This is a genomic window from Aquisalimonas asiatica, from assembly GCF_900110585.1.
Taxonomy (GTDB): Bacteria; Pseudomonadota; Gammaproteobacteria; order Nitrococcales; family Aquisalimonadaceae; genus Aquisalimonas; species Aquisalimonas asiatica.
Genome location: NZ_FOEG01000002.1, coordinates 115344 through 170529, shown reverse-complemented (window position 1 = coordinate 170529; position 55186 = coordinate 115344). Strand labels below are relative to the sequence as shown.

The window sequence follows — 55186 nt, the reverse complement described above, 5'->3', positions numbered from 1 at the left end:
CGGAACCCGGCCGACGCGGCGACTGACCGTTGGCGGCGCCGGATCTGCCTTACTGGCGGCTGTCCGCCTTCTACCTGTTCTTCTTTGCGGTGCTGGGTGGTCTGGCTCCCTACTGGGGGCCCTACCTGGCCGCGGAGGGGTTCTCGGCGGCGCAGATCGGCCAGCTCATCGCGATCCTGCACGCCACGAAGATCGTCGCCCCCAATCTCTGGGGCGTGATCGCCGATCGCACCGGGCGTCGCATGGCGGTGGTCCGTATCGGGGCGCTGGCGGCGATGCTGACCTTCACCGGCGTGCTGCTGGGCAGCACGTTCTGGTGGATTGCACTGGTCATGGTGCTGTTCAGCTTTTTCTGGAACGCGGCCCTGCCGCAGTTCGAAGCCAATACCCTGAACCACCTGGGGCGGGCGGATCACCGCTACAGCCGGATCCGCCTCTGGGGCTCCGTGGGTTTCATCATTGCCGTGGTGGGGTTCGGTGAGCTCATCGACCGCTTCGGCGTGCACATTCTCCCGTGGCTGCTGCTGGTGATGTTCGCCGGACTCTGGGTTGCCAGCCAGGTGGCACCGGGAGCCAGGCAGCCTGTCCGCCGCCACCACAGCGACCCGATCCTCAGCGTGCTGCTGCGGCCCGACGTGATCGGCTTCTTTCTCGCCTGTTTTCTGCTCAAGGCGAGCCATGGCCCGTATTACGCGTTCTTCAGTATCTATCTGGAAGATGCCGGCTACAGCAGCAGCATGATCGGCATTCTCTGGGCAGTCGGTGTGGTGGCGGAGATCGGGCTGTTCCTGGTGATGCACCGCCTGTTGCCCCGCTTCGGCGCACGCCTGCTGATGACCGTGGCCATGCTGCTGTCGGCGTTGCGCTGGGGGTTGATCGCCCTGGCGCCGCAGCTGTTGCCGGTCCTGTTGTTCGCCCAGGGGCTGCACGCCGCGTCCTTCGGTGTCTACCACGCCGTGGGCATCGCCCTGGTCAATCGCTACTTCGTGGGCAGCAACCAGGGGCGGGGGCAGGCGCTATACAGCAGCATCACCTTTGGTGCCGGCGTGGCCGTGGGCAGCCTGTTCAGCGGGCTGCTCTGGGATGTGGTGGGCGGCAGCGCGACATTCTACCTGGGCGCGCTGGTTGCCGTTCTCGCCGCGATCATCGCCGTCGCCAGCCTGCCGGGGCAGGAGGGTGCGCAGGAGGGCGCCGGGGCCAGCTCTGCGTGACAGTGGATTCATCGGGCATCGCGAATCCGTTATAATCGCGGGTTTGAGACCGAATCGAATCGTGGTTCGACCACTGCCAGGTGATCCAATGACAGGCAAGACCCTCTACGAGAAGCTCTGGGACGATCACGTCGTTCGTGACAACGAGGACGGGACGTCGCTCATCTATATCGATCGCCAGCTGGTGCACGAGGTGACCTCGCCGCAGGCGTTCGAGGGGCTGCGCCTGGCCGGCCGGCAGCCGTGGCGGGTGGATGCCAACCTGGCGGTGACCGATCACAACGTCCCCACCACGGATCGCAGCCAGGGCATCGCCGACCCTGTTTCGCGCACCCAGGTGGAGACGCTGAACCGCAACTGCGAAATCTACGGAATCACCGAGTTCGGCATGAACGACCCGCGCCAGGGGATCGTGCACGTCATCGGCCCGGAGCAGGGCGCGACCCTGCCGGGCATGACCATTGTCTGCGGTGATTCCCATACCTCCACCCAGGGGGCCATGGGCGCCATGGCGTTCGGCATCGGCACCTCCGAGGTGGAGCATGCGCTCGCCACCCAGACTCTCGTTCAGCAGAAGAGCAAGACCATGCTCATCAGCGTGGACGGCGAGCTGGGGGCGGGCGTCACCGCCAAGGACATCATCCTGCACATCATCGGCACCATCGGTACCGCCGGCGGCACCGGTTACGCCATCGAATACGGCGGCTCGGCCATCCGCAACCTCGGCATGGAAGGGCGGATGACCATCTGCAACATGTCCATCGAGGCGGGTGCGCGCTGCGGCATGATCGCCGTGGACGACACCACCATCGACTACATCGCCAATCGGCCGTTTGCGCCCACGGGCGAACTGTGGGATCAGGCGGTGGCTTACTGGCGCACGCTGCACAGCGATGCCGACGCCGCGTTCGACAAGGTCGTTCGCATCAACGCGGCCGACATCGAACCGCAGGTCTCCTGGGGGACGTCGCCGGAGATGGTCGTGCCGGTGAGCGGCAAGGTGCCGAATCCGTTCAAGGAGGCGGACGAGGGCAAGCGTGCGGGGTATGCCCGGGCGCTGGAATACATGGATCTCGAGCCGGAGACGCCCATGACCGACATCCACCTGGACAAGGTCTTCATCGGCTCGTGCACCAATGCCCGCATCACCGATCTGCGCGCCGCGGCCGAGGTGCTCAAGGGGCGCCGTATTGCCGACAACATCAAGCTGGCCATGGTGGTTCCGGGCTCCGGTCTGGTGAAGAAGCAGGCCGAGGACGAGGGCCTGGACCGCATTTTCAAGGAAGCCGGGTTCGAATGGCGCGAGGCGGGTTGTTCCATGTGTCTCGGGATGAATCCCGATCAGCTCTCGCCGGGTGAGCGCTGCGCATCCACCTCCAACCGCAACTTCGAGGGCCGGCAAGGGCAGGGTGGCCGTACCCACCTTGTGAGCCCGGCCATGGCTGCGGCGGCTGCCGTCGCCGGCCACTTCGTCGACGTGAGGAATTTCTGAAGATGGAGCCGTTTTCCCAGCATACCGGGGTGGTCGCGCCGCTGGAGCAGACCAACATCGACACCGACGCCATCATCCCCAAGCAGTTCCTGAAGTCCATCCACCGGACCGGCTTCGGCGACAACCTGTTCGATTCCTGGCGCTATCTGGACGAGGGTCAGCCCGGGCAGGATTGCAGCCAGCGACCGGAGAACCCGGACTTCGTACTCAATCAGGCGCCCTACCGCAGTGCCAGCATCCTGCTCACCGGGCGCAACTTCGGCTGCGGCTCGTCCAGGGAGCATGCCCCGTGGGCATTGAAGGACTTCGGCATCCGCACCCTGATTGCGCCGAGCTACGCCGATATCTTCTACAACAACTGCTTCAAGAACGGCATTCTGCCGGTGATCCTGCCGGAAGAGACCGTCGAGCGGCTGTTCCGCGAAGTGAAGGCCGAGCCCGGCTGCACCATGTCGGTGGACCTGCCGGCCCAGACGGTGACCACACCCGCCGGTGAGACCATCACCTTCGACGTGGACGGCTTTCGCAAGCACATGCTGGTGGAGGGGCTGGACGAGATCGGCCTCACGCTGCAGCACGAGGAGGCCATCCGCGCCTACGAGGAGCGCCGGCGCAAAGAGGCGCCCTGGCTGTTCCGCGCCTGATACAACCCGTTTGCACGAGAGGCGTCATGAGCCGAAAGATTCTAGTTCTACCCGGTGACGGCATCGGCCAGGAAATCGTTGCGGAAGCCGTCAAGGTTCTGAACCGCCTGCGCGAAGGCTTCGGTCTGGATGCCGAGCTGGAGCAGGGGCTGATCGGCGGCGCGGCCTATGATGCGCACGGCGAGCCCCTGCCCGGGGTGACCCTGGAGCAGGCGCGCGGGTCCGATGCCATTCTCCTCGGCGCCGTTGGCGGGCCGCGCTACGACACCCTGGAGCGCCACCTGCGGCCCGAGCGTGGTCTCCTTGGCATCCGCGCGGCGCTGGAGCTGTTCGGCAATCTGCGCCCCGCCATCCTGTATCCGCAGCTGGCGGCGTCGTCGGCCCTGAAGCCGGACGTGGTCGCCGGGCTGGACATCATGATCGTGCGCGAACTCACCGGCGGCATCTACTTCGGTGAGCCCCGTGGTGAGCGGGTCCTCGAGAACGGTGAGCGGCAGGGGTTCAATACCCTGGTGTACCGGGAGTCGGAAATCGAGCGTATCGGCCGGTTGGCGTTCGATACCGCCCGCAAGCGTGGTGGCCGGCTGTGCTCCGTGGACAAGGCCAACGTGCTGGAGGTCTCGGAGCTCTGGCGCGAGGTCATGGACCGCCTGGCGGCGGATTATCCGGACGTGGAACTCTCCCACATGTACGTGGACAACGCGGCCATGCAGCTGGTGCGCGCGCCCAAGCAGTTCGACGTCATGGTCACGGGCAACCTGTTCGGCGACATCCTCTCGGACTGTGCCGCCATGCTCACCGGTTCCATCGGCATGTTGCCGTCGGCGTCGCTGGACAGCCAGGGCTGCGGCATGTACGAGCCCGTGCACGGCTCCGCGCCGGATATCGCCGGCCAGGACAAGGCCAATCCCCTGGCCACGATCCTCTCCGTGGCCATGCTGCTGCGTTATTCTCTCGGGGAGGGGGCGCTGGCGGACCGGGTCGAGGCGGCGGTGGGCCGCGTCCTGGATGACGGCCTGCGCACGCCGGACATCCACAGCGAGGACACCCGGCTCGTGGGAACGGCCGCCATGGGTGATGCCGTGGTGGCGAGGCTGAACGACTGAGGGGGTCGCGATGGAGCGGCCCGAGACCCGAATCAGACTGAGGTGACGCAATGAAGCGCGTAGGATTTGTTGGCTGGCGTGGCATGGTTGGCTCCGTGCTCATGCAGCGCATGCGTGACGAGAACGATTTCCAGGATATCGAACCGGTCTTCTTCACCACGTCGCAGGCCGGCCAGCCGGGGCCCGACGTCGGCAAGGACGTGCCCGCGCTGAAAGACGCCCGTGACATCGGCGAGCTGCAGGCCATGGACGTGATCGTCACCTGCCAGGGTGGCGACTATACCGAAGCGGTCTACCAGGACCTGCGCAAGGCCGGCTGGGACGGCTACTGGATCGACGCCGCGTCGACCCTGCGCATGGCCGATGACAGCATCATCGTGCTGGACCCGGTGAACGCCGACGTCATCAGGCAGGGGCTCGGCAACGGGGTGAAGACCTTTGTCGGCGGCAACTGCACCGTCAGCCTGATGCTCATGGGCATCGGTGGTCTGCTGCGCGAGGGGCTGGTGGAGTGGATCAGCCCCATGACCTATCAGGCTGCCTCCGGCGCCGGTGCGCAGAACATGCGGGAACTGGTGGCGCAGATGGGCTACATCCACAAGTCTGCCAGCGACCAGCTCGCCGACCCGTCCAGCGCCATTCTCGAGCTTGATCGGGCGGTCTCCGACGCGATCACCGGTGACGGCTATCCCCGTGAACACTTCGGCTACCCGCTTGCCGGCAGCCTGCTGCCCTGGATCGACAAGAAGCTCGATAGTGGCCAGAGCAAGGAAGAGTGGAAAGCCGAGGTGGAGACCAACAAGATCCTCGGCCGATCCGACAATCCGGTGCCCATCGACGGGATCTGCGTGCGCATCGGCGCCATGCGCTCCCATGCCCAGGCGCTGACCATCAAGCTCAGCAAGGATGCGCCCATCGACGAGATCAGCAGCATCATCGCCGAGTCCAACCCCTGGGCCAGCGTGGTGCCCAATGACAAGGAAGAGTCCCTGCGGGACCTTACGCCCGCGGCGGTGACCGGCACCCTGAACGTGCCCGTCGGCCGCCTGCGCAAGCTGTCCATGGGCAACGACTACCTGGGTGCGTTCACGGTCGGCGATCAGCTGCTCTGGGGTGCCGCGGAACCGCTGCGGCGGATGCTGCGTATCCTCAACGAGGGGTGAACGGCGTCGCATTCCTGCCAGCCGCGCGTCTGGCGCGGGCTGGCGGGGTTTGAAATTCGTCGGGCTGGCCGCTAGTGTGCGGTGGGAAGCGGGTGACCGCACCACGGGCGCGTCTCCGGCTCGATACTGCTGCCGTCGCAGTGGCGTCGGGCAGCACCGCATTCAGGGACAAGAATCAAAATGCAAGGGCTGACATCCGACCTGACCACCCGATCAGTCCACCGATAAGGGAATGCCATGGCACGCAGACTGGCTCGCATCGCAGCGCTGAGCACCGTACTAGCCCCCTCCATTGCTGCGGCTCTGGGCGTCGGTTCGATTCAGACGGAATCGGCACTGAACGAGCCGCTGGAAGCGCGCATTCCGCTGGAGTCCGCCGATTCGGAAGAGCTCGAGACGCTCAGCGCGACGCTGGCATCCCCCGACGCCTTTGAGCGCGCCGGACTGGAGCGCCCGTTCATGCTCTCCCAGCTGGATTTCGAGGTGGTCACCGACGCCGCGGAGCCCTACGTTGTGGTCAGCACCAGCGACCCGGTCCGCGAACCGTTTCTGGCATTCCTGGTCGAGCTCAACTGGGCGGGTGGCCGGTTGGTCCGGGAGTACACCCTGTTGCTGGACCCGCCCGTGCATTCCCCGGAAGAGGATGCCGCCCCGGCGCCCGCCGATGCGCCGGCGCCTGACGCGCCGGCGGATGAAGACGTTGCCACTGCCACCCCGGGCGATCCGGGAGAGCCGGATCCGGTGGCGGATGCCCCCGAGGAGATTGAAGTACAGAGCAATGACACGCTCTGGGAGATTGCCGACGAGGCGCGCCAGGGGACGGACGCCTCGGTGCACCAGATGATGATGGCGCTGCTGGCGGCGAACCCGGACGCCTTCATCGACGACAACGTCAACAACGTCCGGGCTGGTGCCATCCTCCGGGTGCCGGACCGGGATGAGGCCGTGGCGCTGTCCGCGGCTGACGCCCGGCAGGAGTACTCCCGCCAGGTTGAGGCGTGGCAGGCCGGACGCGCTCCGGACCCGGCGCCGCCGGACGAGTCGGAAGTGGCGGATGAAGCCGATCAGCCCGACGTAGTGGACGGGCGGCTCGAGGTGGTGGCGGCCGGGGACACGGCCGGTGACGATGCCACCGCGTCGCTCCTGGACGAGGACGTGGATGCCAGCCCCGAGACCGTTGCCCGTCTCCAGGCCGAGCTGGCTGCCGCGCGGGAGGACGAGGCGTCCCTGCGCTCGGAGAACGAGCGGCTGCGCGCCCAGACCGATGAACTGCTGGAGCGGGTCGAGGCCCTGGAGCGGACTCTCGATGTGCAGGTCCAGGGTGCGCTGCCCGGGATGCCCCAGGAGCCGGCGGAGGAGGACGTGCCGCTGGCGGATGACGAGCCCGGGGTGACCGACGAGGACGAAGAGGCCGTCGCGGCCGAGGAAGCTGCGGATACCGACGAAGCGGTCGCGGCCGGTGACGAGCAGGACCCCGCCGGAACCGCAGTGGATGAGCCCGCTGCCACGCAGCCGCAGGCCCCCTGGGAGGACCCGCGCAACCTCAGTCTTGCCGGTGCCGCACTGGCAGCGCTGATGCTGCTCGCGTTGCTGATCGTCCGCCGCCGCCGCAATGCCGCCACCGACGCCTCGGAGGAGGTGGAGGCGAGTCTGGCCGCGGCAATGGCTGCCGGGTCTGCAGCGCAGGACGAAGATGCCGGCGATGAACCCGGGCAGGCGGCCGACGATGCGTCCCGGCCCCTGGTGGACGACGAGTTCGAGCCCGCGATCACCCGTGCCGGTGGAGCCGATCCGGTGGAAGAGGCGGAGATCAACCTGGCCTACGGCCGCTACGATCAGGCCAGGAACCTGCTGACCACGGCGGTGGCGGAAGACCCGGAGCGCAAGGATCTGCGGCTGAAGCTGCTGGAGGCTCACTCGCTCAGCGGTGATCGGCCGGCATTCGAAGCGGATGCCCAGGCCCTGTATGGCCTGGTGGATGGCGAGACGGACCCGGTCTGGCAGCGTGCCAGTGAGATGGGGCGGGAGATCGCCCCCGAGAACCCCCTGTTCGGTGGCGCCGACGACGCACCGCTCATGCCGCCGGAGCCGGCGGACGAGAATGATCCCTTTGCCGGCATGCTCGCGGAGCAGCCCGCCGGGGACGAGCAGCCCGAGCCCGCCGCACCGGTACCGGCGGAGGCGACCGACGAGGCCGACGAGGATGACTTCAGTGACCTGGAGTTCAGCCTCGACGAGCCGCCCGCCGAACCCGCGGAGAAACGGGACGCGACCGCGGCAGCCCCGGCGGACGACCCGGGCGAGGGGACGGAGGACGATGCCTTCAGCCTCGATTTCGAACTGGACGACATGGCAGCCCCGGACGGTCCGCGGGAGACTGCGGCGGAGCCGGCGGAGGCCGGCGGCACAGGTGGGCTTGACGATGACGCATTCAGCCTCGATTTCGAAGTGCCGGATCGCCCGGAACCCGAGACCGGCGAGACCGCGGCGTCGCCGGATGGTGAAGACGACGATGCCCTGACATTCAGTCTCGATGACCTGGATACCGGTACCGGGGCCGGCGATGAAGAAGAGGGTCTTGGTTACGCGCCGGAGACGGTGAGTGACGAGCTCGGGCCGGCGGAGGATGCCCGCGATTCTGGTGCCGCCACGGAGCCGGCCGCCCCGGACACCGCTGACGCGGAAGCCACCGCGGGCACCGAATCGGCCGAGGACCCCGACGATGCGCTGTTTGACGTCGGTGATGAGAACAGCACCAAGCTGGACCTTGCCCGCGCCTATCTCGACATGGGCGACAGCGAAGGCGCCCGCTCCCTGCTGGACGAAGTGCTGGAAGAAGGGTCGGACTCCCAGAAGGCCGAGGCGCGGACACTGTACGCCGAAGCCGAGTAGCCACGGCGGGGCCTCGTGGTGGTGAACGCCGTGCGGCTCCATCCGGCGGCACGCATTCTGTGGCTGGTCAGTCTGGCGGTGATGGTGGCACGGCCCGGCTGGCTGGGGCTCGTCCTGCCCGCGCTGGGCCTGGCGTTCGGATGCTGGCGTGTCCGGCTGTCTCCGACGGTGGTCGCGCGGAGCCTGTGGCGTCTGCGCTGGTTGTTCCTCACCATACTGGTCTTCTACGCCTGGCTGACGCCCGGGACACCGCTGGTCGCGTCCGAGTCCATGCTGATGCCGACCCGCCAGGGGATGCTCGGCGGCCTTGAGCGCCTGCTCGCCCTTGGCTACCTGGTTGTGGCCGTTCAGTTGCTGCTGGCGTCCACTGCGCGACAGTGGCTGATCGCGGCGTTGCACTGGTGGCTGCGCCCATTTGCAGCCGTGGGAGTGGACGCCGATCGCTTTGCACTCAGGCTGGTGCTCGTGCTGGAGGCGGCGCCGGCGCTGCGGGAGCAGATCGCCCGGGCCCGCGCGGCAACCGCAGGTGTGCCCTGGCAGGAACGCGTTGCCGCACTCGGCGCGACACTGGTCGAGGATGCCCTGCGTCGCGCGGACGAGGCGCCTCCCGCAACGATCCGGATTCCCCGGCTACCGCCCATGCCGCCGTGGCAGTGGCTCCTGCCGGTGTTGGTGGGTATCGGCGTCCTGGCCAGCGCCGGGCCTGTACAGTAAGCGCGGGAGCGTCATGACCGAGAGTGTTCACGCAAGCAACGGCACCAGCTCCATGCGCATTGCCATGGGGGTCGAGTACCTGGGCGGCCGCTATGCAGGCTGGCAGCAGCAGCACCACTGCGACTCCGTGCAGGCGCGGGTGGAGGCGGCGTTGTCGCGGGTGGCCGATCACCCCGTCCAGGTCGTCTGTGCAGGGCGGACCGACGCCGGTGTGCACGGCCTCGGCCAGGTGATCCACTTCGATACACCGGCGCGGCGCAACATGCATGGCTGGCGTCTCGGTGGCACCACCTATCTGCCCGATGACATCGCGCTGACCTGGGCGCAGCCAGTGGCGCCCATGTTCGATGCGCGGCGGAGTGCGCTGCAGCGCCACTACCGGTACGTGATCCTGAACCGGCCCGTGCGCCCCGCCTGGCTGCACGGCCAGGTTGCCTGGACCTGGAAACCCCTGGATGCGCAACGCATGCACGCCGGCGCGCAGCACCTGCTCGGCGAACGGGACTTCACGTCATTTCGTGCGGTGGCCTGTCAGGCGGCTCATGCGTGGAGGGAGGTGACCCGGGTGGATGTGGCCCGCGACGGGGATTTCATCTACCTGGACGTGAGTGCGAACGCCTTTCTGCATCACATGGTGCGCAATATCGCCGGCACCCTGATGACCGTGGGGGCGGGAGAACGCCCCCCCGACTGGGTGGCGGAGGTCCTGAGTGCCCGCGACCGCACCGTTGGGGGCATGACCGCGCCGGCTGCGGGCCTGTACATGGTGGCCGTGGACTACCCCGAGGCGTTCCGCCTGCCGGCGCCGCCAGCGCCGCCGCGCTTTGCCTGACTTCCGCCGCCGGGTTACCATTCAACGTTTTACCGACATGGGGTGGAGCGCGTGCGCACGCGTGTGAAAATCTGCGGTCTGACCCGGGCGGAGGATGCCCGCAGCGCAGCGCACCTTGGTGCCGACGCCATTGGTCTGGTTTTCCACGATGCCAGCCCGCGGGGCATCGATGTCGGGGCTGCCCGCGCGATCCGGTCCGCTCTGCCACCCTTCGTGACCGTCACCGCGTTGTTCATGAATGCGTCCGGGCAGCGTGTCCGTCACGTGCTCGACGGCGTCGCCGTTGACCTGCTGCAGTTTCACGGTGATGAGGACGCGGCGTTTTGTGAATCGTTCTCCCGGCCCTACATCAAGGTCGTGCCCATGGCGGGCGGCGCCGATCCCGGCACCCTCATGGCAAGCCACCCCAATGCCGCCGGTTTCGTGCTGGACGGGCATGGCGCCGGGGAACAGGGTGGCAGTGGCAGGGTCTTTGACTGGAGCAGCGTACCCTCGTCGCCGGATCGCCCGATCGTGCTTGCCGGTGGGCTGCATCCGGAGAACGTGGCTGCGGCCGTGCGCCAGGCGCGGCCGTGGGCGGTGGATGTGAGCAGTGGCGTTGAATCCGCGCCGGGCATCAAGGATGCGCGGCGGATGGCAAGCTTTATCAGCGAGGTCCAAGGTGTCCAAGACGTCCGAGTCAATGCAGCAATCGATTGATTTCTCCCGGTTTCCTGACGAAACCGGCCATTTTGGCCGTTACGGCGGGCAGTTCGTCCCGGAGACGCTCATGGCGGCCCTGCGCGAGCTGCAGGACGCCTATGCGCGCTACCGGGATGACCCGGACTTCCGCGCCGAGTTCGAGGGCGACTGCAAGGACTTCGTCGGGCGGCCGTCGCCCCTGTATCTCGCCGAGCGGTGGAGCGAGAAGGTCGGTGGCGCGCGCATCTATCTCAAGCGCGAGGATCTCAACCATACCGGCGCGCACAAGATCAACAACACCATCGGCCAGGCCTTGCTGGCCAAGCGCATGGGCAAGACCCGGGTCATCGCCGAGACGGGCGCGGGGCAGCACGGTGTCGCCAGCGCCACCGTGGCGGCGCGGCTCGGGCTCGAGTGTGTGGTCTACATGGGGGCGGACGATATCCAGCGGCAGTCGCCCAACGTCTATCGCATGCGTCTGCTCGGTGCCGAGGTGGTGCCCGTCACCTCCGGCTCACGCACGCTCAAGGACGCCCTCAACGAGGCCATGCGTGACTGGGTTGCCAACGTGGACGACACGTTCTACATCATTGGCACTGTTGCCGGACCACACCCCTATCCCATGATGGTGCGCGACTTCCAGGCCATCATCGGCCAGGAGACCCGCGAGCAGATGCTTGAGCGTGAAGGGCGGCTGCCCGATGCCCTGGTGGCCTGTGTGGGGGGCGGCTCCAACGCCATCGGGCTGTTCCGCCCGTTCCTGGAGGACCAGGAGGTCGCCCTGCACGGGGTGGAGGCCGGTGGCTATGGTGTCGCGACCGGTCAGCATGCCGCACCGTTGTGCGCCGGCCGCCCCGGCGTGCTGCACGGCAACCGCACCTATCTCATGGAGAACGACAACGGCCAGATCATCGGCACCCACTCCGTGTCTGCCGGGCTGGACTACCCCGGGGTGGGGCCGGAGCACGCCTGGCTCAAGGACATCAACCGCGCCGTGTACACATCGGTGACCGACGATGAAGCCCTGGCGGCATTCCATGAGGTCACCCGGACCGAGGGCATCATCCCGGCCCTGGAGACTGCGCATGCGCTGGCCTATGCGGAGAAACTCGCGCGGGAACTGGGCCCCGGGAAGAGCATCGTGGTCAATCTCTCCGGCCGGGGAGACAAGGACATTCAGACCGTCGCCGATCGGGAGGGGATTGAACTGTGAGCCGTCTAGCCACTCGTTTCCAGGCGCTGCGCGAGCAGCAGCGAACCGCCCTGATCCCGTACATTACCGCCGGCGATCCCCACCCCGATCTCACCGTCCGGCTCATGCACGGCCTGGTGGCCGCCGGAGCGGACGTGGTGGAGGTGGGCGTGCCCTTCTCCGACCCGATCGGTGACGGCCCGGTGATCCAGCAGGCGTGCGAGCGCGCCCTGCGTCACAACGTCGGCCTGCGGGACGTGCTCGCCATGGTGCGGCGTTTCCGTGAGGACGATACGGAGACCCCGGTGGTGTTGATGGGGTACATGAATCCCATCGAGGTCATGGGGTATGCGGAATTTGCGAAGGCGGCACTGGAATCCGGCGTTGACGGCGTGTTAACCGTAGACATGCCGCTGGAGGAGATGGGCGATCTCGATGGCCTGCTGGCCGATACCGGCCTCGATCCGGTGTTTCTGGTTGCGCCCACCTCCACGGAGGAACGCATGCAGACCATCTGCAAGCGGGCGGGCGGATTCGTGTACTACGTCTCGATCAAGGGCGTTACCGGAGCCGCCAGCCTCGACATCGACTCGGTGGGGCAGCGTGTCGACAGTCTCCGCTCCATGACCGGGCTGCCGGTGGGGGTCGGGTTCGGCATCAGTGATGCGCCCACGGCTGCCCGCATGGCGTCCGTCGCCGACGCGGTCGTGGTTGGCAGCGCCCTGGTCCGGCGGATCGAGGCGAATCAGGATGACCTGGACAAGGCGCATGAGGCCGTGACCGAGCTGGTTGCCGACATGCGGCACGCCATGGATGCCGCGGCCGCCACCAGCGCCTGACCGGCCGCTGCCCGCCGGCCGCACAACGCTTAACGTCTTTGAACACAGGAACGCGACAACATGAGCTGGTTTCAGAAACTCATGCCTTCCCGCATCCGCACGGATGCCACGGAAAAGGCCCGCAGCCGCAGCGTGCCCGAGGGGCTCTGGACCAAGTGCCCGGGATGCAATGCCGTGCTGTACCGGCCGGAGGTCGAGCGCAACCACGAGGTCTGCCCCAAGTGCGGGCACCACATGCGGGTCAGCGCCCGGGTACGCCTGGAGTCGATGCTGGACAGTGACGGTCTCACCGAGATCGGCGCCGACGTGAAACCGGTGGACATGCTGCGCTTCAAGGACGGCAAGAAGTACAAGGACCGTCTCGCCCAGGCGCAGAAGAGCACAGGCGAAGACGATGCCCTGGTGGTCTACCAGGGCAGGCTCAAGGGGCGCCCCGTGGTCGCCTGCGCCTTCGAGTTCGAGTTCATGGGTGGCTCCATGGGCTCGGTGGTGGGCGAGCGGTTCGTGCGTGCCGCCAATATCGCGCTCGAGGAGCGGATTCCCCTGGTCTGTTTCACTGCCAGTGGCGGCGCACGCATGCAGGAAGCGCTGTTCTCGCTCATGCAGATGGCCAAGACCAGCGCCGCCCTGGGCCGCATGCGCGAGGAGGGCGTGCCGTTCATCTCGGTGCTCACCGACCCGACCATGGGCGGCGTCTCCGCCAGCCTGGCCATGCTCGGCGACATCAACATCGCCGAACCCGGTGCACTGATCGGCTTCGCCGGGCCGCGGGTAATCGAGCAGACCGTGCGCGAGACCCTCCCGGAAGGGTTTCAGCGCGCCGAGTTCCTGCTCGATCACGGCGCCATCGACATGATCGTCGACCGCCGCGAGATGCGCGGTACGCTGGCGCGTCTGCTGGCCATGCTGACCCACCAGGCGTCGCCGGTGGATGATCCGGCGACGGAGCCGTCGCCGGAAGAGGCGGCTGGCTGACCGGTAATGCGTTTCGACACCCTGGACCAGTGGCTCCACTGGCAGGCCGGCCTTCATCCCCGGGCCATTGACCCCGGTCTGGAGCGGGTCGGTGAGGTGGCGGACCGGCTCGCGCTGCGGCCGTCCGCCATGCCGGTCATCACGGTCGCCGGCACCAACGGCAAGGGGTCGTCGGTGGCGCTGCTGGAGGCGATGCTGCGGGCCGGCGGCTACGCCACTGGCGCCTACACCTCCCCCCACCTGTTGCGCTACAACGAGCGCATCCGCATCAATGGCGACAATGCCACTGACGCGGGCATCATGGCGGCGTTCGACGCCATCGATCAGGCGCGTGGCGAGATCACCCTGAGTTACTTCGAGTTCGGTACCCTGGCGGCGCTCTGGCTGTGTCGCGAGTCGGGCGTCGATGTGGCGTTGCTGGAGGTTGGTCTGGGGGGGCGGCTCGATGCCGTGAACTGCGTCGACCCGGATGTGGCGCTGATTACCAGTATCGGCCTGGACCACGCCGAGTGGCTGGGAACCGACCGCGAGCACATCGGCCGGGAGAAGGCCGGTATCCTGCGTCAGGGGACCCCCGCGGTGTTCGCCGGTGACGCCATGCCCGACGCCATCCGCGGGATCGCCACCGATCTGGACGCGCCCCTGCGGGTGGCGGAGGTGGATTACACCTGGGGCGTGGCAGCCGACGGCAGCTGGTCATGGCGGCACGGTGACACCGTTGTCGAAGGCCTGCCGCAACCCGCGCTGCCGGGGGCCATGCAATACCGGAATGCCGCCGGCGTTCTGGCGGCACTGAATGCCATCGGCGACCGGTTGCCGCTGCACGACGACGCCCTGCACGACGGCCTGCGACAGGTACAGCTGCCGGGGCGTTTGCACGTCCGTCCCGGATCGGTAGAGTGGCTGTTTGACGTGGCCCATAACGGTGAGGCGGTGGCCGTGCTTGCGGCGGAACTGGCGCGTCGGCCGGTATCGGGACGCTGCTTCGCCGTGTTCGGTATCATGGCGCGCAAGGAGCTGGCGCCGGTGCTGGACGCGCTGTCGGGCCGGGTGGATGCCTGGTGTCCCCTGGCGCTGCCGGACGAGGACATGCGGCCGGCCGCGGACGTTGCGGCGGCGCTGCGCGAGCGCGGTGACACGGTGGTCGCCACCGGCGAGCCGGAGACGTTGCGGCAGTGGCTGGATGGGGCTGTTCAGCCCGGGGACCGCGTGCTGGTCTTCGGTTCTTTCCGGACCGTCGAGGAAATGATGCGCGTCACCGGAATGGCAGACGGATGACGCGGGCACGCCCTGGTGCAGGGAGCAGGCAGTCGGTGACGAGCAAGCGGGGGATGTGCATTGGAGCAACAGCATAAACAGCGGTTGATCGGCGCCGTCGTTGTGGTCGCGCTTGCCGTGATCTTTCTGCCCATGCTGCTGCAGGGGCCGGTGGATCGCGGCACCACGGACATGGCCATGGACATACCGCCGCGGCCCGAAGTCGAACAGGGGCCGGCCGACGCGGACGAGCCTGTGGCCGACGGTGACGAAGCGCCCGCGCCGGACGAGCCGCAGGAGCCCGGCGAGGCGGCATCCCAGCTGGAGGCCGTGCCGCTGCCCCAGTCCGAGCACGCTGACGCGGCGGACGACGATGAGCCGGGTGACGCACCGCCGCCGGAGCCGGAAGCCGTGCCGGAGGAGGAGGTCGCCGACGAGGACCCACCGGAAGCGCCCGCCGAGGACACGGCGGACGCCTCCGACGAGAATGACGAGCTGGCGTCCTGGGCTGTTCAGGTCGGCAGCTTCACCAGCGAGAGCAATGCGCTGGGGCTGCGTGACCGGCTGCGGGAAATGGACTTCTCCGCCTACGTGGATCGCCTCGAACGGGATGGCGAAGATACGATCTACCGGTTGCGCGTCGGGCCGGTGGTCGAGCGCGACGAGGCCGAGGCGCTGCTCGAGGAGCTGCAGGCGGATGCCGACATGGACGGCCTGGTCGTGTCGCACCCATGAGCCCCGCCGCGGCTTTCTCGTCAGGGCGCCCTTTGCTACTATTGCGCTCCTCGTGCTGCCCCGGCGCTGACTTCCGCCCATGAACTGGCTCGACTACGCCATCCTCGCCGTCATCGTCCTGTCTGCGCTGATCAGTCTGGTCAGGGGCTTCGTGCGCGAGGTCATATCGCTTGTGGTCTGGGTGGCCGCGTTCTGGGTCAGTATCCGCTATGCGGAGCGGCTGGCGGTGCACCTCGCAGACTACATCGCATCCCCGACGCTCCAGCTGGGTGTGGCCTTCGTGGCGCTGTTCGTGGTCACGCTGATTCTCGGTGCCATCATCAACTACGTGGCGGGGCAGTTCGTCGGGCGCACCGGGCTGACCGGGACCGACCGTTATATCGGTGTCATCTTCGGATTGCTGCGCGGTGTCGTGGTGGTCGGGGTGCTGGTGCTGGCAGCGGGCCTGACGGCGCTGCCCCGGGAGCCCTGGTGGCAGGATTCACTGGTGGTGCACCACTTTCAGCCCTGGGTCTGCGACATCGGCGTGCGTGAGTGGCTTGACGGGCTCACCTTCTATGCGCCGCTGACCGAGGATCCGCAGAACGAGGGAACACCTGCCCCCGAGTACTGGCAGGAGTTCTGTAACAACGCCGGGGCCGGAGACGACTGAGCGCCGGCGGCAACATCGAGCAGAGAGGTTCCATCGCGCATGTGCGGCATTATCGGAATGGTGGCCCACGGGCCCGTCAACCAGGCCATCTACGACGGCCTGACCGTGCTTCAGCATCGCGGACAGGATGCCGCCGGGATCATGACCTGGGCCGACGGACGGCTCTATCTGCGCAAGCGCAACGGGCTGGTGCGTGACGTGTTCCGCACCGAGCACATGCTCCAGCTGCGCGGGCATATCGGCATCGGTCACGTGCGCTACCCTACCGCCGGCTGCTCCAGCAGCGCGGAAGCCCAGCCCTTCTACGTGAACTCCCCCTACGGCGTCAGCCTGGCGCACAACGGCAATCTCACCAACGCCGAGGAACTCAAGGGCGAACTCTTCCGGGAAGACCTCCGCCACATCAACACCGACTCCGACTCCGAGATCCTGCTCAATGTCTTTGCCCACGAGCTGGCGCGCCCCGGCAAGCTGAAGGTCGGCGTGGACGATATCTTCGACGCGGTGGCGGGCGTGCACCGGCGGTGTCGCGGCGGCTACGCGGCGGTGGCGATGATCAACGACTACGGCATGCTGGCGTTCCGCGACCCCCACGGCATTCGCCCGGTGTGCTTTGGCGAACGGGAGACGGCGCACGGCACCGAGTACCTGGTTGCGTCCGAGAGCGTCGCCATGGATACCCTGGGTTTCCGGCTCATCCGGGAACTGGACCCCGGCGAGGCGGTGTTCGTCACCCTGGATGGCGAGCTGCACACGCGCCAGTGCGCCAATGATCCCACCAATGCACCGTGCCTTTTCGAGTATGTCTACCTGGCGCGGCCGGATTCCATCATCGACGACGTGGCGGTGTACAAGGCCCGTCTGCGCATGGGGCAGACCCTGGCCGCCAAGATCCAGCGTGACTGGCCGGACCACGACATCGACGTGGTCATCCCGGTGCCGGACACCAGCCGCACGTCGGCACTGGAAATGGCCCAGCACCTGGGTGTGAAGTATCGGGAAGGGTTCATCAAGAACCGCTACATTGGCCGCACGTTCATCATGCCCGGGCAGCAGCAGCGGCAGAAGTCCGTGCGCCAGAAGCTCAACCCGATCGGCCTGGAGTTCAAGGGCAAGAACGTGCTGCTGGTGGATGACTCCATCGTCCGTGGCACCACCTGCGGACAGATCATCGAGATGGCGCGGGATGAAGGGGCGCGCAAGGTCTACTTTGCATCGGCTGCGCCACCGGTCCGCTACCCCAACGTCTATGGTATCGACATGCCGTCGGCGCAGGAGCTGATCGCGCACGGCCGCAGCGAGGACGAGGTTGCGCGGCTGATCGGCGCCGACCGGCTGGTCTACCAGGACCTGGACGACCTTGTCACCGCCGTGCAGCAGGGCAACCCGCGACTGAGCCGGTTCGATGCCTCCTGCTTCAACGGTGAATACGTCACGGGCGACGTCACCGACGCCTACCTGGAAGAGCTCGAGGAGCAGCGTAACGACCAGGCCAAGAGCACCCGCGAGACCGACCATGCCCTGATCGACCTCCACAGCGCGCCGGATTGAACCGGTGCCGGGCGTTCCTCAGGGGCAGGTTTGACAACAACCGGGGCGTTCCATAGAGTGCTGTCGAGGCGCTGATTTGACCGATTCAGCTTGCGGGCGCCGAAGGTGCACTGGTAGGCATCAGCCATATGCCGGGGGCCTTGAACAAATGCCGCTAAAGCGAGGGAGTCCAGCTTTCTTGCTCCGGGCGTCGCCCGGGTCCCGCCTGCTTCGCGTCCGTTTCGGTTGAATGGCTGAAGGCGATGCGCCGGTCATGGTCGACCGGGCGCCGTTCATCGGCTCGATGCTGCGTCTCCCGACTGGCATGACGAGGATGGTTGCATGACCCACGATCACGAGCGCAGGGGATTCGATACGCAGGCGGTCCGGGGCGGACAGGTCCGTACCGGCGAGCAGGAGCAGTCCGAGCCGCTGTTTCTGTCATCGAGCTTCACCTTCGACAGCGCTGCCCAGGCCGCCGCCCGTTTCGGCGGCGATGAGCCCGGTAACATCTACTCCCGTTTCACCAACCCGACCGTGCGTACGTTCGAGCACCGGCTGGCGAGCCTGGAGGGAGGCGAGGCGTGTGTCGCCACGTCGTCGGGCATGGCCGCCATCAACGCCATGTGCATGGCGCTGCTGCGCGCCGGGGACCATATCGTCTGCTCCCGGGGTGTCTTCGGCACGACCACCTCGCTGCTCACGAAGATACTCCCCAAGTTCGGCGTCGAGACGACCTTTGTCTCGCCTACCGACTACGACGGCTGGCAGCAGGCCATTCGGCCCGAGACGCGCCTTTTGTTTCTGGAGACCCCGTCAAATCCCTTGACCGAAGTGGCCGATATCGCCTGGATCGCGGAACTGGCCCATGCCCACGACTGCGTGATGGTGGTGGACAACTGCTTCTGTACACCGGCGCTGCAGCGTCCACTTGAGCTGGGCGCCGACCTGGTCATTCACTCCGCGACCAAGTATCTGGACGGTCAGGGCCGTTGCGTCGGGGGGGCGGTGGTGGGTGACGCCAGGCGTGTGGGCGAGGACATCTTCGGCATGCTGCGCACGGCGGGGCCAACCATGAGCCCGTTCAACGCCTGGGTGTTCACCAAGGGGCTGGAGACGCTGCGTCTGCGCATGCGGGCCCACTCCGAGAATGCCCAGGCCCTGGCCGACTGGCTCCAGCACCACCCGCGCGTTACCCGCGTCAACTACCCCGGGCTGGCTGCCCATCCGCAGCACGCGCTGGCCAGTCGGCAACAACTGGGCTACGGCGGTATCCTGTCGTTTGAAGTGGCCGGTGAGCGTGAAGCGGCCTGGCGGGTGGTCGACGGCACGGAGATGATCTCCATTACCGCCAACCTGGGCGACGCCAAGAGCACGATCACCCATCCGGCAAGCACCACCCACGGCCGGATCTCCCAGGAGGAGCGTGACGCCTCCGGGATCACCGAGGGCCTGCTGCGGGTGTCCGTGGGGCTGGAGGACGTGGCCGATATCCAGGCCGACCTGGAGCGCGCGCTGGACGCGATCTGAACGGCATCCCGGTCCCGTGGCCCGGATCGCCGGAGACCAACTGGCAAGGGGGACACATGGATCACCGGGAGACGTTGCAGCAGTTGTTTCGCGCGGCCCTGGAGCGGGTGGGCGGACGCCCCGCCGTTCGGCACGCGCTCGAGCAGGACCCGCCCACCGGCGCCGTTCATGTGCTGGCCATCGGCAAAGCCGCGTCGGCAATGACCCAGGGCGCCCTGGACGCGCTGGATGACCGCATTGTCAGCGGTCTCGTGGTGACCAAGACCGATCACCTGGGGCGCGCCGTCGCCGAAGACCCCCGCTTTCGCTGCATGGAGACCGCCCACCCCATCCCCGATGGCAGCAGCCTGGCTGCCGGGGCGGCCGTCGTGTCCTACCTGGATGCGCTCCCGGGGGACGCCGAGCTGGTGGTTCTGGTCTCCGGCGGTGCCTCCAGCCTGGCCGAGCTGCTGCCCGAAGGGCTGACGGCGGGTCACCTGGCCGAGCTCAACCAGTGGCTCCTCGGTCAGCACCTGGCCATCGACGGCATCAACGCCGTGCGCCGGGCGATCTCCCGCATCAAGGGGGGGCGGCTTGCACGGCACCTGGGTGGGCGCCGGACGCGGTTGTTCCTGGTCTCCGACGTGCCCGGTGATGACCCGGCGGTCATTGGCTCCGGCCTGTTCGTGCCGTCCGCCACCGCCGGCGCACTCCCGGATGGCCTCCCCGCCTGGGTCCGCGACGCGATGGCGGCGGTACCGCAGCCGCCTGCCCCGGATGATGCCGCGCTGGCGGGCCTCACCCGCTCGCTGGTGGCCACCAACGCGGACGCCCTGGATGCCGTCGAGGAGCGGGGGCGCCGGATGGGCCTTGCCGTGCAGGTCCACCGCGAGCAGCTTGCCGGTGATGCGCTGCGGGCCGGGGAGATGATCGCCGAGCAGCTGATCCATGGCGCCGCCGGTGTTCATGTCTGGGGCGGGGAACCCACGGTGGCTCTGCCCGACAATCCCGGCCAGGGCGGGCGTGCCCAGGCACTGGCGCTGACTGCGGCAACCTGCATGGAAGGCCACCGGGGCGTGTGGCTGCTCGCCGCCGGCACGGACGGCACGGATGGCCCCGGCGATGCGGCCGGGGCGCTCGTGGATCATCAGACCTGTTTCCGCGGCCGCCAGGCAGGGCTCGATCCGGACGGCTGTCTGGAGGCCGCCGACAGTGGCCGGTTCCTTGAGGCGAGCGGTGATCTCCTGCGCACCGGCCCCACGGGGACCAACGTCATGGACGTGGTGATCGGGCTGAAAGACACGAGTGACGGCTGATCATGGAGCGAATCCCCGAACCGGAGCTGATGGACGAGGCCGAGCAGGCTCTTGCCTACGCACGGGCGGATTTCGAAGCGCCCAATTCCGCCTTTGTTGAACGCTATGCCGAACTGATCGGCGTGACCGGGGGGCGTGTGCTGGATGTGGGCTGCGGCCCCGGTGATATTCCGTTGCGTCTGGCGCGTCGGTTCCCGGGGCTTCGCGTGGACGGGCTCGACGGAGCGGAGGCCATGCTTGCCCTGGCCCGGGACGCGCTCGCCCGGGAGCCGGCCATCGGCGATCGCGTGCGGTTCATACACGATGACGTGGCTGGCGACTCGGTCCGGGGAGCGGCGTACGACGCCGTGGTCAGCAACAGCCTGCTGCATCACCTGCACGAGCCTTCGACGCTCTGGCGGCTGGTGAAGGAGACTGCCCGGCCCGGTGCCGGCGTGCTGGTCATGGACCTGTACCGCCCCGATACGCGGGAGCGGGCAGCGGAGATCGTCGCGACCTATGCGTCCGATGAGCCGGAGGTGCTCCGGCGCGATTTCTTCAACTCCCTGCTGGCGGCGTTTACGCCCGGGGAGGTTCGCGAGCAGCTCGCCTGCGCCGGTCTGCCCCATCTCCGGGTCGAGACCGTCTCCGATCGCCACCTGCTGGTTCACGGTCGCGCTTGAGTCTGGCCGCCCCGGACCTGCTACTCTAGGCGGGAGTTCGAGAATGGTGGCGACAACAGGAGGTGATCATGGCGCGGCGGGATGAGTATGTTGAGAAGTTCAAGGCACAGCTTGATCAGTGGAACGCCGAGCTGGCCAAACTGGAAGCCAAGGCCAACGAGGCCCAGGCTGACGCGCGCCTGCGCTACGAGTCCGAGATCGAGGAGCTCCGGCAGCGCCGCGAAGAAGCGCGCGAGCGGATGAAGGAGCTGGAACAGGCCGGTGAAGAGGCCTGGGACGACTTTCGCAAGAATGCCGAGAAGGCCTGGAAGGATCTCGACGAGGGATTCCGCAAGGCCTGGTCTCATTTCAAGTAAGCATCCGGCAACGGATGATCCCCTGAACCACGTACCGGTGCCGCAGCCCTCGGGCCGCGGCACCGGTACGTGGATAATCCCCCATACGTTAACCACCCAGGAGAGTACAGATGGCGGAAATCTCGTTGCGCGGCACACCGGTCAACACTGTCGGCGAGCTTCCGGCGGCAGGAACCCGGGCGCCTGATTTCAAGCTCACGCGGACGGACATGTCCGAGCTGTCACTGCAGGATCTCAAGGGGAAGAACATCGTTCTCAACATTTTCCCCAGCATTGATACCCCGGTTTGCGCCAACTCCGTGCGGCGGTTCAATGAAGACGCCGCCAAGCGGGACAACACCGTCGTGCTGTGTGTGTCCGCGGACCTGCCCTTCGCCCAGTCGCGCTTCTGTGGGGCGGAAGGGCTGGAAGACGTCATTCCGGCGTCCACGTTCCGTCAGCCGGAGTTCGGGAGCGACTACGGCGTTGCCATGGCCAATGGCCCGCTGGCCGGCCTCCTGTCCCGTGCGGTGGTCGTCGTCAACGCCCAGGGCGATGTGGTCTACTCCGAACAGGTCCCCGAGATCGGCCAGGAGCCGGACTACGAACAGGCCCTGCAACACGTCTGAATACTTCTGCGCCTGCGTGGTCGCCGGTGTGGCCGGCGTCCCCGGAGGTCTGCAGGACAGCGTGAATTGCGTATGATGACTGCACGATCCGCACCGCCCCGAGGGCGGTGCGGAGGTCTGGACCGCCCCACAGAAGCCGGAGATGCCCCGCCGCCATGACCGAGACCCGCGACACCCGTGAACAGCAGGAAGATACCGAGGAGCACCGGCTCAGTCTGCGTAACCTCGTCGTTGACGATTACGATGACATCGCCGAGATCATGGAGGAGGTCTATCCCTCCATGGGTCCCTGGACGCGAAAGCAGTTCCATGCCCAGCTGAACCGGTTTCCGGAAGGTCAGATCTGCATCGAGGACAACGGCAAGGTGGTGGCGGCGGCGCTGACGCTCATGGTGGACTACCGCCGCTTCGGTGACCGTCACACCTACGACCAGATCACCGGCAACGGCTATTTCACCACCCATGACCCCAACGGTGACGTCCTCTACGGCGTGGATGTCTTCGTCAGCCCCCGCTACTCGGGCATGCGACTGGGCCGTCGGCTGTACGACGCGCGCAAGGAGCTGTGCCGCAAGCTGAACTGCCGGTCCATCGTCGCCGGTGGCCGGATTCCCGGCTACACCGAGTACGCCGGTGACATGAAGCCGGAAGACTACATCGAGCTGGTCAAGCGCCAGGAGGTCTACGACCCCATTCTCAGTTTCCAGCTCGCCAACGACTTCCACGTGCGGCGCGTGATCACCAACTACCTGCCCGAGGATCGGGACTCCAAGGCGTTTGCGACGCTGGTGCAGTGGAACAACATCTTCTACGAGGAAGAGGATCAGAAGTCGCTGCTTGGCGGCGACAAGAGCGTGATCCGCATCGGTGCCGTGCAGTGGCAGATGCGCTCCATGCACTCGGTGGAAGAGCTCATGCAGCAGGTGGAGTTTTTCGTCGACGCCCTGGCGGGGTACAACGCCGACTTCATCATGCTGCCGGAATTCTTCAATGCGCCACTGCTGTCGAACTTCAACCAGGACAACCCGGCGGAGGCCATCCGTGGTCTCGCCCAGTATACCGATGAAATCCGCGAGGCCATGCTCTCCCTCGCGGTGAGCTACAACATCAACATCATCGGCGGCAGCATGCCGGTGTACATCGACAAGGAGCTCTACAACGTCTCCTTCCTGTGCCGGCGCGACGGCACCTGGGACACCCAGCACAAGCTGCACATCACGCCGGACGAGCGATCCTACTGGGGCCTGCGCGGCGGCGACGGATTGCGGGTGTTCGATACCGATGTGGGCAAGATCGGTATTCTCGTGTGCTACGACGTGCAGTTCCCGGAACTCTCCCGGGTGCTGATGGAGCAGGGCATGCGCATCCTGTTCGTGCCGTTCTGGACCGACACCAAGAACGGCTACCAGCGCGTGCGCCACTGTGCCCAGGCCCGGGCGATCGAGAACGAGTGCTACGTGGCCATTACCGGCAGTGTCGGCAATCTGCCCAACGTGGAGAACGTGGATATCCAGTACTCCCAGTCGGGCGTGTTCTCGCCGTCCGATTTCGCCTTCCCGCACGACGCGGTGGTCTCCGAGGCCACGCCCAATACCGAGATGACGCTGATCGTCGACTTGGACCTGGAGAAACTACGGGAGATGCGCTACCAGGGGTCGGTGCGCAATTATCAGGACCGGCGGCTGGACCTCTATCAGGTCCAGTGGATCGGGCAGGAAACCCGGCGTAACGATTAGTCCCGGGAGTGCACGTACAGTCACGGAACGATGTGAGACAGGAGCTCGTACAACTTATGTGTGATCAGCATTGTAAGCCAGGCTCTCTCGAGAGGCTGATGGAGAACAACCGGCTCTGGTCGGAGCGGATGCAATCGGAAGATCCGGAGTTCTTTCGAAGACTGGCAACGCAGCAGAGCCCTGATTACTTATGGATCGGGTGTTCCGATAGTCGCGCGCCTGCCAACCAGATCGTGGGGTTGAAGCCGGGCGAGCTTTTTGTGCATCGCAACATTGCCAATGTTGTGACCCATACCGATATGAACTGCATGGCAGTGTTGCAGTTTGCCGTGAAAGTCCTCAAAGTCAGACATATCATCGTCTGCGGCCACTACAACTGTGGTGGGGTTCGGGCTGCATTGGGGCATGCACAGTTCGGCATGATCGACAGCTGGTTGCGTCACATCAAGGATATTTACGACTATCACCGGCTGGAGCTGGAGGCATTGCCCTCCGAGGAAGAACAGGTCGACCGCCTTTGCGAACTCAATGTGTCCGCCCAGGTACAGCATGTGTGTTCGACAACGATTGTTCAGAACGCCTGGGCCCGTGGGCAGTCCCTTGCCGTCCATGGATGGGTGTATCAGTTGCAGGATGGTCTTATCAACGACCTGGGTGTGACGGTTCGCAGTCCGGACGAGGTGCCTCAGATTTATCGAATGAACCCCGAAGAATAAGCGCTTGATCCCGTTGGATCGGGCGAGTTTGCGAGGAGAACGCATGCGGATGAATGTCGATACTTCCTGCCTACTCGTAATCGATGTGCAGGAACGTCTCGCTCCGGCCATTCATGAAGCCGATCGCGTGACGGAAAACGCAGGTTGGTTGATTAAAGTTGCGCGGGAAGTGGACGTGCCAGTCCGTGTCACCGAGCAGTATCCCCAGGGTATCGGTCCCACGATACCGGCCATTCGGACACTGCTTCTTGACGATGAAATAATGGAAAAGACCCATTTCTCCTGTATGGACTCCGACGCCATTCGTCGTCAGCTTGCCGGTCTCGGGCGCCGTCAAGTCGTTATCGCGGGCACGGAGGCGCATGTATGCGTACTGCAGAGTGCCCTGGGGCTTGTCCGCGAGGGCTATGAGGTTTATGTCGTGGCCGACGCCGTTTCGAGCCGCCGCGAATCCGACGCAATCATGGCCACGGAGCGCATGCGAGGGGAGGGCATACGTGTTGTGACACGTGAGATGGTCGCGTTTGAATGGCTGCATCGCGCGGACACAGAGGTGTTTCGACGGGTTCAGCAGCGCTACATCCGGTAAACGGCGCGGAAGTGTTCCATAAGGCCTGCACCGGATGCCGGGTCACGCCAACCGGGATCCGGAGGTCCTGGAGTATTGACCATCCCAGCGCAGCGCAGTCATCGATGCGCGTCCCAGCGTTCGGCAGTAGGTGAGGCTGCCCGGCGTCTTCCGGATCCCGGCGCGTCTCAGCTTGACGATGATGCGTGCCGGCAGGCCAACCAGTATCAGCGACACCCCTTGACCGTGCATTTCGTCGATCAGTGACTGCAAGGCGACAATCGCCGTGCCGTCCATGCTGGGGACGTCATGCATGTCGACGATTATCGTACGGACCTCCGGATCAACCAGCCGCAGAGACGCCACAGCCTTTTCCGCTGCGCCAAAAAACAGCGGACCATTGACGTCGTAGACGGCGACATGACGGGGCAAGTCCCTGATGACCGCGTTGTCCTGCGGATCCATGCGTTCCGATTCAGTGAGCAGTGCCATCCGGCGGATGAATAATGCAGCGGCCAGGCCGACGCCCACGGCGACAGCCAGAACCATGTCGAACAGGACCGTGAGACCGAAGCAAATAACGAGGATTGCCACATCACCTGGTGGTGCCGAACGCAGGGTATGGGCGAAATGGCGGGCTTCGCTCATATTCCAGGCGACAACGAACAGCAGTGCCGCGAGAGCGGCCATGGGCACCAGACCCAGCACCCCGGCAAGCCCGACCACGCCAAGGAGGACCACGAGAGAGTGAACGACTGCTGCCACGGGAGACCGTGCGCCGCTGCGGATATTGGTTGCGGTGCGGGCGATGGCGGCAGTGGCGGTGATTCCGCCAAAGAAGGGGACGACCATGTTGCCCAGTCCCTGACCGATGAGCTCCGCATTGGGATCGTGGCGTGTGCGTGTCAGTCCGTCGGCCACGACTGCGCAAAGAAGGGACTCAATGGCCGCCAGCACCGCGATTGCGAATGCCGGCCCCAGCAGTGCCCGGATCAGTGAGAAGTCAATGTCAAGCGGCGCGCCATCAGGGCCGGGAAACCTCCATGGGGCGGCAAGTTCCGGCGCGACTGGAGGAATGCCGCTTCCACTGCTGCCGTGGGCTTCCCAGGTAAAACGGGATGCGATTGTTGCAACGTCCGGCAATACATCAGATGGCCAGTGATTGATGAGCGCCGCGGCCAGAGCGCCGACGAACAGACCGACAAGGGGTGCGGGTATGGCGAGACGGAAGCGCGGCCAAAGGATCAGGGTGGCAAGGGTCACCGTGCCGACCGCCAGTTCCGCAACGCTGATGCCCGGAAGTGCGACGGTTATCCGCCAAAGGTTGTCGACGAAGTGTTCTCCCAGCTCTTCGGTGGCTAGTCCGAGGAAGTCGGGGATCTGCAACACTGTGATGACAACGGCGATTCCCGCGGTGAACCCGAGCACGACCGGATAGGGCACGTACTGGATAAGAACTCCCAGGCGTGCTGCTCCCAAGCTCACAAGGATCAGACCAGCCATGATGGTCGCAAGAAGCAAGCCACCAAGACCGTACTCCTGCACGACCGGGAAAAGGATGACCACAAAAGCCGCGGTCGGGCCGGAGACGTTGAACCTGGACCCCCCAGTCAGCGCGATGACCGCTCCGGCAACGATAGCAGTGTAGAGTCCGTGCTGAGGTGGAACTCCCGTGGCGATGGCCAGTGCCATTGCCAGAGGGATGGCCACAATCCCGACGGTGAGGCCTGCCAGAACATCATGCCGTAAATCGGTAAGACGATAACCCGCCCGCCAGGACGCGGTGAGCCCGGTGCCGACCCGGGGGATTCTCATTCGTCGACCGGTCCTTCTTCAGTGCCGCTGAGTCGTCTGGCAAACGCGCGTGCGAGGTTTTCGTCCGGGTGACCCAATGGTGGCCCAACCACGCTGCGCGTACTGCGGTCGATGACCAGGAAGCGAAGTTCTGCGCTTGATCCCGGGCGGGAGCGCGTATACTTAACAACCGCGTAACGCCCGTTCAATTCTATGATCTGCTGGGACATCAGAACCCTCCATCGCTAGTACCGAACAACGCGGTCACCGGCTATGACGGCCTTGTTGACAGTTGTCTCGAAGTCGCTCACATCGACGTCCGGCAGCAAGTCGTTCGTCGTGTATCGCTTGTAACCGGAGTTCGGGAGAAACAAGTGACATACGGAGGCAGTCGCCCCGTAGCTCATCGCCTGTTGCATGAGTTCCCGGGCGGAGACGTGGCGTGGGGCAAGTGCCGGAGGTAGATAAATCCTCAGACCCAAGGCTGCTGCCTGGCCACACAACAGGATGTGGACGTCATGCTGCTTCCGCGCCAACCCGATCGCCGTAAGCATCGCTTCCCCCTGTACGTGATCGACTCGGCTGGTTACGACGATCATCACCTCATCCAGTGCCTTGTTGTCCGGCTCAGCATTGGTTGGGGTGCCGAAGGCCAGACTCCCAAGCATCAGCAGTGCGAACAGTTTCTTGTTCAGGTGGTTGTTCCACCAGGTCAAGGGACGAGGGCGGTGTCGATCCATCAGAATGTCAATATCACGGAATACGTATAAGATGACAATGACATTAACATGTCATGAGCGTTCTATGCTACGGAGCTGTCGCCAGCGGTGGCGTCGGCCTGTCTTGCGATTCGGGGGACGGCAGGGGTTGGTTGTCTAGCAATTATCATTGAATTAACATGCAATGATAATTCTAGAGCGTGGTAAGCAGGTTATGGAGAAGAAAACAGCCCGTTTGACTGTCCTGGTTGATCCCGACAAGAAAAGGGCGTTCGAGACCTTGTGCGCCAGTCAGGATCTGACGCCATCTCAGGTTGTTCGCCAGCTGATTCGCCAGTATCTGCGTGAGCACGGAGTCAGCTATCCGGCGCAGCAAGACGTGGAGTCATCGCCGGGAAGAAAGGACTTGCCTGACGGCCGTCAGGAGTAAGTCCGGCGCGTTGGATACGCTTGAAGGTCGGTAATGTCAGGCCGGGGCGTGCGCTTCAAGGAGGCGCACGCCCCGGTGCCCGGGGCCGCACTCAGTGCGCGTGGCCGTGCTCTTTCTCTTCTTCGGTGGCGTCGCGGACTTCGACGACCTTGACGTCGAAGTTCAGCGGCACGCCCGCCATGGGGTGGTTGGCATCCACGGTGACATCGTCGCCCTCGATGGCAGCGATGGTCACGATCTGCTCGCCACCTTCGGACTGTGCCTGGAACTGCATGCCTACCTGGAGCTCGTCCACGCCCTGGAACATGTTGCGCGGCACGACCTGGGTGAGGTCTTCCCGGCGTTCACCGTAGGCCTCTTCCGGCGGAATGTTCACGCTGACCTCTTCGCCCTCTGCCTTGCCTTCCAGGGCCTTCTCCAGGCCGGGAATGATGTTCCCGGAACCGTGCAGGTAGGCAAGCGGCTCCTTGCCCTCGGACGTATCCAGGACGCTGCCGTCGTCGTCCTTCAGCGTGTAGTCGATGGCAACGACCTTGTCCTTAGCAATCTGCATTAGGGAAAACCTCTACGAATGAATTGAGCCGGCCATGGTAACGGTGTCGGGTCGACGAGGTAAAGGATTTTGCTTGCCGGACAAGGGGTTCGACAATGGGGCATCGCCGCGTTCCAGCCCTTATCCCCGTCGTGACGCCACTTTCCGCAGGGCCTTCAGGTAGGCCCGTTCGTCCGGCATGCCGCCACTGCGCTGTGCTTCCCACATGGCTTCGGCCAACGGATCCATCATGCGGTGTTCCGCTTCCAGGTGGCTGCCGGTCCGGCGTGTGAGTTGCTCGTGCACGGCCCGGATACCCGCCGGGCGGTCCGTGGCCACCTGCTCGCGCAGGGCCAGGTGCAGGCCCATGTGCAGGAACGGGTTGGTGCTACCGTCCTCGGGCTGCCAGTCGGCGTCGATGGCCCGGTCGGGGTCCTCGAGCAGGGTGTGGTACTCCGGATGCTCCGCCACCACTTCGCCGATCATGGACTCGAGCGGCGTGACCGGCTCACCGTCGCGGTATTTGCGCCAGGCGTCCAGGTACTGCTGGCGGAGTTCGTTGCGATTGCTGGAGAACATGGTGTGGTCTCTTACTCCTCGGTCTTGTCGCGGTACTCGCACAGGTCGTGGATCACGCAGGCGCCGCAGCGCGGCTTGCGCGCGACGCACACGTAGCGCCCGTGCAGGATCAGCCAGTGGTGGGCATCGTGTAGAAATTCCTTCGGCGTCCAGCGAACCAGTCGGTCCTCCACTTCGCGCACGGTCTTCCCGGGGGCCAGGCCGGTGCGGTTGGCGACCCGGTAGATGTGCGTGTCCACGGCCATGGTGGGCTGCCCGAAGGCGGTGTTGAGGATGACGTTGGCGGTCTTGCGGCCGACGCCGGGGAGGGCCTCGAGCTCGCCGCGCGTGCGCGGGACCTCGCCGCCGTGCCGGTCCACCAGCATGCGGCAGAGCTTCATGATGTTGGACGCCTTGCTGTTGAACAGGCCGATGGTCTTGATGTGCTCCTTGAGCCCGTCCTCGCCCAGCGCCAGGATCGCCTCCGGGGTGTTCGCCACCGGAAAGAGTCGGGCCGTCGCCTTGTTCACCCCGCGGTCGGTGGCCTGGGCGGAGAGCACCACGGCGACCAGCAGCTCGAACGCGGTGGTGTACTCGAGCTCCGTGGTGGGCGCCGGGTTGTGGTCGCGCAGGCGCTGGAAGATTTCGCGTCGCTTGTCCTTGTTCATGGCGTGGTCAATGGTTCCGTCTGTGTGGTTGGTACCGGGCGGCGGGCACGGCTGTCGATCACGTTCTTCAGGGCCAGCAGCAGCCCCAGGCCGATGAAGGCACCCGGGGGGAGCAGTGCCAGCAGAAATCCCTGATCAACGGGGACGAGCTGCAGGGTCAGGTGCCGGCCGGCGTCGCCGAACAGCAGGTGGGCGTCGCGCAGCAGGCCGCCATGCCCCAGCAGCTCCCGCAGGCCGCCCAGCGCCACCAGTACGCCCGTGAAACCGAGACCCATCATGAGCCCGTCGAAGGCGGCCGGTGCGGGGGTCGTGCGCGAGGCAAACGCCTCGGCGCGGCCAAGAATGGCGCAGTTGGTGACGATCAGCGGAATGAAAATGCCCAGTATCAGATACAGCTGGTGGAAGAAGGCGTTCATCACCAGCTCCACCACCGTGACGAACGAGGCGATGATCAGCACGAATACCGGGATGCGGATCTCCGGCCGTGCGGCGTTGCGGATCATCGATACCGTGACGTTGGAGCCGGTGAGCACCAGCGTGGTGGCGAGCCCCAGGGCCAGGGCGTTGACCGTGGTGTTGCTCACTGCCAGCAGCGGGCACAGGCCGAGCAGCTGCACCAGACCCGGGTTGTTATGCCACAGGCCGTTGCGCGCCAGCTCGGCGAAATCCGTTGCGGCCATGTCAGTGGTCCTCGCTCGCATCCTGAAACAGGGCGTCGCCGTGCTCCCGGTGGTAGTCCAGGGCGCGCGCCACGGCGCGTGTGACCGCGCGGGGCGTTATGGTAGCACCGGTGAACTGGTCGAACGCGCCGCCGTCACGTCGCACGGTCCACTGGTCGCGCGGCGGGTCACCGAGGCTGCGACCGCGAAAACCCTGGATCCAGTCGCTGCGCCGGGCCTCGATGGCGTCACCGAGCCCCGGCGTCTCTTCGTGGTCGACCACACGGACACCGAGCACCTCGCCGCCCGTGTCCACCGCCACCAGCAGTTGGATGGGGCCGCTGTAGCCGTCCGGCGCGACCACCGTCAGCACCAGCGCCGCCGCTTCACCGTTGCGGCGTGCGCGATACACCGGCACGGACTGCTCCGTGCCCAGTCGCGGGTCACGCACCATCCGCACGTCCTCGGCAGGGTTGTTGGTATGGTGCTCGTCGGGGAGCACGGCCTGGAGCTGCTGCAGCGTCTGCTCGGCACGCCGCGCGTCGATCCGGTCGGCGGTGTACTGCTGGGTCAGGGCGACGAGGCCGACGCCGACGGTGGCCACAACCGCCAGCAACCCAGCGGCGGTGAGCATGTCCCGGAGCAGGCGGCGGGGCGTCATGTCAGGGCCCCCCGTGGCCGTAGATGCGTGGCCGCGTGAAGCGGTCAATGAGCGGGACGGCCATGTTCATCAGCAGCACCCCGAAGGCGATCCCGTCCGGGTAGCCTCCCCAGGTGCGAATGATCCAGGCCAGCAGGCCGACACCGAGCCCGAAGCACAGCCGGCCCCAGGGTGTGGTGGCACCGGAGACCGGGTCCGTGGCGATGAAGAAGGCGCCGAGCATCGCGCCGCCGCTGAGCAGGTGAAACAGCGGCGACAGTTGCTGCTCCGGGTTGATCAGCCAGACCAGCAGGGCCGGCGCCGCCAGACCGATGATCACCCCGGCCGGGACCTGCCAGCGAATCACCCGCACGTGCAGCAGCCACGCGCCACCGGCCAGGAACAGCAGGTTGATCCACTCCCAGCCGCTGCCGGCGACCACGCCGAAGGCCGGGCCACCGCGGAGCTCCTGCATGGTGAGCCCTTCGGCGAGACGGGTCTTGACGTGATCCAGGGGCGTGGCGTGGGTCAGTGCATCCGGCGCCAGTCCCGGCGGCAGCTGGCCGAAGATGATGGCCTGGAGGGTCTGCAGGGGGCCGAGCGCGGACTCGGCGAGTCCGGTGGGCGGCAGCCACTGCACCATGGCCTGGGGGAAGGCGATGATCAGCATGGCGTAACCCACCATGGCCGGGTTAAAGGGGTTGTAGCCGAGTCCGCCGTAGAGGTGCTTGCCGAAGATCAGGCCGAACGCCACGCCGGTGGCGGTCATCCAGGCCGGTAGCAGCGGCGGCAGGCAGAGCGCCAGCAGCACGGCCATGACCACGGCGCTCCAGTCGTTCAGGAATAGCGCCACGGGCTTGCCGCGCAGGCGCAGCATTGCGGTTTCGCAGGCCACGGCGACCGCCACGGCGATCAGGATGTTGATGAGAACGCCCCAGCCGAACACGGCTGCCATGGCGACGACGCCGGGGATCAGGGCGTACAGGACGCGGCGCATGATGCGCGAGACGCTGTTGTCGCCACGGATGTGGGGCGCCGGCGGGGTAGGCAGTGCCATGTCAGCTCTCGCCTCCACCGCGCTTGCGTTCGCGGGCGCGCGCCACCGCCGCCTGGATCTCGGCCTTGCGATCCGCCTTCGCGGCGGTGCCGCGCTCGCTCTGTAGCGCCTCCTTCTTGCGCCGTCGGCGTTCGGCCTGTTCCTGCCGCTCCCGTTCAAGCCGCGCCTGGCGGAAGGCGTAGCGCTGCCGCGCCTGCTCGGCGAAGCGTTGATCCTCGTCGGCGGTGCGGATCGCCGATTTCGCATGCCGGTACATGCCCACCAGGGGCAGTTTGCTGGGGCAGACGTAGGCGCAGGCGCCGCACTCGATGCAGTCGAACAGGCCGTCTTCGCGGATGCTCTCGTAATCCCGCCCCAGGGCGTGCCAGTACAGCTGCTGGGGTTGCAGGCGCACGGGGCACGCGTCGGCGCAGTCGCCGCAGCGGATGCAGGGCAGGGCGGGTTCCGGCGGCGGCACGGCGTGCGCCTCGGTCACGAGAATGCAGTTGCACCCCTTGGTGACCGGAACGTTGTCGTGCTCCAGGGCGAAGCCCATCATCGGGCCGCCGACGATCAGGCGGTGGCCTTGCCCGCGGTAGCCCCCGGCGGCTTCGATGAGTCGGTGGACGGGTGTGCCCAGGCGCACCCGGAAATTGCGTGGTTGGCCCACGCCCGTGCCGGCGACGGTCACGATCCGTTCCGTGAGCGGCTCGCCGTGTTCCACGGCACGGGCCACGGCGGCCACGGTGCCGGCGTTGTGGCACAGAATGCCCAGGTCCAGGGGGAGGCCGCCCGAGGGCACTTCCCGCCCCGTGAGTGTCTGGATCAGTTGCTTCTCGCCGCCGGCCGGATAACGGACGGGCACCGGGGTTACCGTCATGTCCGTCTCCCCGGCGGCGTCCAGCGCGCGGTTCAGGGCGTCCAGCGCCGCGCGCTTCTCTGCTTCCAGGGCGATAACCACCGCGGGTTCGCCGAGGATGTGGCGCATGATCCGGGCGCCGGTGACCACCTCCATGGCGTGTTCACGCAGCAGTGCATCGTCGCAGGTGATCCACGGTTCGCACTCGATGGCGTTGACCACGAGCAGCGTCACATCGGTGTCCGGCCCCGGGGTGAGCTTCACCGCCGCCGGAAACGTGGCGCCGCCCAGCCCGGTGACCCCGCTATCGGCGACCCGACGGCGCAGCCGGGCGGGGGATACCGAGAGCCAGTCCGTCAGTGCCTCGGGTCCGTCTGCAGGGCAGGTATCGTGCCCATCGGTGCGAATCACCACGCACGGCTCCGGCAGACCGGACGGGTGAGGTACCGGGCGGTTCTCAACCGCGGTGACCGTGCCGGAACTGGATGCGTGCACGGCGGCGCTGAAGTCGCCCGGAGCGCGGCCGATGATCGTCCCCCGATGGACCGTGTCGCCCGCGCTCACGGTGGCTCTGGCCGGGTCGCCGGCGTGCTGGCTCAGGGGGATGACCAGCTCCGGGGGCACCGGCAGCGTGGCGATGGGGCTGTCCGTGGAGGCGTGTTTGTGGGTTGGCAGCCGGACGCCACCCGGAAAGCCGAACAGGGCGCGTGTGATGCTCATGCGGCGTGGTCAGGGGTGTTTTCGGGCCGCGGCCAGCGCCAGTTGCGGGTGGTTGTGGGCACCGTGACCGGGTGGATGCAGTCCACGGGGCACGGGTCGATGCACAGGTCGCAGCCGGTGCACAGGTCCTCGATCACGGTGTGCATCTGCCGCTGGGCGCCGACGATGGCGTCCACCGGGCAGGCCTGGATGCACAGGGTGCAGCCGATGCAGCGGTTCTCGTCGATGCGCACGATGGTCGCCTGCTCCTTGGCTTCGCCGTAGGCGGTGTTCAGCGGCTGCGGTTCCCGGTCGAGAAGGTTGGCGAGGGCGCGGATGGTTGTGTCGCCGCCGGGCGGACACTGGTTGATGTCCGCCTCGCCGCTGGCGATGGCCTCGGCGTAGGGGCGGCAGCCGGGGTAGCCGCACTGGGCGCACTGGGTCTGGGGGAGCAGGCTGTCGATGCGCTCCACCACCGGGTCGGACGCGGGGCGCAGACGCACGGCGGCGTAGCCCAGGAGCAGGCCGAATAGTGCCGCCAGGAGGCCGATTGCCAGAATTGCCGTTGCCATGGCAGTGAGCATCCCATCCATTACCAGCCGCATATGATCGCATGTTGTGGGAGCGGCTTCAGCCGTGAGCAGCGCAGGGTGTGCTCATCCCCTTGCCAGCCCAAGGTGTGACGGCTGCCGCAGGCGCTGGTCGGGTGATCCGGTCACGGACTGTCACTGGCCATGGATGGCCAGTGCAAGCGTACAGGGATGTATTCACAGCGTGTCCGTGACCGGATCACCCGAGCGGCGCCCCCGGATCGAAGCCACCCGGGTGGGGCTGGTACAACGCTCCGCTCTGGTCGCGGCTGAAGCCGCTCCCACTCCAGGCGATTCTGCCTACAGGCGCACCAGCCCGGTGAACCCCATGAACGCGAGCGACATGATGCCGGCGGTGATCAGCGCGATGGCTGCGCCCTGGAACGGCACCGGGACGTCCGCCACCGCCAGGCGCTCCCGCAACCCGGCGAAGAGAATCAGCACCAGTCCGAACCCGGCGGCGGCGCCGAAGCCGTAGAGCGCCGACGCCGCGAAGCTGTGCTGTTGCTGGACGTTCAGCAGGGCCACACCCAGCACCGCGCAGTTGGTGGTGATCAGCGGCAGGAAGATGCCCAGCACCCGGTGCAGCAACGGACTGGTGTAGCGCACGACCATTTCCGTGAACTGCACCACCGCCGCGATCACCAGGATGAACGCGATGGTGCGCAGGTACTCGATGCCCAGGGGCGCGAGCACCCACGTGTTGACGAGATAACTCACGACAGAAGAGAGCGTCAGCACGAACCCGGTGGCCAGCGCCATGCCCACGCACGTCTCCACCTTGCGGGATACGCCCATGAACGGGCACAGCCCCAGGAACTGGGTCAGCACGAAGTTGTTGACCAGCACCGTGGCGACGAGAATGAGTGCGAGTTCGGTCATGGGCTCTGGCTGCAACGTCTCGGACAGGGCCCGCAGGGCCCCCGTAGGGTGGACCTTCAGGTCCACCATGTCGGCCTTCGATGACCCGTCCTGGCCCTCTGTGTGGCGATGGTGGACCTGAAGGTCCACCCTACGGAGCCATGGATCCGCCGGGCAGGCCGTCTGGTGTCACCGGTTGCTGCTATTTGACGCGCATGCCTGGTCTGGCGCCGCTGTCCGGCTCCAGGATGAACAGCTCATCGCCGCCGGGGCCGGCCGCCAGCACCATGCCTTCGGAGACACCGAAGCGCATCTTGCGCGGCTCCAGGTTGGCCACCATCACCGTGAGGCGTCCGCGCAGCTGATCGGGGCTGTAGGCGCTGCGCAGCCCGGCAAAGACGTTGCGGGTCTCGCCGCCCACGTCCAGGGTCAGCTGCAGCAGCTTGTCGGCGCCGTCCACCAGGGCGGCCTCCTCGATGCGCGCAACGCGCAGATCCACCTGACCGAAGGTGTTGATGTCCACCGGGTCGGCAATGGGGTTGTCGGCGAGAGGGCCGCTGGCCGCCGGCGCGTCTCCCTTGGGCGCCAGGGTTTCCTTCGATTCCTCGATCATGGCGTCCACCGCGTCCCGCTCCACCCGCGTTGCCAGCGGCTTGAACCGATTGATGGTGTGGTCGAGCAGTGGCGTCTGCACGGACTGCCAGTCCTGGGCGTCCAGGTTCAGAAACGCCTCCGCCTCCGCGGCGATCGTCGGCACCACGGGCTTGAGGTACACCATGAGCACGCGGAACAGGTTCAGGGTCTGGGTGCAGACCGCCTGCACCTGCGGCAGTGTCTCCTCACTCTTGGCCAGCACCCAGGGCTGCTGTTCGTCGAAATACTGGTTCGCCTGGTCCGCCAGGGTCATCACGTCGCGGACGACGCGGGAGAATTCCCGGTTCTCGTAGGCTTCGGCGATCTGCTCGCCCTTGGCGACGAACTCGCGGTAGACCTCCGGCGCGGGGAGTTCGCCGGCCAGCCGGCCGTCGAACCGCTTGCTGATGAAGCCCGCGCTGCGGCTGGCGATGTTCACCAGCTTGCCCACCAGGTCGGAGTTCACGCGCTGGGTGAAGTCGTCCAGATTCAGGTCCAGGTCGTGGACGTTGCTGCCCAGTTTCGCCGCCATGTAGTAGCGCAGGTACTCCGGGTTCAGGTGGTTGAGAAACGTGCGCGCCATGATGAAGGTACCGCGCGACTTGGACATCTTGGCGCCATCCACGGTCATGAAGCCGTGGGCGCAGACCTTTGTCGGCTTGCGAAAGCCGGCGCCGTGGAGCATGGCGGGCCAGAACAGGGCGTGGAAGTAGACGATGTCCTTGCCGATGAAATGGTACAGCTCGGTGTCGGAATCCGCCTTCCACCAGGCGTCGAAATCCTCGCCGTTGCGGTCGCACCAGTTGCGGAAACTGGCCATGTAGCCGATGGGCGCGTCCAGCCACACGTAGAAGTACTTGTCGTCCGTGCCGGGGATCTGGAAACCGAAATAGGGGGCATCCCGGGAGATGTCCCATTCGCGCAGTCCCTCCTGGAACCACTCTTCCAGCTTGTTGGCCACCTCCTGCTGCACATGGCCGCCGCGCGCCCACTCGGTGAGCATGGCCTCGAAATCCTGCAGGCGGAAGAAGTAGTGCAGGGATTCGCGCGTCTCCGGCGTTGCCCCCGAGACCACGGAGACCGGGTTCTTCAGGTCCGTGGGCGTGTAGGTGGCGCCGCACGCCTCGCAGGAGTCGCCGTACTGGTCGGCGGCGCCGCAGCGCGGGCACTCGCCCTTGATGTAGCGGTCCGGCAGGAACATGCCCTCGGCCGGGTCGTACGCCTGCTTGATGGTCCGGCTGTCGATGTGTCCGGCGGCGTTCAGCCGGTTGTAGATCAGCTCCGACAGCTCCCGGTTCTCCGGCGAGTGCGTGGTGTGGTAGTTGTCGAAGCCGATGTTGAATGCGGCGAAGTCGTCCTGGTGCTCCTGGCCGATGCGCGCGATCAGCTCCTCCGGCGTAATGCCCAGTTCGCGGGCTTTCAGCATGATCGGCGTGCCGTGGGCGTCGTCGGCGCAGACGTAGATGCAGCGGTTGCCCCGCAGCTTCTGGAAGCGGACCCAGATGTCCGTCTGGATGTACTCCACCAGGTGCCCGAGGTGAATGGGGCCGTTGGCGTACGGCAGAGCGCTGGTTACCAGGATGTTGCGTTGCATGAAACCTCGACCGATTGTCATCGCGTTGGCACGCAGTTCGTGTGCCCGCGATTATGCCAGATTCGCCACGGTTTTTCGGGGCCGGGAGACGCTCAGGCGGCAGCTGCCTGGCGAACCGCGCGCCGGCCGTACGCGATCATGAGAAAGCCGAGCGGGAACATGAACAGGCTGTAGACCGCGGACGGAATGGACATGGCGCTGGATTCAAGCAGGGTCAGCGTGATCATCAGTCCCAGTGTCCCGTTCTTGATGCCAAGCTCCGTCGCCAGGGTGACCGCCTCCGTCGTGCGCAGCCGGAACAGCCGGCCGCTGGCGAGACCGATGCCCATGCCGGCGAGGTTGAGCAGCAGCGCCGCCGGCCCGGCCACGCGCAGCAGGTCCCAGATCTCGTCCCCGGTCTGGATGACGATGGCGGCGATAAGCGCGGCCAGCACCAGCAGTCCGAACAGGCTCACCAGGTTCTCCACGCGCTGTGCGAATGCAGTGGCCCGGGCCCGGATCACCATGCCGATGAGGACCGGAACAAGGACGATTACCACCAGCGTCGCGATGGTCTGCAGCACGGGCAGCCGGACGCGCTCGTCTGCGCCCAGATACAGATCCAGGGCGAAGTTGGTCACCAGCGGCAGCGTGACGATGGTGATCAGGCTGGCGAGGACGGTGAGCACGATGGACAGCGCCACGTGACCGCGGGCCACGAAGGCGTAGACGTTGGAGGTGGTACCACCGGGGCAGGCGGCGATTACCACCAGGCCGACGGCGATGGCCGCCGGCAGACTCAGCAGACCAATCAGGGCGAAGGCGACCAGCGGCAGCACGGCAATCTGCGCCACGGTCCCGACGACCATGGCTTTCGGATAGACGGCCACATCCTTGAAATCCAGTGGCCGCAGGGTCATGCCCATGCCGATCATGATGATGAACAGGGCAATGGGCAGCCCGATGTCGATCAGAGGCCCTTCAGCCATGGATCCCTCCAGTGATGTCGATCGCGGGTGCGCGCTGGCGGGACCCGAAGAGGCCGCACGACGTGCGCGAATGAACCGAACCCTACCAGCCGGGTATTGAGCCCGCCAACATTGACACTGGGAGGGGCGGTGGCGAGCCGCGTAGAATGCCGCCTGGATCGAGAGGGAGTCCCCATGTCGAACGTTCCGCAGTATTTCGCCACCAGCCCGGGCGGGTTCGAGGGCCTGCTCGCTGGCGAACTCGCCGCCATGGGCGCCGAAAGTGTGTCCGAGCAGCGCGGCGGTGTGCGCTTCAGTGGTGGGCTGGAGGTGGCGTACCGCGCCTGCCTGTGGTCACGGGTGGCGAACCGGGTGCTGCTGCCGGTGGCACAGTTTGACGCCGCCGACGGCGATGCGCTTTACGCCGGTGCCCGTGCCGTGGACTGGGCTGCGCTGATGCAGCCCGGGATGACCATCGCCGTGGATTTCGGCGGTCTGCGACCGGCGGTGGAGCACACCCACTACGGCAGCCTGCGGGTCAAGGATGCCGTGGTGGACGCCTTTCGTGACGCGACCGGGGCGCGCCCGGATGTGGACGTGGAGGGCGCCGGGTTCCGCATCAATGCGCATCAGGTGGGCGAGGACGTCACGCTCGCCGTGGACCTCTCCGGCGGCAGTCTGCACCGGCGTGGCTACCGTCGTGCGGGGGTGGCGGCGCCGCTGAAGGAGAACCTGGCCGCGGGCATTCTGCTGCGCGCGGACTGGCCGGCCATCGCGGCCCGGGGTGGCGGCTTCGTGGACCCGTTCTGCGGCTCCGGCACCCTGCTGGTGGAAGCGGCGCTCATGGCCGGTGATGTGGCGCCGGGGCTGCTGCGGCCGCAGTGGGGATTCGCCGGCTGGCGGGGGCATGACCCGGCCCTCTGGCAGGGGTTGCTCGACGAGGCGCAGGCGCGCCGCGACCGGGGGCTGCCGTCGCTGCCGGCCATCGTGGGGTACGACCAGGACACCCGGGCCGTACGCACCGCGCTGGCCTCGGTGGAGGCGGCGGGCCTGGTGGGGCGGGTGCACGTGGAGCGTCGTGAACTGGCGGACGCCGAGCCACCGCGCCGTGGCCGGGGCGCGGGGCTGGTGGCCACCAACCCGCCCTATGGCGAGCGCATTGGTAGTGATCGCAGCCTGCTGCCGCTCTACGCCCGCCTGGGCGAATTGCTGCGTTCGCGCTTTCCCGGCTGGAGCGCCATGGTGCTCAACGGTGCCGGCCTGGAGATCGGGCTGAAACCCGAGCGCAGCTGGATGGTGCGCAACGGGCCCATCAAGTGCCGGCTGGAGCGGTTCGCCATTCGTGAGGAGGACACGGGTGCAGGCGCGGAGGAGGCGGCATCGCTCGCCAACCGCGTGCGCAAGAACCACCGCCGGCTCAAGTCCTGGCTCAAACAATCCGGCGTGAGCTGCTACCGGCTCTACGATGCGGACGTGCCCGAGTTTGCCCTGGCGGTGGACTACTACCGCACCCTGGAGGACGGGCCGTGGCTGCACGTCCAGGAGTACGCGCCGCCGGCGACCGTGGATGCCCAGGATGCCGCGAGGCGGCTGCGCGCCGCCGTGGCGGCGCTGCCCGATGCAACCGGTGTCGCTCCCGGTCAGATTGCGTTCAAGGTGCGCCAGCGGCAGAAGGGCCGGCAGCAGTATCAGCGCCAGGCGCAGACCGGCCGTTTCCACACCGTCATGGACGGCGACGCCCGGGCGCTGGTGAATTTCACCGACTACCTGGATACCGGCCTGTTTCTCGATCACCGGCCCGTGCGCCAGTGGATCGGAGCCAACGCCACCGGGGGCGCGTTCCTGAACCTGTTCGCCTACACCGGCATGGCGACGGTGCATGCGGCGCTCGGCGGTGCCCTGACCACCACCAGCGTGGATCTCTCCGGCACGTATCTGGACTGGACACGCCGTAACCTGGAGGCAAACGGCCATGGAGAGGGGCCGGCGCACCGGCTGGTGCGGGCCGATTGCCTGAGCTGGCTGCGGGAGGCTGCAAGGCGGCGGGCCGAGACATACGAACTCATCCTGCTCGATCCGCCGAGCTTCTCCAATTCCAAGCGCATGCAGGACACGCTGGACATCCAGCGCGATCACCCGGAGTTGATCGCCCTCGCCGCGCAGTTGCTGACCGATGATGGCCTGCTGATCTTCTCCACCAACCGGCGGCGGTTCCGGCTCGATGCCGGGGCCCTCGGCGGGTTGCGCGTCGAGGACCGGAGCGACTGGTCGATTCCCCCGGACTTCCAGCGCAACCGTGGCATCCACCGCTGTTGGTTCATACGGCGCTAGTCCGGCCGGCTGCCGTCACTGCAGCTTCTGCTCCGCTTCCTCCAGGGGGAGCTCGGTGTCTTCCACGTAGACGGACAGGGAGACGCCGCGGGTTTCGTTGTTCATAACCTGGTAGTCGAGGCTTTCCAGGTCCCCGGTGATGATGTCGCCCACGGCCACGGCGTCATCGTCCATGATGCCGAGCACGGTGAACTCCCCGTGCTCCGTCTCGACGGCGGCGACGCCGTCCTCGCTGTTGAACAGGGTCACCGTTCCTCGCATGGGCTGCTCCTCCTCCATGGCCGCTGGGCAGTCTGCATCACCACCCGTGGGCGGCGTGCAGATCTTGTTGTATGCCGGAGTCAGCTTACGATTCCGCCATGCTCCGGTCCAGCGTGCCGCCGCGTCACTGCTGGCCGGCCTGTTCGGCCTGCCACTGCGCCTTGATCCGCTCCACGCGCGCTTCCCAGCGCTCCAGCTCGTCGTCGTAGAGCTCCAGGATGCAGGGGTCGCAGCCGCTGCCGCAGCACTCCGACGGGTCGGGTGGTTCCGGTTTCGGTGGCAGTTTGGGGCCCTGTGCCGTGCTCATCGTCAACGTGTCCCTGGTTGGAATGGAACGGGCCGCGCGCAGCGAGTTGGCTCCGTCCGGGGTGGTGGTTACAATCCTGCCTTTCGCGCCCGGGCTTACGGCAGCCCAGACAACAGGATAACGCCCATGGCAATCAAGTCCGACAAGTGGATCCGGCGTATGGCCGCGGAGGGCATGATCGAGCCGTTCGAACCCGGCCAGGTGCGGGAGACGGACAAAGGCAAGATCATCTCCTACGGCACGTCCAGTTACGGTTACGACGTCCGCTGTGCCGACGAGTTCAAGATTTTCCACAACATCAACTCGGCCATCGTCGACCCGAAGCACTTCGACGAGAACAGCTTTGTCGACGTGCAGTCCGACGTGTGCATCATCCCGCCGAACTCGTTCGCCCTGGCGCGCACCGTCGAGTATTTCCGGATTCCCCGTTCCACGCTCACCATCTGCCTGGGCAAGTCCACCTATGCCCGCTGCGGCATCATCGTCAACGTGACGCCGCTGGAGCCGGAGTGGGAAGGCCACGTGACCCTGGAGTTCTCCAACACCACGCCGCTGCCGGCGCGCATCTACGCCAACGAGGGTGTGGCACAGATGCTGTTCCTGGAATCGGACGAGGTCTGCGAGACGTCCTACAAGGATCGCGGCGGCAAGTACATGGGCCAGAGCGGGGTTACGCTGCCCCGCTCATGACGCGCCCGCGGGCGCCGGCGGACGTCAGTAGCGCCCGCGCAGTGCGATGAACGGCCCGTTCTGGCGCGGCTTTCCGCCCAGGCGGCCGAGATCCTGCCAGCCCAGCGCCAGGTGCACCTCGTCGTTGATGCCATACCCGGCGTAGGCGCTCCACCACGGATCGCCGGGGTCGGCCGCCGGCTGGTGCCGGTGTTCGCGGTATTCGCCGCTGAGGCTGAGGCGGCGTGTCAGGCTCGTGTGGATGGCGCCTTCCAGCTGCACACGGTGCTGGTCATTCTCTGCATTGCCGAAGCCGAACAGGCCGCCGCTATTGGCCCGGGTATAGCGCGCGGTGGCGTGGAGCAGCACGGCCTGCGCCGGGCCGAAGCGGTAGCCGCCGCCGGTGCTCAGGGTGGCATCCCAGTCGTTGCGCCGCTCCGGCGCCATGCCGATGCGCTCCTCCAGGCCGAAGTCCCGTTGCCGCCGATGGGTCACCCCCAGTGACGCGGCGGGCCGCAGGGGCGCGCTGGCCGAGCCGGCCAGCCGCAACCGGGCGGCGAAGACGTTCTGTCTGACGTCGTCGCTGCTGCCGGCGCCGAGGTTGGGTTGTGCAGCGCTGAGTTCCAGGCGGTCGTCCAGGGTCAGGGAGGCGCCGATGGCCGTGAACTGCACATCAGTCAGGCGGGCGTGGGTGATTGCCACATTGCCGCTGACGGGGTCGCCGGTTCCCGCGAGCTGCGGGCCGGGGGTCAGGATTCCCCCCGCGGCGCCTTCAATCTGCCCGGGCAGACCGGCCGCGAAGGGCGCGCCGTACGTGGCGCCAGGCAGGAGCAATGCCGTTAGCAGCAGGGAAGCCAGGTAGGGGCGGCGCATGGGATCTCCTTGAGTGAAGGAGTGGCGTCAGGACGGGACCGGGTCGGCGGCCCGCAGACGGACCGGTTCCTCCAGTGGCTGACCATCCAGCACGGCGGTGTCGCCGTCCAGTTGCAGGCGGCCTTGCGCAAACCAGCGCACCACCAGCGGATAGATCCTGTGTTCCTGCTGTCGGACCCGGCGGGCCAGCACCGGTTCACTGTCGTCCGCCTCGATCGGCACCACACCCTGGGCGATGACCGGGCCTGCATCCAGCGCCGGTGTCACGAAATGGACGCTGCAGCCGTGTTCGCTGTGTCCGGCTTCCAGGGCCCGGCTGTGCGTGTGCAGCCCCCGGAAGGCGGGCAGCAGCGACGGGTGGATGTTCAGCATCCGGCCACGGAAGTGGTTCACCAGCTCGTCGGTGAGAATGCGCATGAAACCGGCGAGCACCACCAGCTCCGGGGCGTGGGCGTCGATGCGCTGCTGCAGCGCCGTGTCATATGCGGTGCGCCCGGCGAAATCGCGGTGATCCAGCACCTCGGTGTGGATGCCTGCGGCGCGGGCACGCTCCAGCCCGTAGGCGTCGGGCCGGTTGCTGATGACGGCGCGGATGTCGGCCGGCAGATCGCCGGCCTCGCGGGCGTCGATCAGCGCCTGGAGGTTGCTGCCGCTGCCCGAGATGAGCACCACCAGAGACGGCGTCGTCACGGTCATGCGCCCTCGGTGAAGCGCACGCCGGATGCCGCGTCCGCTTCCACGTGGCCGATGCGCCAGGCGGTTTCACCCTGGCCGCGCAGGCTTGCCAGTGCCGTGTCGCACGCGGCCTCCGGTACGCAGATCACCATGCCCACGCCGCAGTTGAAGGTGCGGTACATCTCGGCATCCGCAATGTTGCCGCGGGTCTGCAGCCAGCGGAACACGGGCGGCCACACCCAGCTGCTGGTGTCGATCACGGCGCCGCAGCCTTCGGGAAGCGTCCGGGGGAGGTTCTCCGGCAGTCCCCCGCCGGTGATGTGGGACATGGCGTGGATGTCCACCTCCGCCATGAGCGCGCGAATGGCGCGGGCGTAGATGCGGGTCGGAGCCATCAGTGCCGCCCCCAGTGGTTGGCCATCCAGATCTTCATCGAGGCTGGCGCCGCTGTGTTCAATCACGCGCCGCACCAGGGAGTAGCCGTTGGAGTGGGGGCCGCTGGAGCCCAGGGCGATGAGCGCATCGCCCGGCTGGACCCGGCTGCCATCGACGATGGCGTCCCGTTCGACGATGCCCACGCAGAAGCCGGCGAGATCGTAATGGCCTTCGGCGTACATGCCGGGCATCTCCGCCGTCTCGCCACCGACCAGTGCCGCGCCCGCCTGCTCGCAGCCCCGGGCGATGCCCTCGACCACGGCGGCGGCCACGTCCACGTCCAGCCGTCCGGTGGCGTAGTAATCCAGGAAGAACAGCGGCTCCGCGCCACTGACCAGGATGTCGTTGGCACACATGGCGACCAGGTCGACGCCGATCCCGTCGTGGCGCCCGGTCTCGATGGCGAGCTTGAGCTTGGTGCCGACGCCGTCGGTGCCCGAGACCAGCACCGGCTGGCGATAGCGGTCCGTGGGCAGGGCGAACAGCCCGCCGAATCCGCCGAGCCCGCCGAGGACCTCCGGCCGCTGGGTGCGTGCCACCGCGGGCCGGATGCGGTCGACGAGACTGTTGCCGGCGTCGATGTCGACGCCGGCGTCGCGATAGGTCAGGCCGGCGTCCGGCGGGGTCTGGTCAGAAGCCACGAGTGCGCTCTCCCTGGTTGGGCGGGGCGAATCTTTACAGGGGGCGTATGGTAGCCGATACAGACTGTATCGGCATCCGTCGCGCGCGCCGGGAACCGTTCGTCCATGCTAGAGTCTCAATGCATTCGGGATTGAACCAGAGACATGCGGGGACGGCATGGGATACCGGAAGTGGCTTCCACTGTTATTGCTGCTCCTGCCGGGGTTGAGCCTGGCGGGGACAGGGTTGTTCGACGCGCGCATGGAGGTGGACAGTGAGTCCAGTGCGGAGCGGGACGAGGCAACCCGTGACGGGCTGGAGACGATTCTCACCCGGTTGACCGGCCGGGAGAACCCGGGGGATGACGAGGCCCTGGCCGAGGTGCTCGATCAGGCCAACCGTTATGTCCAGCAGTACGGTTACGACGCCGGCGACGACGACGGTCTGCTCCTGCGCGTGCGTTACGACGGTCGCGCGCTGCAGCGGGAGCTGGTCGAGCAGGAGATTCCCCTCTGGCCGCGGGAGCAGCGGCCGCGGACGCTTGCCTGGGTGGTCGTGGATCAGGGTGGCAGCCGCCGCATCCTGGGCGGCGACGAGTCCCCTGATCTGCAGGATGCCCTGCGTGATGCCGGTGCCCGCACCGGCCTGCCGCTGCTGTTTCCGCTCATGGACCTGGAGGATCAGCAGGCCATCCGTGCGTCCGAGATCTGGGGCGGTTTTCGTGAACCGGTGGAGAGTGCCTCGGAGCGCTACGATGCCGACGCTGTCCTGGTGGGGCGGGTGTCTCAGCGCGGACAGGGCTGGCGCGGGCGCTGGGTGCTTTACTGGGAGGGTGAGAGCCACTCGTGGACCATGGACGACGACAGCGCACCCGGCGTGCTCGACGTGGGGCTGGAGATCGGGATGACGCGCCTGGCGGAGTACTACGCCGTGATCCCCGAAGATGGTGAGGTTGGCCGTCTGACCGTGCGTGTTCGCGACATTGGCGGGCTGGATAGTTACGGCCGGGTCGAGCGCTACCTGCGTGATCTGAGTGGCGTCGAGGCGGTTGACGCCGTTCGCATGGGCGGCGGCGCCGTCGATTTCCGGCTGACGTTCCAGGGATTGCCCGAGCGGGCGCTGCAGCGCATGCGCAGTGGAAGCCTGCTCGCGGAGCAGGAGCTGGATGAGGGTGATGGGCCGGACGCCGATGAGGATGGCTCGCGGCCGGATTACATCTTCAGGTTGAACGGGTCCTGAGCGACACCCTGCGCCGGGCGCCTCCCGGGCACCCGGCGCGCGCGAGTGGTTACCAGCTGTAGCCCGCGGTCAGCACATAGGCCGTATCGGTCTTGCGGTTGTCGCCGGGGGGCTGGTTCTCGTAATCGAAGTTGATCTGGAACGTCCCGGTCATGCCGATGATGAACGGGAAACGAACGCCGGTGCGCGTGCTGATGATGGTGTCGTCCGCGTCCTCCAGGTTCACGAGCCCTTCCTGGGCGTGGAACAGGCGGATGCCGTTGCCCGCGAACCGCTCCTCGTAGTCCAGCGCCCACCGGCCGGCCGGGTTGGTCTGGTTCTCGGCGTCGTAGTAGTCCTCGTTCACGTAGCTGATACCCGCCTCGGCGGAGAGTGTCCGCGTGCCGGTATCAAAGAACTGGTAACCAAGACCGACACCGGCAGTGGTGCGCAGGCGCAGATCCCGGAACCGATCCCGCGCCAGCGACACATTGCTGTTCAGGTAGAACGCGTCCGTGACGAAGTGGTCGTAGCGCACGCCGCCTGCGGCGTTGTCCACCGTGTCCTCGCCGCGATCCCGCGTGCGGTTGAACTCGGCGTTGAAGCGGATCCGGTTGACGTCACTGCGTATGCTCGCGTCCGCCGTACCGCTGTATGTCTGGGTGCGGGTGTTGCCGTCCGTGACGCGCGCGCCAAGGCTGATGTTGCCGGTGGTGCGTATGGGCTCACGGACCGGTGTGTCCGGGCCGGTGACACGGGTGATCTGGCCGATGGGGAAGGTGATCGGGTCATCGAACTGGTCGCTCTCCAGACGCAGGGCGCCCTCTTCGGACGCCACGGCCTGTCCGCGGACCTCGGTGCCGTCTTCCATCAGCACCTGGATCGTGTCATCGGTCTCCAGGCGGGCGATGGTGTCCAGCGACAGCAGCAGCGGGTCGTCCGAGGCCTCCGGCTGGAACTTGACCCGGTTACCGTCAATCTCGACCAGTGACCCGGTGATCCGGTCACCGTTTCCCAGGGTAATGGTGTCCGCCATGGCGGTATGGGTTGCAGCAAGACCCAGAGCGGTGACGGAGAGCAGCAAGTGACGTGGATGCACGGTACCTCCCGGCGTGAATGCGGATTGCGGTGAACGCGGGCAACACGCGGTGACTGGCCGCCCGGATTGCACCGGAGTCTACGCATGGACGGCGGCGGTTGAAACCGTCGTCCGGTGGCGCCGCCGTTGATGGCGAGGGCGCCGCCGTGCGGGAAGGGACGCCGGCGGGGTCGCGGGAAGTGGCTGCCACGGCGTAGAATCGCTGCGGAAACACCCCGGGATTCGTGCGTTGGAGAGCCGCATGGCGCAGTTGCCGCCCCTGAAATCCACCCAGCTCCCGCTCGGCATCCGCTGGAACGATGCCGCCAGCCTTGAGAGCTTCCACCCGGGCGCCAACGCCCAGGCGCTCGCGGCCGTGCAGCGCCTGCTCGCCGGGGAGGAGCAGTGCGTGTATCTGCACGGCGGTTCCGGTACCGGCAAGAGCCATCTGCTGCAGGCCGCCAGCCGGGCACTCGGAGATCGGGGGCGCCCGGTGGCCTATCTGCCGATGGGGCAGGGCCTGCCGTTGTCTCCCGAGGTGCTGGACGGTATGGAGAGCCTGGCCCTGGTCGCGCTGGATGATCTGGATGTCATTGCCGGTGAACCGGCCTGGGAAGAACCCGTCTTCCACGCCTTCAATCGCCTGCGCGACGGCGGTGTCAGCATTCTCATCAGCGCGGGCGACCGTCCCGAGGCGGCGGGTTTCCGGTTGCCGGACCTGGTGTCCCGGCTGCAGTGGGGGCTGCTGGAGCGCCTGCGCCCGATGGACGATGACGACAAGCTGGCCGCGCTGCGTCACCGTGCCGGATTGCGTGGCCTGGATCTGTCGCCGGAGGTGGGGCGTTATCTCATGCGCCGTCAGCCCCGTGACACCGCGTCGCTGTTTCAGTTGCTGGAGACGCTGGACCAGGCGGCCCTGGCCGAGCAGCGTCGCCTGACGGTGCCGTTCGTGCGCGAGATCCTGGCTGACGGGCAGGCGTGAACGGTCCGGGTGGCGCTACTGCGCCCGCGACAGCCGGACGTAGGTCACGCAGCCGGTGAACAGGGCCAGGCTGAGCACGATCTCCAGCCCCGCCAGCCACCCGGTGATGCCAGGGGTGGTTACGTAGGCGACACCGTGGATGAAATACCCCATGGAGACGAGACTGGTCCAGGCACAGGTGTAGTGCCGGCCGTAGAGAATTCCCCGTACGCCCGCGGCCAGGGGGCCGACCCCGAGCAGGACCAGTGGTGCCACCAGCGCCGGGTTCGGTGGCGCAAGCCAGGTCAGCCAGCTCAGCAACAGGGCGATCAGCCCGAGCTGGGCGACGATCGCGGTGCGGTGCGCCAGGCGGGGCAGCGCGCTCATGCCCGCCCCCGCCGCAGTGCCGTGGCGGTCTCCGCCAGCCGTTGTCCCATGGCGCGGCATAGTGTCTCCTCGTCCTCGCTGTGTGGTTGGGAGCCGTCGCCACCGGCCACGTGACTGGGGCCGTAAGGCGTTCCTCCCGAGCGCGTCGTGGCCAGCTCCGGCTGCGTGTAGGGAAGCCCCGTCAGTAGCATGCCGTGGTGCAGCAGGGGCATCATCATGGTGAGCAGTGTGGTTTCCTGGCCGCCGTGGAGCGAGCCGGTGGAGGTGAACGCCGCTGCCGGCTTGCCCGCCAGCGCCCCGCTCAGCCACAGCCCCGAGGTGCCGTCGAGGAAATGCTTCAGGGGTGCCGCCATGTTGCCGAACCGGGTCGGGCTGCCCAGCGCAAGGCCGTCACACTGTTCCAGGTCATCCAGGGTGGCATAGGGCGGGCCGGATGCCGGGATCGGCGGGTCCGCCGCTTCCGTGGTGACCGAGACCGGTGCAACCGTGCGCACCACCGCGCTGGCGCCGTCCACCGTCTCAACGCCGCGCGCGATCTGCTCGGCCATGTGCCGGGTGGCGCCGTGGCGGCTGTAATACAGGACGAGAATGCGGATCATGGCTCTCCCGGTGGTGCTGCGGGCAACGCTGGACAATCGAAGGTCGCATTGTAGGGCAGAGGCAGCCGCGGCTGAAGGCTGCATCGGGCATGACGCCGTGACACGATGGTGTCACAGTGGCCGGGAGCCCGCTGAGCCGGGCGGCGAGGACAGGCATGAAGGTAATGGCGCGCGTCCCTGATCGACAGCAGTTGGTGCACCTGAGCGTCAATGGCGCCCGGGAGGCCGTTGGCTTCCTGCGCCATGTCGCGGACCGCTTCGTGCAGGATGGCTGTCTCAACAGCGCCGGTACACTTGCCTACACGACGCTGTTGTCCATCGTGCCCCTGTTTGCGGTCATTTTCTCCGTGATGACGGCTTTCCCCGTGTTCGAGGAGTTCAGCGGCCGGATGCAGGACTGGCTGTTCCAGAATCTGGTGCCGGCGTCCGGTGCCATGGTGCAGGACTACATCCAGCAGTTCGCCAGCCGCGCGGCGGGCCTCACGGCCGCCGGGCTGATCGGTATCACGGTCGCCGCCATTCTCATGATGTCGGCCATCGACAAGGCCATGAACCGTATCTGGCGGGTTGGCAAGCGCCGCCCGCCGGTGCAGAGCTTCATGGTGTACTGGACGGTCATTACGGTGGGGCCGTTTCTGGTCGCCAGCTCCCTGGTGCTGTCGTCCTACCTGATCGCCCTGGCGGAGTTCACCGACGTGGCCGACGGCGGCTCCCTGCAGCAGCGGCTGCTCGCAATCACGCCGTTCGTCGGTGTCGTGCTCGCGTTCACGTTCCTCTATGCCGCCGTGCCCAACCGGCGTGTTCCGGTATGGCACGCGGTCACGGGCGCCGTGGTCGCCGCCGTTCTGTTCGAGGTCGCCAAGTACGGGTTCGCGGCCTTCGTCACCACCGTGCCCACCTACGAGGCCATTTACGGCACCCTGGCGGCGCTGCCGATCTTTCTGATCTGGATCTATGTCTGCTGGGTCGTGGTGCTGTTCGGGGCGGAGTTCACCCAGGCCATGGCCGGCTACCGTCAGGGGCGCCGCGGTTCGCTCTCGGATCCGCGCCTGGCGCTGGTGCTGGCGGTACGGCTCACCGGCGACTTCTGGCACGCCCAGCAGCAGGGCCGCGGCCTGACGCTGCAGGATCTGCTGGAGCGCGAGCCCGACGCCGACGAATCCGCGGTGTCCGAGGCGCTGAAAGCCCTGGAGCACGCCCGGGTGGTGCGGCGCACGGAAGAGGGGAGCTGGGTGCTTGCCCGTGATCCGTCCAGCTATACGCTGCTCGATCTGTATCGCAGCTACCCGTTCGTGCTCGCGGACGTGCCGACGCGGTTGCGCGACCGCGACGCCTGGAATCGGGCGTTATCGCACACCCTGGCCGAGGCGATCGGGCGGATCGAGGCGATTCTCGACCAGCCCGTGCGCAACCTGTTCGAGGCCGGTTCCGCGCCCCGCGGGGAGCACGATGACGATGACCATCCACCGGACCGGGTTGCCGGTGGCAGTAGCGGATAGTCAGCAATAACGAGGGAGGGGGTATGACGCAAAAGTGTCTGCTTGGTCACGTCTCCGGACGCGTCCAGGGCGTATTCTTCCGGGGCAGTGCGCAGGAAGAGGCGCGCAGGCTGGGGTTGCGGGGCTACGCCATGAATCTGCCCGACGGGCGGGTACAGATCCTCGTCAGTGGCCCGGAGGCGGACGTGGACGCGTTTCAGGACTGGGTGGCGCACGGCCCGCCCCACGCCAGGGTGGATCACGTGGCCTGGGAGGTCAGCCGGGACGAGCCGCCCGCCGGTTTTCAGGTGCGTTAGCCGGAGCCACCTGCGCCGTGTCCGTGCGGCTGTTTTTCCGCGTTGTCCCGGCTGCAGGTAGCGATCCCAGGTTGGTCTCGGACGTCGGTGACGCTATCATCTGCCATTGCACAACCTTTACGGTCGGGACGATCCGTGGAACCATACGCGCTGTTTTGCGGGTCGCAATCCCCGGGCGCGTGCGTCCTGGTCGACCACTGGATCAAGATTCAGCAAGAGAGCACCCAATGAGATTGAAGACCTTGTTCCCCGGGCTGGCGCTCGCCGCCCTGGCTGGAGTTGGCACCGCCCAGGCGGATGATGAAGCGGGCGACCCGGTGCGGGGTGAGCGCCTGGCTGACACGTGCATGGGGTGCCATGCAGTTGAAGGGGCGCGTAATGCCTACCCGTCCTACCGCGTTCCGAAACTGGGCGGGCAGTTCGAAGAATACCTGGTGATCGCCCTGGAAGCGTATCGGGACGGCGACCGGGAGCATCCCACCATGAACGCACAGGCGCGTGGCTTCAGTGATCAGGAGTTGCGCGACATGGCGGCGTTCTTCGCGCAGGAACGCTGATTCGACAGCGGTTGCCGGTCCTCAGTCAGGTTTGCAGCAGGAAGTCATAAAACGATGATGAAATACAGTTCACTTACCGCAATCGGCGCCCTTTCGCTGATGATGTCCGTGCCCGCCCTGGCCATTGACCGCGGCGACCCCTCCGCTGGCGAGCAGCTCGCTGAGGACCTGTGCATTTCCTGCCACGCGGTGGACGGTTCCCAGAGTAACCCGGAGTGGCCGAAGTTGAGCGGTCAGTACGCGGACTACCTCTTCCGCTCCCTGCAGCAGTACCAGGACGGCACGCGCGAGAACGCCATCATGCAGGGTCAGGTGGAAGGTCTCTCCACCCAGGATCTTCGCGACCTGGCGTCGTACTATTCGCGGCTGGACGGCGATCTGTACGTGCCGCGGAAGCGCTGAGCACACGCCGCCGCGCCCGTCGTGGGTCATGGATGACGCCCACGGCGGCGTGATCCCGCCTACAGGGATGTATTGTCCGCCTGGTTCCAGGCTTTGACCTTCCGCTCCAGTGTCTTCCGCGATACCCCGAGCCGTCGTGCTGCCTCGGACTTGTTGCCGGTGGTGGTGCGCAGCACCTTCAGAATGTGCTGTTTCTCCACCTCCTCCAGCGGCATGTCGGCGGGGAAGCCGTAGTCACTGTCGCCGTCCCCGAGCGAGAGGGGCGCGTCCACCTGCTGCTGGGTGAGGCACTCCGCAGGTGTCCGCCCCAGCAGCATCGCCCGCTCGATCAGATTCTTCAGTTCGCGCACGTTGCCGGGCCACGGGTGCTGGGCAAGATGTTCCATGTCAGCACTGGTAAACCGGGGAGCGGGCAGTGCCAGCTCCTCGGCCAGCGTGTCGGCAAACTGGTGCGCGAGATAGGGGATGTCCTCCGGGCGTTCCCGCAGTGGCGGCAGTCGCAGCCCCAGGACATTGAGGCGGTAGTAGAGGTCTTCCCGGAAGTGTCCGGCAGCCACTTCGTCCGCCATGCTGCGATTGGTCGCCGTGACGATGCGCGCATCAACGGCGATCTCACGCTCCGACCCCACCGGGCGGATGGTCCGCTCTTCCAGTACCCGGAGCAGCTTGGCCTGCATGGCCAGCGGCATCTCGCAGATTTCGTCCAGGAACAGCGTGCCACCGTTGGCGTGAATGAACAGCCCCTCGCGGGACTGTGTCGCCCCGGTGAATGCACCCTTCACGTGGCCGAACAGTTCACTCTCCAGGAGCTCCGGCGAGATGGATCCGCAGTTCACCGGCACGAATGCGCCGCGCCGCCCGCTGAAGTGGTGGAGGCAGCGTGCGGCGACCTCCTTGCCGGTGCCGGATTCCCCCTCCAGCAGCACCGTGGTACCGCGGCTGGCAACGCGCTGAATCAGCCCCATGAGGCTGCGCATGGCCTCGCTGTGGCCGACGATACCTTCCAGCCCTCGGGGCAGATCCACGTGCGCCGGTGACGCCGTCGCAGCCTCCAGGCTGTGCTCCACCGCCGTGAGGATCTGATCCAGTGAAAACGGTTTGGGGACGAAGCGAACGCCGGATAATTCCGCGGCTTCCCGGGTCTCCATGACCTCCGGATACGCTGTCATCATCACGATGGGGGTGTTGATATCCGATTCGCGTAGCGCACGGGCCCAGTCCAGGCCGGAGCGATCCGGCATGCGGACGTCGATGATCAGCACGTCGTAGTGGCGCTGCCTGCGGAGCGCCTCGGCCTGCTCGACCGTCTCGGCCACATCCACCGACGCACAGTGCTTCGCCAGGGCAAAGCGCATGAAGTCCCGGATGTTCAGCTCGTCATCCACGACAAGCGCTGCCAACTGTTGCTGCGTACTCCGCGTTCCCTGCGAGCTCGCGTCCGAAACCACCTGGTTCACGGATTCATTCACGCGTCAGCCCCTTTGGGTCAATCAAAAGCGACGTATTCTGACAACTGGGTGAGAGGGCGTCCAACGGGCACCTCTCCCGGGGAGTGTGCCGGTGGGTCCGTCTCGCTGGTCATCATGGTGCGACTCAATGGACCAATTCAGCTCGCTCATGGTTCATTATGACCCATGACGCCATTGGTGCGTCAAATGTACTTGTTCCGGCCGTCGGTTCCCGACGCTGCCGCGGGAGCGCTCGCTGCTGCTATGATGCGACCCTGTGCGGCATGCAGGACAGTACCATGACACGACCTGAAACTAACACTGTTACGGGCGTTGTTCTGGCGGGCGGCCGGGCCACGCGCATGAACGGCACCGACAAGGGGCTGATCGAGGTCGCCGGCGAGCCGATGGTGGACCACGTCATCAGGCGACTGCGGCCGCAGGTGGCGACGCTGGTCATCAACGCCAATCGCAGTCATGCGATCTATGCCGCCCGTGGCTGGCCGGTGGTGGCGGATGGTTTCGGGGAGTTCGCCGGCCCCCTGGCGGGCATGGCGGCCGGGCTGGGCGCCGCGGAGACCGACTGGGTGGTGACGGTGCCCTGCGATTCGCCGCTTGTTCCGGCGGAGCTGGTCACCAGGCTTGGTCAGGCGGTCATCGACACCGGTGCCGACGCCGCCGTGGCGACCGGGGCGGGCAGGATGCAGCCCGTGTTCGCGATGCTGCCGCGCCGGCTGCTACCCGACCTGGAGTCCTTCCTGGGTGAGGGGGGGCGAAAGATCGACCGGTGGTACGCGCAGCACGCCGTGGCCGAAGTGGCGTTCGATGACTGCGATGGTGCGTTTCTGAACGTGAATACACCGGAAGACCGTGACCGGCTGGAAGCGCGGCTCGAAGGCCGAACGCAGTCAACGGCCGATCCCTGACGGCCCCTTTAATCCTCCACAAGAACAGACAGAGGCCTCCGGATTCATGCGAGACCAGCACAAGCCGAGCGACAGCGATCCGCGCGCGGATGCGGACCACGCCGACTATGCCGAAGCACAGGCCGAGGCATCGGTAAGCCGCGACGCGATCCGCCGGTTGAACCGGCATGCGGCGCAGACCGCGGCACCTCTGATCGTCACCGGTGCAGGGACGACCGCGCTGCTGGCACAGTGGGCGCTTGCCCGCGTGCGCAAGCACCCCGGCGACGCCTGCTTCACCCATTTCGTGGGGTGCACCGGCGAGAGCCGGCGCACGGATCGACTGCTTGAGCGGCTGCTGGTGTGGCTGCGCGCCCGTGCGGGCACGCCCGACCCGCTGCCGGTGGACGCGGACGCCCGCCGCGAGGTGTTGCCGAACTGGCTGGCACGGGCAGCAGCGCGGGGGCGGCTGGTGATCGTGCTTGATGCCGTGGACGCGCTGGAGGATGACGATGCCGGTGCCGCGCTGGAGTGGTTGCCGGCCCATCTACCGCCGAACGTGCGCATGATCGCCGGTGCCACCACCGACGGGGCGGTTGCCGAGCAGTTGCGGCACCGCGGATGGCAGGTCGAGGCACTTGCCGGGGATGACCATGCCACCCTTGAGCCGGTGCCGGTGGAGCGGTTTCCGGCGGCGGCACTGCGGCTGCTCTGGGCGAGCCGGTGCGGCGTCACCGCGGAAGAGCTGGCGGCGGCCGGGCATGATGCCGCTGCCCTGGGCGACCTGGTGTGTTCGCTCGGTGACCGGTTGACCCTCGCAGGGCCGCGCATCCGGGACGCCGTTCAGCGTCGGCTGTTGGCGGATGGCGCCGAACGTCAGGCTGCCCATGCGGCCCTGGCGGAGCTTGTGCAGCGGGTCGGAAGCGCGAGCCGGCGACTGCAGGAAGTGCCCTGGCAGTGGACCGCGGCCCGGCATTGGGAAGAGCTGGCTACAGAGCTCGCTGCTCCGGACACGCTGGTGGCGCTGCTCGATCAGCCGGACCGGCTCGACCTGTTCCG

At 66.8% G+C, this 55186-nt stretch carries 59 protein-coding genes (2 of these 59 only partly in view); 36 read left to right on the top strand and 23 right to left on the bottom strand.

Annotated elements, in window-relative coordinates; translation table 11 throughout:
* The 25 genes from aroC to BMZ02_RS05395 all read left to right on the top strand — a co-directional run.
* Positions 1-26, top strand: partial view of a chorismate synthase gene (gene aroC, locus BMZ02_RS05515; RefSeq protein WP_091640682.1) — the final stretch only. It extends 1087 nt beyond the left edge of the window; only the last 26 of its 1113 coding nucleotides appear in the window; its start codon lies off the left edge, out of view; its stop codon occupies positions 24-26.
* 3 nt (positions 27-29) lie between these two features.
* Positions 30-1211, top strand: a complete 1182-nt coding sequence (locus tag BMZ02_RS05510) for an MFS transporter (RefSeq protein WP_216110706.1) — start codon at positions 30-32, stop codon at positions 1209-1211.
* Positions 1212-1299: 88 nt separating this feature from the next.
* The gene (leuC, locus tag BMZ02_RS05505) at positions 1300-2703 is read left to right on the top strand and encodes a 3-isopropylmalate dehydratase large subunit (RefSeq protein ID WP_091640680.1); all 1404 of its coding nucleotides are present in this window, start codon (positions 1300-1302) and stop codon (positions 2701-2703) included.
* Between the two features lie 2 nt (positions 2704-2705).
* A complete protein-coding gene (gene leuD, locus BMZ02_RS05500; protein WP_091640679.1) occupies positions 2706-3347 on the top strand; it encodes a 3-isopropylmalate dehydratase small subunit in 642 nt (213 codons plus the stop codon).
* 26 nt (positions 3348-3373) lie between these two features.
* Complete coding sequence (leuB, locus tag BMZ02_RS05495; RefSeq protein WP_091640677.1) at positions 3374-4453, top strand: 3-isopropylmalate dehydrogenase; 1080 nt, start codon at positions 3374-3376, stop codon at positions 4451-4453.
* 50 nt (positions 4454-4503) lie between these two features.
* A complete protein-coding gene (asd, locus tag BMZ02_RS05490; protein WP_091640675.1) occupies positions 4504-5616 on the top strand; it encodes an aspartate-semialdehyde dehydrogenase in 1113 nt (370 codons plus the stop codon).
* Between the two features lie 237 nt (positions 5617-5853).
* A complete protein-coding gene (locus BMZ02_RS05485; RefSeq protein ID WP_091640674.1) occupies positions 5854-8508 on the top strand; it encodes a FimV/HubP family polar landmark protein in 2655 nt (884 codons plus the stop codon).
* Between the two features lie 15 nt (positions 8509-8523).
* A complete protein-coding gene (locus tag BMZ02_RS05480; protein ID WP_091640672.1) occupies positions 8524-9222 on the top strand; it encodes a CbiQ family ECF transporter T component in 699 nt (232 codons plus the stop codon).
* A gap of 13 nt (positions 9223-9235) precedes the next feature.
* Positions 9236-10054: a tRNA pseudouridine(38-40) synthase TruA gene (truA, locus tag BMZ02_RS05475; RefSeq protein WP_245753952.1), complete on the top strand. Its 819-nt coding sequence runs from the start codon at positions 9236-9238 to the stop codon at positions 10052-10054.
* A gap of 51 nt (positions 10055-10105) precedes the next feature.
* On the top strand, positions 10106-10753 hold the full coding sequence (locus BMZ02_RS05470; RefSeq protein WP_171909825.1) for a phosphoribosylanthranilate isomerase: 648 nt from the start codon (positions 10106-10108) through the stop codon (positions 10751-10753).
* Entirely contained in the window at positions 10737-11948 is a 1212-nt protein-coding gene (trpB, locus tag BMZ02_RS05465) for a tryptophan synthase subunit beta (protein WP_091640669.1), read from the top strand. Before BMZ02_RS05470 ends, trpB begins: the two co-directional genes overlap by 17 nt.
* A complete protein-coding gene (gene trpA, locus BMZ02_RS05460) occupies positions 11945-12766 on the top strand; it encodes a tryptophan synthase subunit alpha (RefSeq protein ID WP_091640668.1) in 822 nt (273 codons plus the stop codon). Before trpB ends, trpA begins: the two co-directional genes overlap by 4 nt.
* Before the next feature lie 60 nt (positions 12767-12826).
* On the top strand, positions 12827-13741 hold the full coding sequence (gene accD, locus BMZ02_RS05455; protein WP_091640666.1) for an acetyl-CoA carboxylase, carboxyltransferase subunit beta: 915 nt from the start codon (positions 12827-12829) through the stop codon (positions 13739-13741).
* A gap of 6 nt (positions 13742-13747) precedes the next feature.
* Complete coding sequence (gene folC / locus BMZ02_RS05450; protein ID WP_091640664.1) at positions 13748-15019, top strand: bifunctional tetrahydrofolate synthase/dihydrofolate synthase; 1272 nt, start codon at positions 13748-13750, stop codon at positions 15017-15019.
* A gap of 60 nt (positions 15020-15079) precedes the next feature.
* The gene (locus tag BMZ02_RS05445; protein ID WP_139209152.1) at positions 15080-15733 is read left to right on the top strand and encodes an SPOR domain-containing protein; all 654 of its coding nucleotides are present in this window, start codon (positions 15080-15082) and stop codon (positions 15731-15733) included.
* Positions 15734-15812: 79 nt separating this feature from the next.
* A complete protein-coding gene (locus BMZ02_RS05440) occupies positions 15813-16385 on the top strand; it encodes a CvpA family protein (RefSeq protein ID WP_091640661.1) in 573 nt (190 codons plus the stop codon).
* Positions 16386-16424: 39 nt separating this feature from the next.
* Positions 16425-17936, top strand: a complete 1512-nt coding sequence (gene purF / locus BMZ02_RS05435) for an amidophosphoribosyltransferase (protein WP_091640659.1) — start codon at positions 16425-16427, stop codon at positions 17934-17936.
* 321 nt (positions 17937-18257) lie between these two features.
* Complete coding sequence (locus BMZ02_RS05430) at positions 18258-19445, top strand: O-succinylhomoserine sulfhydrylase (protein ID WP_091640658.1); 1188 nt, start codon at positions 18258-18260, stop codon at positions 19443-19445.
* A 56-nt stretch (positions 19446-19501) separates the two neighbouring features.
* Positions 19502-20740 (top strand): glycerate kinase type-2 family protein, encoded by a 1239-nt coding sequence (locus BMZ02_RS05425; protein WP_091640656.1) that lies wholly within the window; start codon positions 19502-19504, stop codon positions 20738-20740.
* A 2-nt stretch (positions 20741-20742) separates the two neighbouring features.
* Entirely contained in the window at positions 20743-21402 is a 660-nt protein-coding gene (locus BMZ02_RS05420; RefSeq protein ID WP_091640655.1) for a class I SAM-dependent methyltransferase, read from the top strand.
* Between the two features lie 68 nt (positions 21403-21470).
* Entirely contained in the window at positions 21471-21758 is a 288-nt protein-coding gene (locus tag BMZ02_RS05415; RefSeq protein WP_091640653.1) for a sll1863 family stress response protein, read from the top strand.
* A gap of 110 nt (positions 21759-21868) precedes the next feature.
* Positions 21869-22366, top strand: coding sequence for a thiol peroxidase (gene tpx, locus BMZ02_RS05410; RefSeq protein ID WP_091640652.1), 498 nt, complete (start codon positions 21869-21871; stop codon positions 22364-22366).
* A gap of 155 nt (positions 22367-22521) precedes the next feature.
* The gene (locus BMZ02_RS05405) at positions 22522-24102 is read left to right on the top strand and encodes a bifunctional GNAT family N-acetyltransferase/carbon-nitrogen hydrolase family protein (RefSeq protein WP_091640650.1); all 1581 of its coding nucleotides are present in this window, start codon (positions 22522-22524) and stop codon (positions 24100-24102) included.
* Between the two features lie 98 nt (positions 24103-24200).
* A complete protein-coding gene (gene can, locus BMZ02_RS05400) occupies positions 24201-24818 on the top strand; it encodes a carbonate dehydratase (protein WP_171909824.1) in 618 nt (205 codons plus the stop codon).
* 43 nt (positions 24819-24861) lie between these two features.
* A complete protein-coding gene (locus tag BMZ02_RS05395) occupies positions 24862-25407 on the top strand; it encodes a hydrolase (protein WP_091640647.1) in 546 nt (181 codons plus the stop codon).
* A 42-nt stretch (positions 25408-25449) separates the two neighbouring features.
* Here the strand turns inward: BMZ02_RS05395 and dauA are convergent, their stop codons facing one another.
* The 3 genes from dauA to BMZ02_RS05385 are packed head-to-tail and all read right to left on the bottom strand — an operon-like array spanning position 25450 to position 27920.
* The gene (gene dauA / locus BMZ02_RS05390) at positions 25450-27201 is read right to left on the bottom strand and encodes a C4-dicarboxylic acid transporter DauA (protein ID WP_091640645.1); all 1752 of its coding nucleotides are present in this window, start codon (positions 27199-27201) and stop codon (positions 25450-25452) included.
* Positions 27198-27410: a hypothetical protein gene (locus BMZ02_RS18740; protein WP_139209151.1), complete on the bottom strand. Its 213-nt coding sequence runs from the start codon at positions 27408-27410 to the stop codon at positions 27198-27200. The genes dauA and BMZ02_RS18740 overlap by 4 nt, the downstream gene beginning before the upstream one ends.
* 15 nt (positions 27411-27425) lie before the next feature.
* Entirely contained in the window at positions 27426-27920 is a 495-nt protein-coding gene (locus tag BMZ02_RS05385) for a DsrE family protein (RefSeq protein WP_139209150.1), read from the bottom strand.
* Between the two features lie 193 nt (positions 27921-28113).
* Between BMZ02_RS05385 and BMZ02_RS05380 the strand changes: the two genes are divergently transcribed.
* Positions 28114-28329, top strand: a complete 216-nt coding sequence (locus tag BMZ02_RS05380; RefSeq protein WP_091641819.1) for a CopG family transcriptional regulator — start codon at positions 28114-28116, stop codon at positions 28327-28329.
* Positions 28330-28420: 91 nt separating this feature from the next.
* Here the strand turns inward: BMZ02_RS05380 and BMZ02_RS05375 are convergent, their stop codons facing one another.
* From BMZ02_RS05375 to BMZ02_RS05325, 11 genes are all read right to left on the bottom strand, one after another.
* Positions 28421-28882, bottom strand: a complete 462-nt coding sequence (locus BMZ02_RS05375) for an FKBP-type peptidyl-prolyl cis-trans isomerase (RefSeq protein WP_091640641.1) — start codon at positions 28880-28882, stop codon at positions 28421-28423.
* A gap of 120 nt (positions 28883-29002) precedes the next feature.
* Positions 29003-29440 (bottom strand): DUF1841 family protein, encoded by a 438-nt coding sequence (locus BMZ02_RS05370; protein ID WP_091640639.1) that lies wholly within the window; start codon positions 29438-29440, stop codon positions 29003-29005.
* An 11-nt stretch (positions 29441-29451) separates the two neighbouring features.
* On the bottom strand, positions 29452-30087 hold the full coding sequence (gene nth, locus BMZ02_RS05365) for an endonuclease III (protein WP_091640637.1): 636 nt from the start codon (positions 30085-30087) through the stop codon (positions 29452-29454).
* Positions 30084-30767 (bottom strand): electron transport complex subunit E, encoded by a 684-nt coding sequence (locus tag BMZ02_RS05360; protein WP_091640635.1) that lies wholly within the window; start codon positions 30765-30767, stop codon positions 30084-30086. The genes nth and BMZ02_RS05360 overlap by 4 nt, the downstream gene beginning before the upstream one ends.
* Position 30768: 1 nt before the next feature.
* Complete coding sequence (gene rsxG / locus BMZ02_RS05355; protein WP_245753951.1) at positions 30769-31407, bottom strand: electron transport complex subunit RsxG; 639 nt, start codon at positions 31405-31407, stop codon at positions 30769-30771.
* Position 31408: 1 nt separating this feature from the next.
* Complete coding sequence (locus BMZ02_RS05350) at positions 31409-32443, bottom strand: RnfABCDGE type electron transport complex subunit D (protein WP_091640633.1); 1035 nt, start codon at positions 32441-32443, stop codon at positions 31409-31411.
* A 1-nt stretch (position 32444) separates the two neighbouring features.
* A complete protein-coding gene (gene rsxC, locus BMZ02_RS05345; protein ID WP_091640631.1) occupies positions 32445-34001 on the bottom strand; it encodes an electron transport complex subunit RsxC in 1557 nt (518 codons plus the stop codon).
* Positions 33998-34552, bottom strand: coding sequence for an electron transport complex subunit RsxB (gene rsxB, locus BMZ02_RS05340; protein ID WP_091641813.1), 555 nt, complete (start codon positions 34550-34552; stop codon positions 33998-34000). The genes rsxC and rsxB overlap by 4 nt, the downstream gene beginning before the upstream one ends.
* Positions 34553-34870: 318 nt before the next feature.
* Complete coding sequence (gene rsxA, locus BMZ02_RS05335; protein ID WP_091641810.1) at positions 34871-35452, bottom strand: electron transport complex subunit RsxA; 582 nt, start codon at positions 35450-35452, stop codon at positions 34871-34873.
* A gap of 181 nt (positions 35453-35633) precedes the next feature.
* Positions 35634-37658 (bottom strand): methionine--tRNA ligase, encoded by a 2025-nt coding sequence (metG, locus tag BMZ02_RS05330; protein ID WP_091640630.1) that lies wholly within the window; start codon positions 37656-37658, stop codon positions 35634-35636.
* Positions 37659-37750: 92 nt separating this feature from the next.
* Positions 37751-38626 carry a bile acid:sodium symporter family protein gene (locus tag BMZ02_RS05325; protein WP_091640628.1) on the bottom strand — a complete coding sequence of 292 codons (876 nt, stop codon included), beginning with the start codon at positions 38624-38626 and terminating at the stop codon, positions 37751-37753.
* Between the two features lie 174 nt (positions 38627-38800).
* On the opposite strand from BMZ02_RS05325, the gene rlmKL reads away from it, so the two are divergent.
* Entirely contained in the window at positions 38801-40936 is a 2136-nt protein-coding gene (gene rlmKL, locus BMZ02_RS05320) for a bifunctional 23S rRNA (guanine(2069)-N(7))-methyltransferase RlmK/23S rRNA (guanine(2445)-N(2))-methyltransferase RlmL (protein ID WP_091640627.1), read from the top strand.
* A gap of 15 nt (positions 40937-40951) precedes the next feature.
* Here the strand turns inward: rlmKL and BMZ02_RS05315 are convergent, their stop codons facing one another.
* Positions 40952-41197: a hypothetical protein gene (locus BMZ02_RS05315; RefSeq protein WP_139209149.1), complete on the bottom strand. Its 246-nt coding sequence runs from the start codon at positions 41195-41197 to the stop codon at positions 40952-40954.
* Positions 41198-41321: 124 nt separating this feature from the next.
* Entirely contained in the window at positions 41322-41504 is a 183-nt protein-coding gene (locus BMZ02_RS05310) for an oxidoreductase-like domain-containing protein (protein WP_091640624.1), read from the bottom strand.
* Between the two features lie 126 nt (positions 41505-41630).
* On the opposite strand from BMZ02_RS05310, the gene dcd reads away from it, so the two are divergent.
* Positions 41631-42194 carry a dCTP deaminase gene (gene dcd, locus BMZ02_RS05305; protein WP_091640622.1) on the top strand — a complete coding sequence of 188 codons (564 nt, stop codon included), beginning with the start codon at positions 41631-41633 and terminating at the stop codon, positions 42192-42194.
* 24 nt (positions 42195-42218) lie between these two features.
* On the opposite strand, the gene BMZ02_RS05300 is transcribed toward dcd, so the two are convergent.
* The 3 genes from BMZ02_RS05300 to purM are packed head-to-tail and all read right to left on the bottom strand — an operon-like array spanning position 42219 to position 44797.
* On the bottom strand, positions 42219-43046 hold the full coding sequence (locus BMZ02_RS05300) for a DUF3034 family protein (RefSeq protein ID WP_091640621.1): 828 nt from the start codon (positions 43044-43046) through the stop codon (positions 42219-42221).
* Positions 43047-43073: 27 nt separating this feature from the next.
* On the bottom strand, positions 43074-43742 hold the full coding sequence (gene purN / locus BMZ02_RS05295) for a phosphoribosylglycinamide formyltransferase (RefSeq protein WP_091640619.1): 669 nt from the start codon (positions 43740-43742) through the stop codon (positions 43074-43076).
* On the bottom strand, positions 43739-44797 hold the full coding sequence (gene purM, locus BMZ02_RS05290; protein WP_091640618.1) for a phosphoribosylformylglycinamidine cyclo-ligase: 1059 nt from the start codon (positions 44795-44797) through the stop codon (positions 43739-43741). The genes purN and purM overlap by 4 nt, the downstream gene beginning before the upstream one ends.
* Before the next feature lie 157 nt (positions 44798-44954).
* On the opposite strand from purM, the gene BMZ02_RS05285 reads away from it, so the two are divergent.
* Positions 44955-46016: a DUF2066 domain-containing protein gene (locus tag BMZ02_RS05285; protein ID WP_091640616.1), complete on the top strand. Its 1062-nt coding sequence runs from the start codon at positions 44955-44957 to the stop codon at positions 46014-46016.
* 49 nt (positions 46017-46065) lie between these two features.
* On the opposite strand, the gene BMZ02_RS05280 is transcribed toward BMZ02_RS05285, so the two are convergent.
* Positions 46066-47094 carry a DUF481 domain-containing protein gene (locus BMZ02_RS05280; RefSeq protein WP_139209148.1) on the bottom strand — a complete coding sequence of 343 codons (1029 nt, stop codon included), beginning with the start codon at positions 47092-47094 and terminating at the stop codon, positions 46066-46068.
* A 241-nt stretch (positions 47095-47335) separates the two neighbouring features.
* Between BMZ02_RS05280 and hda the strand changes: the two genes are divergently transcribed.
* Positions 47336-48055, top strand: coding sequence for a DnaA regulatory inactivator Hda (gene hda / locus BMZ02_RS05275; RefSeq protein ID WP_171909823.1), 720 nt, complete (start codon positions 47336-47338; stop codon positions 48053-48055).
* Positions 48056-48070: 15 nt separating this feature from the next.
* On the opposite strand, the gene BMZ02_RS05270 is transcribed toward hda, so the two are convergent.
* Positions 48071-48421 carry a DUF2069 domain-containing protein gene (locus tag BMZ02_RS05270; RefSeq protein ID WP_171909822.1) on the bottom strand — a complete coding sequence of 117 codons (351 nt, stop codon included), beginning with the start codon at positions 48419-48421 and terminating at the stop codon, positions 48071-48073.
* A complete protein-coding gene (gene wrbA / locus BMZ02_RS05265; RefSeq protein ID WP_091640611.1) occupies positions 48418-49020 on the bottom strand; it encodes an NAD(P)H:quinone oxidoreductase in 603 nt (200 codons plus the stop codon). Before wrbA ends, BMZ02_RS05270 begins: the two co-directional genes overlap by 4 nt.
* Before the next feature lie 155 nt (positions 49021-49175).
* Between wrbA and BMZ02_RS05260 the strand changes: the two genes are divergently transcribed.
* From BMZ02_RS05260 to BMZ02_RS05245, 4 genes are all read left to right on the top strand, one after another.
* Positions 49176-50519 carry a virulence factor BrkB family protein gene (locus tag BMZ02_RS05260; protein ID WP_091640609.1) on the top strand — a complete coding sequence of 448 codons (1344 nt, stop codon included), beginning with the start codon at positions 49176-49178 and terminating at the stop codon, positions 50517-50519.
* A 23-nt stretch (positions 50520-50542) separates the two neighbouring features.
* Positions 50543-50815 carry an acylphosphatase gene (locus BMZ02_RS05255; RefSeq protein ID WP_091640607.1) on the top strand — a complete coding sequence of 91 codons (273 nt, stop codon included), beginning with the start codon at positions 50543-50545 and terminating at the stop codon, positions 50813-50815.
* Between the two features lie 227 nt (positions 50816-51042).
* Entirely contained in the window at positions 51043-51372 is a 330-nt protein-coding gene (locus BMZ02_RS05250) for a c-type cytochrome (protein WP_091640605.1), read from the top strand.
* A 54-nt stretch (positions 51373-51426) separates the two neighbouring features.
* Positions 51427-51774 carry a c-type cytochrome gene (locus tag BMZ02_RS05245; RefSeq protein ID WP_245753950.1) on the top strand — a complete coding sequence of 116 codons (348 nt, stop codon included), beginning with the start codon at positions 51427-51429 and terminating at the stop codon, positions 51772-51774.
* 59 nt (positions 51775-51833) lie between these two features.
* Here BMZ02_RS05245 and BMZ02_RS05240 read toward each other — a convergent pair whose 3' ends face one another.
* Positions 51834-53174 carry a sigma-54-dependent transcriptional regulator gene (locus BMZ02_RS05240; RefSeq protein WP_245753949.1) on the bottom strand — a complete coding sequence of 447 codons (1341 nt, stop codon included), beginning with the start codon at positions 53172-53174 and terminating at the stop codon, positions 51834-51836.
* A 347-nt stretch (positions 53175-53521) separates the two neighbouring features.
* Here BMZ02_RS05240 and mobA point away from each other — a divergent pair, with 347 nt between their 5' ends.
* Positions 53522-54148 carry a molybdenum cofactor guanylyltransferase MobA gene (mobA, locus tag BMZ02_RS05235; RefSeq protein ID WP_216110704.1) on the top strand — a complete coding sequence of 209 codons (627 nt, stop codon included), beginning with the start codon at positions 53522-53524 and terminating at the stop codon, positions 54146-54148.
* Between the two features lie 46 nt (positions 54149-54194).
* Positions 54195-55186, top strand: the start of a protein-coding gene (locus BMZ02_RS05230) for a tetratricopeptide repeat protein (RefSeq protein ID WP_091640601.1). It continues 1402 nt past the right edge of the window; the window shows 992 of its 2394 coding nt (coding positions 1-992); the start codon lies at positions 54195-54197; the stop codon falls past the right edge of the window.

What these genes read in the sequence shown, in the direction of transcription:
- leuC (WP_091640680.1), top strand. Translation starts at nt 1,300, where the DNA reads ATGACAGGCAAGACCCTCTACGAGAAGCTCTGGGACGATCACGTCGTT.
- leuD (WP_091640679.1), top strand. Translation starts at nt 2,706, where the DNA reads ATGGAGCCGTTTTCCCAGCATACCGGGGTGGTCGCGCCGCTGGAGCAG.
- leuB (WP_091640677.1), top strand. Translation starts at nt 3,374, where the DNA reads ATGAGCCGAAAGATTCTAGTTCTACCCGGTGACGGCATCGGCCAGGAA.
- asd (WP_091640675.1), top strand. Translation starts at nt 4,504, where the DNA reads ATGAAGCGCGTAGGATTTGTTGGCTGGCGTGGCATGGTTGGCTCCGTG.
- BMZ02_RS05485 (WP_091640674.1), top strand. Translation starts at nt 5,854, where the DNA reads ATGGCACGCAGACTGGCTCGCATCGCAGCGCTGAGCACCGTACTAGCC.
- truA (WP_245753952.1), top strand. Translation starts at nt 9,236, where the DNA reads ATGACCGAGAGTGTTCACGCAAGCAACGGCACCAGCTCCATGCGCATT.
- trpB (WP_091640669.1), top strand. Translation starts at nt 10,737, where the DNA reads ATGCAGCAATCGATTGATTTCTCCCGGTTTCCTGACGAAACCGGCCAT.
- accD (WP_091640666.1), top strand. Translation starts at nt 12,827, where the DNA reads ATGAGCTGGTTTCAGAAACTCATGCCTTCCCGCATCCGCACGGATGCC.
- folC (WP_091640664.1), top strand. Translation starts at nt 13,748, where the DNA reads ATGCGTTTCGACACCCTGGACCAGTGGCTCCACTGGCAGGCCGGCCTT.
- BMZ02_RS05440 (WP_091640661.1), top strand. Translation starts at nt 15,813, where the DNA reads ATGAACTGGCTCGACTACGCCATCCTCGCCGTCATCGTCCTGTCTGCG.
- purF (WP_091640659.1), top strand. Translation starts at nt 16,425, where the DNA reads ATGTGCGGCATTATCGGAATGGTGGCCCACGGGCCCGTCAACCAGGCC.
- BMZ02_RS05430 (WP_091640658.1), top strand. Translation starts at nt 18,258, where the DNA reads ATGACCCACGATCACGAGCGCAGGGGATTCGATACGCAGGCGGTCCGG.
- BMZ02_RS05425 (WP_091640656.1), top strand. Translation starts at nt 19,502, where the DNA reads ATGGATCACCGGGAGACGTTGCAGCAGTTGTTTCGCGCGGCCCTGGAG.
- BMZ02_RS05420 (WP_091640655.1), top strand. Translation starts at nt 20,743, where the DNA reads ATGGAGCGAATCCCCGAACCGGAGCTGATGGACGAGGCCGAGCAGGCT.
- BMZ02_RS05415 (WP_091640653.1), top strand. Translation starts at nt 21,471, where the DNA reads ATGGCGCGGCGGGATGAGTATGTTGAGAAGTTCAAGGCACAGCTTGAT.
- tpx (WP_091640652.1), top strand. Translation starts at nt 21,869, where the DNA reads ATGGCGGAAATCTCGTTGCGCGGCACACCGGTCAACACTGTCGGCGAG.
- BMZ02_RS05405 (WP_091640650.1), top strand. Translation starts at nt 22,522, where the DNA reads ATGACCGAGACCCGCGACACCCGTGAACAGCAGGAAGATACCGAGGAG.
- can (WP_171909824.1), top strand. Translation starts at nt 24,201, where the DNA reads ATGGAGAACAACCGGCTCTGGTCGGAGCGGATGCAATCGGAAGATCCG.
- BMZ02_RS05395 (WP_091640647.1), top strand. Translation starts at nt 24,862, where the DNA reads ATGCGGATGAATGTCGATACTTCCTGCCTACTCGTAATCGATGTGCAG.
- dauA (WP_091640645.1), bottom strand. Translation starts at nt 27,201, where the DNA reads ATGAGAATCCCCCGGGTCGGCACCGGGCTCACCGCGTCCTGGCGGGCG.
- BMZ02_RS18740 (WP_139209151.1), bottom strand. Translation starts at nt 27,410, where the DNA reads ATGTCCCAGCAGATCATAGAATTGAACGGGCGTTACGCGGTTGTTAAG.
- BMZ02_RS05385 (WP_139209150.1), bottom strand. Translation starts at nt 27,920, where the DNA reads ATGGATCGACACCGCCCTCGTCCCTTGACCTGGTGGAACAACCACCTG.
- BMZ02_RS05380 (WP_091641819.1), top strand. Translation starts at nt 28,114, where the DNA reads ATGGAGAAGAAAACAGCCCGTTTGACTGTCCTGGTTGATCCCGACAAG.
- BMZ02_RS05375 (WP_091640641.1), bottom strand. Translation starts at nt 28,882, where the DNA reads ATGCAGATTGCTAAGGACAAGGTCGTTGCCATCGACTACACGCTGAAG.
- BMZ02_RS05370 (WP_091640639.1), bottom strand. Translation starts at nt 29,440, where the DNA reads ATGTTCTCCAGCAATCGCAACGAACTCCGCCAGCAGTACCTGGACGCC.
- nth (WP_091640637.1), bottom strand. Translation starts at nt 30,087, where the DNA reads ATGAACAAGGACAAGCGACGCGAAATCTTCCAGCGCCTGCGCGACCAC.
- BMZ02_RS05360 (WP_091640635.1), bottom strand. Translation starts at nt 30,767, where the DNA reads ATGGCCGCAACGGATTTCGCCGAGCTGGCGCGCAACGGCCTGTGGCAT.
- rsxG (WP_245753951.1), bottom strand. Translation starts at nt 31,407, where the DNA reads ATGACGCCCCGCCGCCTGCTCCGGGACATGCTCACCGCCGCTGGGTTG.
- BMZ02_RS05350 (WP_091640633.1), bottom strand. Translation starts at nt 32,443, where the DNA reads ATGGCACTGCCTACCCCGCCGGCGCCCCACATCCGTGGCGACAACAGC.
- rsxC (WP_091640631.1), bottom strand. Translation starts at nt 34,001, where the DNA reads ATGAGCATCACACGCGCCCTGTTCGGCTTTCCGGGTGGCGTCCGGCTG.
- rsxB (WP_091641813.1), bottom strand. Translation starts at nt 34,552, where the DNA reads ATGGCAACGGCAATTCTGGCAATCGGCCTCCTGGCGGCACTATTCGGC.
- rsxA (WP_091641810.1), bottom strand. Translation starts at nt 35,452, where the DNA reads ATGACCGAACTCGCACTCATTCTCGTCGCCACGGTGCTGGTCAACAAC.
- metG (WP_091640630.1), bottom strand. Translation starts at nt 37,658, where the DNA reads ATGCAACGCAACATCCTGGTAACCAGCGCTCTGCCGTACGCCAACGGC.
- BMZ02_RS05325 (WP_091640628.1), bottom strand. Translation starts at nt 38,626, where the DNA reads ATGGCTGAAGGGCCTCTGATCGACATCGGGCTGCCCATTGCCCTGTTC.
- rlmKL (WP_091640627.1), top strand. Translation starts at nt 38,801, where the DNA reads ATGTCGAACGTTCCGCAGTATTTCGCCACCAGCCCGGGCGGGTTCGAG.
- BMZ02_RS05315 (WP_139209149.1), bottom strand. Translation starts at nt 41,197, where the DNA reads ATGCGAGGAACGGTGACCCTGTTCAACAGCGAGGACGGCGTCGCCGCC.
- BMZ02_RS05310 (WP_091640624.1), bottom strand. Translation starts at nt 41,504, where the DNA reads ATGAGCACGGCACAGGGCCCCAAACTGCCACCGAAACCGGAACCACCC.
- dcd (WP_091640622.1), top strand. Translation starts at nt 41,631, where the DNA reads ATGGCAATCAAGTCCGACAAGTGGATCCGGCGTATGGCCGCGGAGGGC.
- BMZ02_RS05300 (WP_091640621.1), bottom strand. Translation starts at nt 43,046, where the DNA reads ATGCGCCGCCCCTACCTGGCTTCCCTGCTGCTAACGGCATTGCTCCTG.
- purN (WP_091640619.1), bottom strand. Translation starts at nt 43,742, where the DNA reads ATGACCGTGACGACGCCGTCTCTGGTGGTGCTCATCTCGGGCAGCGGC.
- BMZ02_RS05285 (WP_091640616.1), top strand. Translation starts at nt 44,955, where the DNA reads ATGGGATACCGGAAGTGGCTTCCACTGTTATTGCTGCTCCTGCCGGGG.
- hda (WP_171909823.1), top strand. Translation starts at nt 47,336, where the DNA reads ATGGCGCAGTTGCCGCCCCTGAAATCCACCCAGCTCCCGCTCGGCATC.
- BMZ02_RS05270 (WP_171909822.1), bottom strand. Translation starts at nt 48,421, where the DNA reads ATGAGCGCGCTGCCCCGCCTGGCGCACCGCACCGCGATCGTCGCCCAG.
- wrbA (WP_091640611.1), bottom strand. Translation starts at nt 49,020, where the DNA reads ATGATCCGCATTCTCGTCCTGTATTACAGCCGCCACGGCGCCACCCGG.
- BMZ02_RS05260 (WP_091640609.1), top strand. Translation starts at nt 49,176, where the DNA reads ATGAAGGTAATGGCGCGCGTCCCTGATCGACAGCAGTTGGTGCACCTG.
- BMZ02_RS05255 (WP_091640607.1), top strand. Translation starts at nt 50,543, where the DNA reads ATGACGCAAAAGTGTCTGCTTGGTCACGTCTCCGGACGCGTCCAGGGC.
- BMZ02_RS05250 (WP_091640605.1), top strand. Translation starts at nt 51,043, where the DNA reads ATGAGATTGAAGACCTTGTTCCCCGGGCTGGCGCTCGCCGCCCTGGCT.
- BMZ02_RS05245 (WP_245753950.1), top strand. Translation starts at nt 51,427, where the DNA reads ATGATGAAATACAGTTCACTTACCGCAATCGGCGCCCTTTCGCTGATG.
- mobA (WP_216110704.1), top strand. Translation starts at nt 53,522, where the DNA reads ATGACACGACCTGAAACTAACACTGTTACGGGCGTTGTTCTGGCGGGC.